The sequence below is a fragment of the Micromonospora sp. NPDC048040 genome, from assembly GCF_055587185.1.
This window is the reverse complement of record NZ_JBVJGT010000032.1, coordinates 1,092-58,762: the sequence shown is the minus strand read 5'-3', so window position 1 is coordinate 58,762 and position 57,671 is coordinate 1,092. Positions and strand designations below refer to the sequence as shown.

At 75.3% G+C, this 57,671-nt stretch carries 36 protein-coding genes (1 of these 36 only partly in view); 25 read left to right on the top strand and 11 right to left on the bottom strand.

Annotated elements, in window-relative coordinates; genetic code table 11:
- A protein-coding gene (locus ACZ6O2_RS24895; RefSeq protein ID WP_350711860.1) for an ABC transporter substrate-binding protein crosses the window boundary here: on the bottom strand, positions 1-1,346 show its 5' portion. It extends 49 nt beyond the left edge of the window; only the first 1,346 of its 1,395 coding nucleotides appear in the window; the start codon lies at positions 1,344-1,346; the stop codon falls past the left edge of the window.
- Between the two features lie 116 nt (positions 1,347-1,462).
- Between ACZ6O2_RS24895 and ACZ6O2_RS24890 the strand changes: the two genes are divergently transcribed.
- From ACZ6O2_RS24890 to ACZ6O2_RS24830, 13 genes are all read left to right on the top strand, one after another.
- Positions 1,463-2,500: a zinc-dependent alcohol dehydrogenase gene (locus ACZ6O2_RS24890; protein WP_466024490.1), complete on the top strand. Its 1,038-nt coding sequence runs from the start codon at positions 1,463-1,465 to the stop codon at positions 2,498-2,500.
- Positions 2,501-3,319: a sugar phosphate isomerase/epimerase family protein gene (locus ACZ6O2_RS24885; RefSeq protein WP_350711858.1), complete on the top strand. Its 819-nt coding sequence runs from the start codon at positions 2,501-2,503 to the stop codon at positions 3,317-3,319.
- Positions 3,316-4,689 (top strand): MGH1-like glycoside hydrolase domain-containing protein, encoded by a 1,374-nt coding sequence (locus ACZ6O2_RS24880; RefSeq protein WP_466024489.1) that lies wholly within the window; start codon positions 3,316-3,318, stop codon positions 4,687-4,689. The genes ACZ6O2_RS24885 and ACZ6O2_RS24880 overlap by 4 nt, the downstream gene beginning before the upstream one ends.
- Before the next feature lie 85 nt (positions 4,690-4,774).
- On the top strand, positions 4,775-5,179 hold the full coding sequence (locus tag ACZ6O2_RS24875) for a DUF2267 domain-containing protein (RefSeq protein WP_466024488.1): 405 nt from the start codon (positions 4,775-4,777) through the stop codon (positions 5,177-5,179).
- 337 nt (positions 5,180-5,516) lie between these two features.
- Entirely contained in the window at positions 5,517-8,987 is a 3,471-nt protein-coding gene (locus tag ACZ6O2_RS24870; RefSeq protein ID WP_466024487.1) for an AMP-binding protein, read from the top strand.
- Positions 8,984-12,094, top strand: a complete 3,111-nt coding sequence (locus ACZ6O2_RS24865) for a thioesterase domain-containing protein (protein ID WP_466024486.1) — start codon at positions 8,984-8,986, stop codon at positions 12,092-12,094. The genes ACZ6O2_RS24870 and ACZ6O2_RS24865 overlap by 4 nt, the downstream gene beginning before the upstream one ends.
- A complete protein-coding gene (locus ACZ6O2_RS24860; RefSeq protein WP_466024485.1) occupies positions 12,091-14,400 on the top strand; it encodes a lantibiotic dehydratase in 2,310 nt (769 codons plus the stop codon). The genes ACZ6O2_RS24865 and ACZ6O2_RS24860 overlap by 4 nt, the downstream gene beginning before the upstream one ends.
- Positions 14,397-17,903, top strand: coding sequence for an amino acid adenylation domain-containing protein (locus tag ACZ6O2_RS24855; RefSeq protein WP_466024484.1), 3,507 nt, complete (start codon positions 14,397-14,399; stop codon positions 17,901-17,903). Before ACZ6O2_RS24860 ends, ACZ6O2_RS24855 begins: the two co-directional genes overlap by 4 nt.
- A gap of 14 nt (positions 17,904-17,917) precedes the next feature.
- Positions 17,918-23,386: a type I polyketide synthase gene (locus ACZ6O2_RS24850; RefSeq protein WP_466024483.1), complete on the top strand. Its 5,469-nt coding sequence runs from the start codon at positions 17,918-17,920 to the stop codon at positions 23,384-23,386.
- Between the two features lie 32 nt (positions 23,387-23,418).
- Positions 23,419-24,372 carry a TauD/TfdA family dioxygenase gene (locus tag ACZ6O2_RS24845; RefSeq protein ID WP_357462136.1) on the top strand — a complete coding sequence of 318 codons (954 nt, stop codon included), beginning with the start codon at positions 23,419-23,421 and terminating at the stop codon, positions 24,370-24,372.
- Positions 24,372-24,560 (top strand): MbtH family protein, encoded by a 189-nt coding sequence (locus ACZ6O2_RS24840; RefSeq protein WP_357462137.1) that lies wholly within the window; start codon positions 24,372-24,374, stop codon positions 24,558-24,560. The genes ACZ6O2_RS24845 and ACZ6O2_RS24840 overlap by 1 nt, the downstream gene beginning before the upstream one ends.
- Complete coding sequence (locus ACZ6O2_RS24835) at positions 24,557-27,676, top strand: non-ribosomal peptide synthetase (protein WP_466024482.1); 3,120 nt, start codon at positions 24,557-24,559, stop codon at positions 27,674-27,676. The genes ACZ6O2_RS24840 and ACZ6O2_RS24835 overlap by 4 nt, the downstream gene beginning before the upstream one ends.
- Positions 27,676-33,183, top strand: a complete 5,508-nt coding sequence (locus ACZ6O2_RS24830) for a non-ribosomal peptide synthetase/MFS transporter (RefSeq protein ID WP_466024481.1) — start codon at positions 27,676-27,678, stop codon at positions 33,181-33,183. Before ACZ6O2_RS24835 ends, ACZ6O2_RS24830 begins: the two co-directional genes overlap by 1 nt.
- A gap of 39 nt (positions 33,184-33,222) precedes the next feature.
- On the opposite strand, the gene ACZ6O2_RS24825 is transcribed toward ACZ6O2_RS24830, so the two are convergent.
- The 6 genes from ACZ6O2_RS24825 to ACZ6O2_RS24800 all read right to left on the bottom strand — a co-directional run bounded on the left by ACZ6O2_RS24825 (position 33,223) and on the right by ACZ6O2_RS24800 (position 39,209).
- Positions 33,223-34,515 (bottom strand): hypothetical protein, encoded by a 1,293-nt coding sequence (locus ACZ6O2_RS24825; protein ID WP_466024480.1) that lies wholly within the window; start codon positions 34,513-34,515, stop codon positions 33,223-33,225.
- Between the two features lie 115 nt (positions 34,516-34,630).
- The gene (locus ACZ6O2_RS24820) at positions 34,631-35,146 is read right to left on the bottom strand and encodes an NUDIX hydrolase (protein ID WP_466024479.1); all 516 of its coding nucleotides are present in this window, start codon (positions 35,144-35,146) and stop codon (positions 34,631-34,633) included.
- A gap of 94 nt (positions 35,147-35,240) precedes the next feature.
- Complete coding sequence (locus ACZ6O2_RS24815) at positions 35,241-36,731, bottom strand: glycerophosphodiester phosphodiesterase family protein (protein ID WP_466024478.1); 1,491 nt, start codon at positions 36,729-36,731, stop codon at positions 35,241-35,243.
- A 134-nt stretch (positions 36,732-36,865) separates the two neighbouring features.
- The gene (gene blaOXA / locus ACZ6O2_RS24810) at positions 36,866-37,813 is read right to left on the bottom strand and encodes a class D beta-lactamase (protein ID WP_466024477.1); all 948 of its coding nucleotides are present in this window, start codon (positions 37,811-37,813) and stop codon (positions 36,866-36,868) included.
- A gap of 95 nt (positions 37,814-37,908) precedes the next feature.
- On the bottom strand, positions 37,909-38,565 hold the full coding sequence (locus tag ACZ6O2_RS24805) for a hypothetical protein (protein ID WP_466024476.1): 657 nt from the start codon (positions 38,563-38,565) through the stop codon (positions 37,909-37,911).
- Positions 38,566-38,606: 41 nt separating this feature from the next.
- A complete protein-coding gene (locus ACZ6O2_RS24800; RefSeq protein ID WP_350711841.1) occupies positions 38,607-39,209 on the bottom strand; it encodes a DUF4291 domain-containing protein in 603 nt (200 codons plus the stop codon).
- Positions 39,210-39,297: 88 nt separating this feature from the next.
- Between ACZ6O2_RS24800 and ACZ6O2_RS24795 the strand changes: the two genes are divergently transcribed.
- The gene (locus tag ACZ6O2_RS24795) at positions 39,298-39,780 is read left to right on the top strand and encodes a type II toxin-antitoxin system PemK/MazF family toxin (protein WP_350684091.1); all 483 of its coding nucleotides are present in this window, start codon (positions 39,298-39,300) and stop codon (positions 39,778-39,780) included.
- Between the two features lie 44 nt (positions 39,781-39,824).
- Here the strand turns inward: ACZ6O2_RS24795 and ACZ6O2_RS24790 are convergent, their stop codons facing one another.
- Complete coding sequence (locus ACZ6O2_RS24790; RefSeq protein WP_466024475.1) at positions 39,825-40,475, bottom strand: flavodoxin family protein; 651 nt, start codon at positions 40,473-40,475, stop codon at positions 39,825-39,827.
- 135 nt (positions 40,476-40,610) lie between these two features.
- Here ACZ6O2_RS24790 and ACZ6O2_RS24785 point away from each other — a divergent pair, with 135 nt between their 5' ends.
- On the top strand, positions 40,611-41,633 hold the full coding sequence (locus ACZ6O2_RS24785; RefSeq protein WP_466024474.1) for a phosphotransferase enzyme family protein: 1,023 nt from the start codon (positions 40,611-40,613) through the stop codon (positions 41,631-41,633).
- Between the two features lie 51 nt (positions 41,634-41,684).
- Here ACZ6O2_RS24785 and ACZ6O2_RS24780 read toward each other — a convergent pair whose 3' ends face one another.
- Positions 41,685-42,335 (bottom strand): GGDEF domain-containing protein, encoded by a 651-nt coding sequence (locus tag ACZ6O2_RS24780; protein WP_350711838.1) that lies wholly within the window; start codon positions 42,333-42,335, stop codon positions 41,685-41,687.
- Positions 42,336-42,601: 266 nt separating this feature from the next.
- Here ACZ6O2_RS24780 and ACZ6O2_RS24775 point away from each other — a divergent pair, with 266 nt between their 5' ends.
- Together ACZ6O2_RS24775 and ACZ6O2_RS24770 are read left to right on the top strand one after the other, a co-directional pair.
- Positions 42,602-42,841 carry a DUF397 domain-containing protein gene (locus ACZ6O2_RS24775; protein ID WP_466024473.1) on the top strand — a complete coding sequence of 80 codons (240 nt, stop codon included), beginning with the start codon at positions 42,602-42,604 and terminating at the stop codon, positions 42,839-42,841.
- Between the two features lie 139 nt (positions 42,842-42,980).
- Positions 42,981-43,862, top strand: coding sequence for a helix-turn-helix domain-containing protein (locus tag ACZ6O2_RS24770; RefSeq protein ID WP_466024501.1), 882 nt, complete (start codon positions 42,981-42,983; stop codon positions 43,860-43,862).
- 115 nt (positions 43,863-43,977) lie between these two features.
- Here ACZ6O2_RS24770 and ACZ6O2_RS24765 read toward each other — a convergent pair whose 3' ends face one another.
- Complete coding sequence (locus ACZ6O2_RS24765) at positions 43,978-45,942, bottom strand: zinc ribbon domain-containing protein (RefSeq protein WP_466024472.1); 1,965 nt, start codon at positions 45,940-45,942, stop codon at positions 43,978-43,980.
- A 563-nt stretch (positions 45,943-46,505) separates the two neighbouring features.
- Here ACZ6O2_RS24765 and ACZ6O2_RS24760 point away from each other — a divergent pair.
- The 4 genes from ACZ6O2_RS24760 to ACZ6O2_RS24745 all read left to right on the top strand — a co-directional run bounded on the left by ACZ6O2_RS24760 (position 46,506) and on the right by ACZ6O2_RS24745 (position 50,084).
- On the top strand, positions 46,506-46,970 hold the full coding sequence (locus tag ACZ6O2_RS24760; protein ID WP_466024471.1) for an SAM-dependent methyltransferase: 465 nt from the start codon (positions 46,506-46,508) through the stop codon (positions 46,968-46,970).
- Between the two features lie 168 nt (positions 46,971-47,138).
- On the top strand, positions 47,139-48,194 hold the full coding sequence (locus tag ACZ6O2_RS24755; protein ID WP_350711831.1) for a LacI family DNA-binding transcriptional regulator: 1,056 nt from the start codon (positions 47,139-47,141) through the stop codon (positions 48,192-48,194).
- A 2-nt stretch (positions 48,195-48,196) separates the two neighbouring features.
- Positions 48,197-48,400 carry a hypothetical protein gene (locus ACZ6O2_RS24750; RefSeq protein ID WP_350711829.1) on the top strand — a complete coding sequence of 68 codons (204 nt, stop codon included), beginning with the start codon at positions 48,197-48,199 and terminating at the stop codon, positions 48,398-48,400.
- A gap of 133 nt (positions 48,401-48,533) precedes the next feature.
- A complete protein-coding gene (locus ACZ6O2_RS24745) occupies positions 48,534-50,084 on the top strand; it encodes a serine/threonine-protein kinase (protein ID WP_466024470.1) in 1,551 nt (516 codons plus the stop codon).
- 192 nt (positions 50,085-50,276) lie between these two features.
- Here the strand turns inward: ACZ6O2_RS24745 and ACZ6O2_RS24740 are convergent, their stop codons facing one another.
- Positions 50,277-51,155: an alpha/beta fold hydrolase gene (locus ACZ6O2_RS24740; RefSeq protein WP_466024469.1), complete on the bottom strand. Its 879-nt coding sequence runs from the start codon at positions 51,153-51,155 to the stop codon at positions 50,277-50,279.
- Between the two features lie 172 nt (positions 51,156-51,327).
- Here ACZ6O2_RS24740 and ACZ6O2_RS24735 point away from each other — a divergent pair, with 172 nt between their 5' ends.
- The 4 genes from ACZ6O2_RS24735 to ACZ6O2_RS24720 all read left to right on the top strand — a co-directional run bounded on the left by ACZ6O2_RS24735 (position 51,328) and on the right by ACZ6O2_RS24720 (position 57,518).
- Positions 51,328-54,786: a BTAD domain-containing putative transcriptional regulator gene (locus ACZ6O2_RS24735; protein WP_466024468.1), complete on the top strand. Its 3,459-nt coding sequence runs from the start codon at positions 51,328-51,330 to the stop codon at positions 54,784-54,786.
- 134 nt (positions 54,787-54,920) lie between these two features.
- A complete protein-coding gene (locus tag ACZ6O2_RS24730; protein WP_466024467.1) occupies positions 54,921-55,733 on the top strand; it encodes a DedA family protein in 813 nt (270 codons plus the stop codon).
- 22 nt (positions 55,734-55,755) lie between these two features.
- Positions 55,756-56,883 carry a sensor histidine kinase gene (locus tag ACZ6O2_RS24725; RefSeq protein ID WP_466024466.1) on the top strand — a complete coding sequence of 376 codons (1,128 nt, stop codon included), beginning with the start codon at positions 55,756-55,758 and terminating at the stop codon, positions 56,881-56,883.
- On the top strand, positions 56,874-57,518 hold the full coding sequence (locus ACZ6O2_RS24720) for a response regulator transcription factor (protein WP_350711819.1): 645 nt from the start codon (positions 56,874-56,876) through the stop codon (positions 57,516-57,518). The genes ACZ6O2_RS24725 and ACZ6O2_RS24720 overlap by 10 nt, the downstream gene beginning before the upstream one ends.
- Positions 57,519-57,671 lie beyond the last annotated feature (153 nt).

Sequence of the window (57,671 nt, the reverse complement as noted above, 5' to 3'; positions counted from 1 at the left end):
GCGGCCGCGGCGGCGTCGGTCTTGCCGGCGACCACGTCGTTCAGCGCCTTGGGCACGGGCAGCTCGCCGAGGATCGCGCCGACCAGCTTGCCCTGGCCCTGGGTGAGGCCCCAGCGCTGGAAGGTGTCCGGGCTGCGCCGCAGGCCGGCGAGCACCTCCTCGCCGTACACGTCGGCGAGCGGCTTCTTGGCGTCCACCCCGGCCTGGCTGGCGTTCCAGGCGGTGAGGTACTTCTCCGGCTCGGCCGCGGTGCCCTTGCGGACGGGGAAGCGCCCCTCGGGGGACATGCCGAACCAGCGCGGGTAGGCGTCGCCGAGCATGTGCTCCACGAACGACTTCGCCGAGTCGGCGGCGGCGCCGTCGAGCACCGCCCACGAGCTGATCTCGCCGTACTGGGCCGGCGCAGCGCCGTTCGGGCCCTTGATCGCGGTGACGAAGCCGCTGTTCTTCGCCAGGTACGTCGGGTCGGCCTGGCACTGTGGGCAGGTCGGCCTGGCGTCGTCGCGCAGCCCGGCCAGCTCGTCGAGGATGAACGGCGACCAGATCAGCATGGCCGCCTTGCCGGCGAAGTAGGTGGCCCGCGTGGTGTCGACGTCCTGCGCGCCCTTGACGGAGCTGGTGCGCATGAGGTCGCCGTAGAACCGGAACGCCTCGACGCACTCGGGGGAGTCCAGCTTCACGGCCCCGGAGTCGTCGGTGAGCTGGCAGTTGTTGGCCAGCGCCAGGTGCTCGAAGGTCTGCTGGGTGAACACGTCGCCGGGGGCGGTGGCGGCGGTGATGCCGGCGACGCCGCCGGTGTTCAGCTTCGTGGCGGCGGCGGTGATCTTCTCGTACGTGTCGGGGGCGGGCAGCCCGGCGGCGTCGAACAGGTCCTTGCGGTAGACGAGTAGCTGACCCCAGCCGTCGCTGGGCACGGAGAGCTGTCTGCCGTCGTCGGCGGTCAGCTCGAGCGCGCGCGGCGAGAACGTCTGCCGGCCGAGCGCCTCGACGACCTCCGCGTTCGCCGAGGGGTGCAGCAGTTCGTTGCCGGCGAGGGTGCGTACCCCGGCCAGCGACACCGAGCCGACCACGTCGGGCAACTCGCCGGCGGCGGCGCTGGAGGCGATCAGCGAGGGGAACTGGTCCTCGTTCACGGTGACCAGGTCGACCGTGATCCCGGTCCTGGCGGTGAAGTCCGCGATGATCGCCTTGGTGGCGGTGACCCGGTCGGCCACGTCCTCCAGGCTCCACACGGTGATCTTCTTGCTGTCGCTGTCGGTTTCGTCGTCGCCGCAGGCCAGCAGGCTGGACCCGGTGACTGCCATGATCAGGGTGGCGGCGAGTATCCGCATCGGAGGTGCTGACATCGGTGGCACTCCTCTCGAAGGGTATACAAGGGATTCAACGCCTTCGATTGATCAATTACAAGACATATACCGATTTTCTGCCTACGATGGAGCCCAGTGCTACCGGGATGTGACTCATGGTCAACTGGGTTGTCTCTCTGGCCGGGCCCCGACGGATCAGCCTCGAGCCCTGCCCCCCGGATCCGCTCGGGCCCGGTCAGGTCCGCGTCCGCACCTGCTACTCCGGCATCTCGGCCGGCACCGAGCTCACCCTCTACCGGGGCAGCAACCCCCGGCTGAGCAAGGACTGGGACGACGTCAGCCGGATGTTCGTGCCCCGGCAGACCTCCGTGCCGTACCCGCTGGTGGGCTTCGGCTACGAGGAGGTCGGCGAGGTCGTCGAGGTCGCGTCCGACGTGGCCGGCCGGCGGGCGGGGGAGGTGGTCTGGGGCATCTGGGGACATCGCGCCGAGGCGGTCGTGGCCGCCGAGGCGGTGCACCCGCTGCCCGCCGGGCTGGATCCGCTCGCGGCCGTCTTCGCCCGCCCCGGGGCGATCGCCCTCACCGCCGTGCTCGCCGGCGACCTGCACCTCGGCGACTGGGTCGGCATCTTCGGGCAGGGCGTCATCGGGCTGCTCGCCACCCGCCTCGCCGCCCTCTCCGGCGCCCGGGTGGTCGCCGTCGACCGGGTGCCCGCCCGGCTGGCGCACGCCACCCGCCTCGGCGCGCGCATCGCGGTCGACGCGGGCACCGAGTCGGCCGCGGCCGTGCTGCGCCGGGCCACCGGCGGCCGGGGCGCGGACGTCTGCCTGGAGCTGTCCGGGGCCTACCCGGCGCTGCACGAGGCGATCCGCTCCACCACCCACGCCGGCCGCGTCGTGGCCGCCGGCTTCTACCAGGGGCAGGCCGACGGGCTCGGCCTGGGTGAGGAGTTCCACCACAACCGGATCCAGCTGGTGGCGGCCCAGGTCTCCGGGCCGACCCCGGCGCCCGGCATGGCCGGCCGGTGGACCGGATCCCGCGTCGCACACACCTTCATGGACCTGGTGGCCGAGGGCAGCGTCGACCCGCTGCCGCTGGTGAGCCACGTCGTGGACGCCAGCGCGGTGGCCGACGCGCTGGCGCTGCTCGACCGCGGTGACGGTGACGCCCTCCAAGTGGTGCTGAGGTTCTAGATGACGATCCCACTGGCCTGTCAGGAGCAGCTCCTGCCGGGCACCGACCTGATCCAGAAGTTCGCGCTCGCCACCGCGCTCGGCTACGACGCGATCGAGCTGCGCGGCCGGGGCGATCTCGGCCTCGCCCGCCGGCTGCCCGAGCTGCGCCGCGCCCGGGCGGCCGGGGTGGTCATGCCCACCGTCTGCGTCGAGATGGACCACTTCATCGGCGACTTCGACCCCGAGCGGTCCCGTGACGCGGTGCGCAACCTGCGCTCGCAGCTCTCGGTGATCGCCGAGCTCGGCGGCGTCGGCGCGATGACCCCGGCGGCGTGGGGGATGTTCTCCCGGCGGCTGCCGCCGTTCGAGCCGCCCCGCTCGCCCGCCGGTGACCGGCAGGTGCTCCTCGACGCCCTCGGCGAGCTGGGCGAGCACGCCCGCGCCGAGGGGGTCACCCTCTTCCTGGAACCGCTGAACCGGTACGAGGACCACATGGTCAACCGGCTCGACGACGCGGTGACCCTCTGCGCGGCCGTCGGGCTGCCCTCGGTGCGGGTGGTGGCGGACACCTTCCACATGAACATCGAGGAGGACGACGTGCACCGGGCGCTGCGCGCCGCCGCGCCCTATCTCGGGCACGTCCAGGTCAGCGACTCCAACCGCTACCAGCCGGGCGCCGGCCACCTCGACTGGCCGGCCCTGGTGCGCACCCTGCTGGAGATCGACTACCGGGGCTGGCTGGCGCTGGAGTGCCGGCTGCGGGGTGATCCGGTCCGCGCCCTGCACCAGGCCGCCGCCGTGCTCCGACACGCGCAGCCCCGGCAGGCGGCGGCATGAGCACCGACACCGCGGACGGCGGCCCGGGTACCGGGACGGCCGCCGACGGCGGTGCCCGGGACGGCGGGGCGCTGCGCCAACTCGCCGTCGCCACCCTCGACGGCAACTGGGAGCACGACCACACCGTGCCCTCGCGCACCCTCTACCCGCACCAGTGGAGCTGGGACTCGGCGTTCATCGCGCTCGGCTGGGCCCACGTCCGCCCCGACCGCGCCTGGCGGGAGCTGGCGAGCCTGTTCCGGGCCCAGTGGGCCGACGGGCGGGTGCCGCACATCGTGTTCAACCCGGCGCTGCGGCTCGGCTCGTACTTCCCGGGGCCGGAGTTCTGGGACTCGGCCCTCGCCGAGGGCGCCCCGGCCGCCGCCACGTCCGGGCTGGTCCAGCCGCCGGTGCACGCGCCCGCCGCGTGGCTGGCGTACCGCCGGTGCCCCTCCGAGGGCGGGCGGGCCGCGCTGCGCCGGCTCTATCCCGGGCTGGTGGCGCAGCAACGCTACCTGACCACCCGCCGGGACGTCGGCGGGGGCGGGCTGGCCTGCATCGTCCACCCGTGGGAGTCCGGGCTGGACAACAGCCCCGCCTGGGACGCGCCGATGGCGGCGGTGCCCGCCGACGCCGCCGTCATGCGCGCGTACCGCCGGCACGACACCACGCACGCCGACGCGGCGCACCGCCCCACCGACCTCGACTACGCGCGCTACGTCGCGATCGTGGCGTCCTACCGGCAGCACCGCTACCGCGACGCGGAACTGGCCGCCCACCATCCGTTCCTCGTGGAGTGTCCGCTGTTCAACGCGGCGATGGGCGCCGCCGAGCACGCGCTCGCCCGGATCGCGCCGGTGGTCGGGGCCGACCCCGGCCCGCACCGGGAGCGCGCCGCCCGGATCACCGAGGCCCTGGTGCACCGGCTGTACGACCCCACGACCGGCACCTTCCAGCCCCGGGACCTGCGCGCCGACCGCCTCGTGCCGGCCCGGACGGTGCTCGGCATCGTCCCGCTGATCCTGCCCGACCTGCCCGCCCGGCAGGCCACGGCGCTGGTCGCCGAGGCATGCTCGCCGCGGTTCGGGTTGGCCGCCCGGATGGACCGGCCGCTGCCCAGCCACGACCGCACGGCGCCGGACTTCGAGCCGCTGCGCTACTGGCGCGGGCCGAGCTGGATGAACGTCAACTGGCTGGTGCGCCGGGGGCTGCTCACCCACGGCCGTCCCGACCTGGCGGCCGGCCTGCGCGACTCGATGATCGAGCTGGTGGCCCTCTCCGGCTGCCACGAGTACTTCCACCCGGACACCGGCGCCGGGCTCGGCTCGCCCGCCTTCGGCTGGACCGCCGCGCTGCTGCTCGACGTCCTCGCCGACGACCCGGCCGGCTGAGTCGCCGCCCGACCGGCGGGCGAGGGCGCCGTTTGCCGGCGGCGGGCGCGGGTATGCGCGGGGCCGGTGACGACAGGAGGGCGCCGTGCGGTTTCCCCTATTCGTCGACGCGGTGTCCCGCCGGGCGGGGCTGTCGACCGCGCAGTCCGCCACGATCGCCCGCGCCGTGCTGCAGACGATGGTGGAGCGGATGACCGGCGGCCGGTCGGGCGACCTGGCCGGGCACCTCCCCGACGAGCTGGACGGCTACCTGGCCGGTCCCGACCCGTCCGACGGCCGGCCGGCCCCCCTCGGGCCGGCGGAGTTCCTGCGCCGCGTGGGGGAGCGGGCCGGGGTGGACGAGGCCACCGCCCGGGTCGGCACCGGCGCCGTCTTCGCCACCCTGCGGGAGGCGGTCACCGTCGACGAGTTCCGCGACATGGTCGCCCGGCTGCCCGGGGACTTCGACGGCACGAGCCAGCCGATCCCTCGCCCGCCATATGACAGCTGACGACCCAGCCTGTCATCCGTCGTTCACAAAGTCGTCTGTGGACATCGACCCCGATCGCAGGAAGACTGAAGGTTCACGTGCCGTTTGACCGGAGAATCACCGGCCGGGTCGCAAGTAGACGGAAACTCCTCTATGCGCTAGAGGGATGATCGGACGGATTTCCCCATCCGTTGTGTGAGGTGTCCGTCGACTGTTCGGCTGGACTCTAAACGATGATCTTTCCCGCCAGGTATCGAGCCTTATGCTGCTTCCATTGTGAAGTCCTGGGGGGGATCGATGGTTGCGTTTGTCAAACGCTGCACGCTGTCCATCAGCGGGTCCGCCACCACGCGTTGACATGGCAGAACCGACGGTAGTCAATCGCTTCAGCGCCGTCGCCGCCCGTCGGCCCGACCAGCCGGCTGTCCTCGGCGAGACCGCTCCGCTCAGCTACGCCGCGCTCGCCGGCGCCGCGGGCGGGCACGCCGTCGCGCTCGCCGCGGCCGGGTGCCGGCCGGGCGACCGGGTCGCACTGCTCACCGGGCACGGGCCCGCGACCATCGCCGCCATCCTCGGCACGCTCGCCGCCGGGTGCGCGTACGTGCCGCTGGATCCGGGCTTCCCGGAACAGCGGCTGCGGCACATGCTCGCCGCCGCGGAGGTCGGCACCGTCCTGTGCGGAGTGGAGCACGCCGGGCTGGCCCGTCGGCTCACCGCCGACCGGCTGGCCGTCCGGGTGCTGACCGTCGACGACCTACCGGCCGCGCCGCTGCGGCCCGTGCCCGTCGACCCGGACGCGCTGGCGTACGTGCTGTTCACCTCCGGTTCCACCGGCGTGCCGAAGGCGGTCGGCCAGACCCACCGCAACCTGCTGCACGTGGTGGACAACCAGATCGCGGCACTCCACATCGGCCCGGAGGACCGGCTCAGCCTGCTCGCCTCGTTCAGCTTCGACGCGGCGATTCCCGACCTCTACCCGGCGCTGCTCGCCGGGGCCGCCGTCGTCCCGGTGGAGCTGCGCCGGCACGGCCTCGCCCACGCCGTCGAGCAGCTCGCCCGGCACGGGGTCACCGTCTACCACTCCACCCCGACCGTCTACCGCTTCCTGCTCGACACCCCCGGCCCCCGCCTCGACCGGGTGCGGGTCGTGCTGCTCGGCGGCGAGCAGGCCACCCACGCCGACGTGGCCCGCGGACGAGACCGCTTCGCCCCCGACTGCGTGCTGGTCAACGGCTACGGCGCCACGGAGATGACCTTCGCCGCCCGGTACGCGCTGCCGCTCGCCGACGCCGACCCCGCCGCCACCGGGCCGCTGCCGATCGGCACCGCGCTGCCCGGGTACGAGCTGCGCCTCGGCGAGGGCGACGAGATCGTGGTGCGCAGCCGGCACCTCGCCCCCGGCTACCTCGGCCAGGACAGCGACCGGTTCGCCGTCGACCCCGACGGCGTGCCGACGTACCGGACGGGGGACCTCGGCGCGCGGCTGTCCGGCGGCGACCTCGTCTGCCTCGGCCGGCTCGACCGGCAGGTGAAGGTACGCGGGTTCCGCGTCGAGCTGACCGAGATCGAGGCCGTGCTCGCCGACCAGCCGGGCGTCGCCGGGGTCCGCGCCATCGCGCGCGACGGCGAGCTGCTCGCGTACGCCCGGCCGGGCGGTGCCGCGCTGGACCCGGTGGCCCTGCGCGACGCCCTCGCCCGACGGCTGCCGGAGTACGCGCTGCCGCGCGCGGTGGTGGTGGTCGACGAGTTCCCGCTCACCGTCACCGGCAAGATCGACGAGCGGGCGCTGCCCGACCCGGCCCGGGACGTGCCCGCCGGGGAGGCGCCGGCCACACCCACCGAGCGGATCGTGCACGACATCTGGTGCGAGGTGCTCGGCCGCCCGGCCGTCGGCCGCACCGACAGCTTCTTCGACGTCGGCGGCCAGTCGCTGCTGCTCGGTCGGGTGCAGCAGCGGCTCGCCGAGCGGTTCGGGGTGCGGCTGCCCATGCTGCGGCTCTTCGAGCACCCGACCGTGGCCGCCCAGGCCCGGCTCGTCGACACCCCGCCGGAGCAGGTCCGCGCGCCGGCCGTGCCCGCCCCGGTCGCCCCGGCGACCGCCGCCCGGGAGTACACGGGCGACGAGATCGCCGTGGTCGGCCTCGCCGGCCGGTTCCCGGGCGCGCCCGACGTCGGCACCTTCTGGTGGAACCTCTGCGCCGGCGTGGACTCCATCCACGACCACAGCGACGAGGAGTTGGCCGCCCTCGGCATCGGCCCCGGCCTGCGCGCCGACCCCCGGCACGTCAAGGCGGCCGGCCGGCTGGACGGGGTGGCCGACTTCGACGCCGAGTTCTTCTCCTTCGGCGCCGACGAGGCGGCCCGCACCGACCCGCAGCACCGGCTCTTCCTCGAGACGGCCTGGGAGGCCCTGGAGGACGCCGGGCACGACCCGGCGCGGTTCCCCGGGCTGGTCGGCGTCTACGCCGCCACCTCCGCCAACCGGTACTTCCTGTTCCACCTCATGGACAACCCGGCCGTGGTCGGCGACGTCGACCCCGACGACTGGGAGGCCCGGCTCGTCGGCCGGCAGTTCACCGACCACCTGCCCGGGCAGGTGGCCTACCGGCTGGGCCTGACCGGGCCGGCGGTCGCCGTGCAGAGCGCCTGCTCCAGCTCGCTGGTCGCGGTCTGCCTCGCCGCGCAGAGCCTCGCCGACTACCAGTGCGACATCGCCCTGGCCGGCGGGGTGAACGTCACCTGGCCCCGCTACCGGCACACCCCCGGCGGTCTGGCCTCCCCGGACGGCCGCTGCCGCGCCTTCGACGAGGCCGCCGCCGGCGCCGGCTTCGGCTCCGGCGCCGGTGTGGTCGCCCTGCGCCGGCTCGCCGACGCCCAGGCCGACGGCGACCGGATCTACGCGATCCTGCCCGGTTGGGCCGTCACCAACGACGGCGCCGACCGCGCCGGGTTCGCCGTCCCCGGGCCCGCCGGGCAGGCCGCCGCCGTCGCCGGCGCGCTCGCCGCGGCGGAGGTCGCCCCCGGTGAGGTCCGCTTCATCGAGGCCCACGGCAGCGGCACGCCGCTCGGCGACGCCATCGAGGTCGCCGCGCTGCACGAGGTGTACGCCGGCGCCGGGCCCGCCGAGACGTGCGCGCTCGGCTCGGTGAAGACCAACATCGGCCACCTCGACGCGGGCGCCGGCATCGCCGGGCTGATCAAGGCCGTACTCGCCGTGCAGCACGGCGTCATCCCGCCGAACCTGCACTTCACCCGTCCGCACCCGGAGATCGACCTGGCCGGCGGCCCGTTCTACGTGCCGACCAAGGCACGGGACTGGCCCGAGGCGACCCGTCGCGTCGCCGGGGTCAGCTCGTTCGGGCTGGGCGGCACGAACGCGCACGTGGTGGTCGAGCAGCCGCCCCCGGCCGAGCCGGTCGACGGCGCGGACGCGCCCGCGTACCTGCTGCCGGTGTCGGCGCGGACCCCGGCGGCGCTGCGGGTGGCGCTGACCCGGCTGCGGCAGCACCTCGCCGGGGCCGCCCCGGCGCTCGCCGACGTGGCCGCCACGCTCGCCCTGGGCCGGCGCGCCTTCGGCTGCCGGGCGGCCGTGGTGGCGGCCGACCCCGCCGGCGCCGTCGCCGCGCTGGACGAACTGCTCGCCACCGACGCCCGGCTGGCCGGCGAGCCCGGCGAGCTGCGCGAGCTGGCGACGGCCTGGGTCGCCGGCCGGGACGTGGACTGGGCGGCGCTGCACCCCGAGGGCTCGGTCCGGCGCACCGGGCTGCCCACGTATCCGTTCCAACGCCAGCGGTACTGGATCGACCCCCCTCAGAAAGGTGCGCGGTGAACTGGTTCGTCTCCGCCGGCCGTCGTGAACCGGCGCCGGTGCAACTGTTCTGCCTGCCGTACGCCGGCGGCGGCGCGAGCGTCTTCCGTCGGTGGCAGGAGGAGATCGGGCCGGACGTCGAGGTGCTGCCGGTGCAGCTGCCCGGGCGGGAGAACCGGATCAGCGAGGACCCGGAGTTCCGGGTGGTGGACGTCGCGTCCGCCATCGCCGATCGGGTCCGCGGCCCGTACGCGATCTACGGCCACTCGATGGGCGGCCGGGTCGGCTTCGAGGTGGTCCGCGAGCTGCGCCGCGCCGGCCGTCCGCTGCCGCTGCGGCTCTACGTCGGCGGCGCCCGCGCCCCGCACGTCACCGCGCCCAGCCTCTTCGACGGGCTGTCCAGGGTGGACGACGACGAGCTGCTGCGCCGCCTGGGCGCCGGCGGCGGGTTGCCGGCCGAGCTGCTGGCGCACCCCGAGCTGGTCGAGCTGCTGCTGCCGCTGCTGCGCGCCGACTTCGGCCGGGTCGACAGCTACCGCTACACCCCGGGCGAGCCGCTGCCGGTGCCGATCGTGGCGTTCAGCGGCCGGCACGACCGCGCCGTCCGCCGGGAGCACAGCGACGCGTGGCGGGAGCACACCGCCGCCGGCTTCACCCTGCACGAGATCGAGGGTGGGCACTTCTTCCTCAACGACCGGCTCCCCGACCTGCTCGCCGCGATCCGCGCCGACCTCGACGGGGCCGTGACGGCCGGCCCGGAGCCGGCGGCCGCCGTCCCGCCGGCGGCGACGGTCGGGACCGGCGCGGTGGCGGGCGGGCACCGGGTGCCGCTCGGCGACACCGGCTGGTCGGTGTGGCGGGACGCCATCCTGCGTACCACCGGCTTTCCCGCCGACGGCCTGACCATGCTGTCCGCTCCGCAGGCCGCGGCGGCCGCCGACGGGCTGCTCGCCACCGGCGAAGGCGCGGAGCGGTACGACAAGGAGCTCGCCGAGGCGCTGACGGCGACCGGGCGCCGGATCACCGAGCTGGCCGCCGATCCGCTGCTGCGGGAGGCGGTCACCTGGCAGAACCGGGGCGCCGTGGTCGCGCTGGACGGCCTGGCGCGGGGCGGCCCCGACCCGGCGCGCAACGTGCGGCGGCGGGACCGGGAGCGCGCCCTGCTGAAGTACTGGCAGCGGTACTGCGGCAAGAACGAGACGGTCGGCTTCTTCGGCCCGAGCTGCTGGGTCACCCTCGACCCGGCTCGCCCGGAGACCGCCGACGTGCGCCCCGGCCCGGGCCTGACCCGGCGCCGCTGGGTGTGGTTCGAGTCCTGGGCGCTCAGCGCCTACGCCGACCGGATCGGCCGGGACGTGGCGGTGCGCGCCTGGTGGGCGCCGATGCTCTGCCCGCAGCTGAGCCTCGCCGACCGCACCGTCCACCGGCCCGGCCGGCCGCCGGTGCCGCTCACCCCCGTGGAGGCGGCGCTGCTGGCCGCCGCCGACGGCCGGCGCCCGGCCCGCGAGCTGGTCGCCGACCCAGCGATCGGGCTGCGCCGGGCGGAGGACGGCTACGCGCTGCTGGACCGGCTGGTCGAGCGCGAGCTGATCACCTGGGACGCGGGGCTGCCGGTGAGCCCCGACGCAGAGGACGTGCTGCGGCGGCGGATCGAGGAGATCGGCGACGAGCCCGCGCGGGAGGACGCCCGCGCCGGCTTCGACCGGCTGTGCGCCGCCCGGGACGCCGTGGCCGCCGCCGCCGGCGACCCGGAGCGGCTCGGCGCCGCCCTGGACGCGCTCGACGCGACCTTCACCGAGCTGACCGGGCAGCCCCCGCGCCGCCGCGCCGGCCAGATGTACGCCGGCCGCACCCTCTGCTACGAGGACACCAGCCGGGACCTCGACGTGGTCTTCGGCAAGCCGCTGCTCGACCGGATCGCCGCCCCGCTCGCGGTGCTGCTCCAGGCGGCCCGCTGGCTGGTCGACGCGCTGGAGCGGGCGTACGACGCGGCGTTCCGCGAGCTGTACGACGAACTGCGCGCCGAGGCGGGCGGCGGACCGGTGTCCCTGGCCGACCTCTGGTTCCTGGCGCAGGGCATGTTCTGGGGCGACGGCGCCCGGCCGGTCGACGCGGTCGCCGCCGAGTTCGCCGACCGCTGGGCCGGACTGTTCGGCCTGGCCGCGCTGCCGGCCGGGACGACGGAGGTCCGGCTGCCGGTGGCCGACCTGGCCACCCGGGTCGCCGAGGCCTTCCCGGCCGAGCGGCCGGCCTGGCCCAACGCCCGGCTGCACAGCCCCGACCTGCAGATCTGCGCCGCCGACGCGGAGGCGCTGGCGCGCGGCGACTACACCGTGGTCCTCGGCGAGCTGCACGCCGCCTGGGCATCCTTCGACTGCCAGGTCTTCACCCCGTCGCACCCCGACGTGGGCCGGCTGCGCGACGCGCTGACTGAGGACCTCGGCGAGCGGCGGATCCGGCTGCTCGTCCCGAACGACTGGCCCCGGCGCACCAGCCGGGTCGCCGAGGCGCTCACCGGGCCGACGGACCGGCAGTTGGCCTTCGCGCCCGCACCCGGCGCCGACCCCGACCGGGTGCTGCCCACGGTCGACCTGACCGTCGCCGAGTGCGGCGGCCGGCTGGTCGCCACCGCCCCGGACGGGCAGCGCTGGACGCTGCCCGAGCTGTTCTCCCCGCTGCTCAGCGCGCACGCCGTCGACGGGTTCAAGCTGGTCAGCCCCGCGCCGTACACGCCCCGGATCACGGTCGGCGAGCTGGTGGTGGCGCGGCAGACCTGGCGGACGACGGTCGGCGAGAGCGGGCTCGCCACGGTCACCGGCGAGCGGGAACGGTTCCTCGCGGTCCGGGACTGGCGCCGCCGTCTCGGGCTGCCCGAGCAGGTCTACATCAAGCTCGGCACCGAGACCAAGCCCTGCTTCGTGGATCTCAGCAGTCCGGCGTTCGCCAACATGTTCTGCGCCATGGTGCGGGCCGCCCGCACCGACGGCGGCGACGACGCCTCGCTGGCGGTCAGCGAGATGCTGCCCACGGCGGCGGACGCCTGGGTGCCCGACGCGGCCGGCCGGCGCTACTTCAGCGAGCTGCGGCTGCACATCGTGGACGCCGACGAGCGGGAGGGCGGCCGATGAGCCACAAGATCCCGCTCGGCGACACCGGCTGGTCGGTGTGGCGCGACGTCGTCCTGCGTACCGCCGGCTTCCCGGCGGCCGGGCTGGCGGCCTTCGCCGCGCCCGAGGCGGCGGCCGCCGCCGACGCCCTGCTCCGCGGCGAGGGCGAGGCGGAGCCGTTCGACAAGGCGTTCGCGACGGCGCTGCTGGACGGCTCCGCGGTGGCCAACGAGATCGCCGCCGACCCGCTGCTGCGCGAGGCGGTCACCTGGCAGAACGCGGAGATGCTCATCGCGCTGGACGGCCTGCTGCGCACCGACCCGTCCGTCCGCAACGTCCGCCGCCGCAAGCGCGAGCTGAGCCTGCTGCGCTACTGGCAGCGCTACTGCGGCAAGGCGGAGACGATCGGCTTCTTCGGCCCGGTCTGCTGGGGTCGGCTCGACCCGGACGAGCCGACCACGCGGCTGCGGCCCGGGCCGGCGCTGGTGTCCCGGCGCGAGGTCCACTTCGAGGCGTGGGCGCTGATCGCGTACGCCGACCGGCTCGCCGACGACCTGGCGGTGCGGCGCTGGTGGGCGCCGACGCTGCCGCCGCACCTGAGCCTGTCCGACCGGCAGGTCAGCCGGCCGCTGCTCCCGCCGACGGAGCTGACCGCCGTGGAGGCCCGGCTGCTCGCCGCCTGCGACGGGCGCACCCCGGCGGTCACCCTGGTCGAGCGGCTGCTGGCCGGCGGGGAGACCGGTCTGCGCAGCGCCGACGACGGATATCTGCTGCTCGACCGGCTGGTCGAGCGGGACCTGCTGACCTGGGACGCCGGCCTGCCGGTCAGCCCGCAGGCCGAGCGCGTGCTGGTGGAGCGGATCGACGCGATCGGCGACGCGCAGGTCCGCGCCGAGGTGGCGGTCGCGTTCGACCGGCTGCGCGCGGCGCGCGACGCGGTGGCCGCGGCGGCCGGGGACCCCGAACGGCTCGGCGCCGCGCTCGCCGCGCTGAACGCCGAGTTCACCGAGGTCACCGGCCGGCCCGCCACCCGCCAGGCCGGGCAGATGTACGCTGGCCGCACGGTGCTCTACGAGGAGACCGCCCGCGACCTGGACTTCACGGTCGGCTCCCGGGTGCTGGACGCCCTGGCCGAGCCGCTGGCGATCGTGCTGACGGCCGCCCGCTGGCTGACCGCCGAGGTGGGCGCCGCCGGCGAGCGGATCTTCGCGGAGCTGCACGCCGAGCTGCGCGGCGACGGGCCGGCGCGGCTGGCCGACGTCTGGGCGCTGGCCCAGGGGCTGCTGCTCGCCCCGGACGGCCCGATCGCCCGGGCCGGCGCCGGGTTGACCGCCCGCTGGGCGGAGCTGATCGGCCTGGACGCGGTGGTCCCGGGACAGACCGAGCTGCGGCTGTGCAGCGCCGACCTGGCCGGGCGGGCCCGCACCCTCTTCGCCGCCGACCGCCCCGGCTGGCCGTCCGCCCGCATCCACAGCCCGGACGTGCAGATCAGCGCCGCCGGGCTGGACGCGCTCAACCGGGGGGACTTCCTGCTCGTCCTCGGCGAGCTGCACCCGGCCTACGTCCCGTTCGACAGCGCGGTGCTGACCCCGTTCCACCCCGACCAGCCGGCGCTGCGGGCCGCGTTGGACGCCGAACTCGGGCCGGCCCGGGCGCGGGTGCTCTACCCGGAGAGCTTCCCGCGGATGACCACCCGCATCACGTACGCCCTCAACGGTCCCCTGGACCGCCAGTTCGGCATCGACACGGCCCGGGGCGCCGACATCGACCGGCTGGTCCGCGCCACCGAGGCGCGGGTGGAGAACGACGGCGACGAGTGGCTCGCGGTGCTGCCGGACGGCAGCCGCTGGCCGCTGATGGAGATCTTCGCCAACCTGCTCGGCGCGCTGCTGCTCGACAGCTTCAAGCTCCTCGCGCCGGCCCCGCACACCCCCCGGATCACCATCGACCGGCTGGTCGTGGCGCGGCAGACCTGGCGGACGACGGTGGCGGAGACCGGCCTGGCCGGCGTCACCGGCGAGGCCGAGCGGTTCCTGGCGGTCCGCCGCTGGCGGGCCCGGCTCGGGCTGCCCGAGCGGGTCTTCGTCAAGGTGGGCACCGAGATCAAGCCCTGCTACGTCGACCTCACCGCCCCGCTGCACGCCCAGTCCCTCTGCGCCATGGTCGACGCCGCCGCGAAGAGCGGCCCCGACGTCACCGTGACGGTCAGCGAGCTGCTGCCGGACCCGGCGGACGCCTGGGTGACCGACGCGCAGGGGCGTGGCTACGTCAGCGAGCTGCGGTTGCAGATCACCGATCCAGTGAGTTACCGGGGAGAGAACGGGTGACCGACATCCTGTCCATCAGCGCCGTCCACGGGGAGACCCTGCCGTGGCCGGACGCGACGCTGGCCGAGCTGATCGCCGCGCAGGCCGCCCGCACCCCGGACGCGGTCGCGGTGCGCCAGTGGGACACCCGGCTCACCTACGCCGAGCTGCTCGGCCGGGCGGCCGGGGTGGCCGCCGCGCTGCGCGGGCGCGGCGTCGGCCGGCAGGCCCGGGTCGGCGTCTGCGGGGCCCGCAACCCCGACCTCGTCGCGACCGTGCTCGGGGTGCTGCTGGCCGGCGGCTGCTACGTGCCGCTGGAGCCGGGCGGCCCCCGCCAGCGGCTGCGGGAGATCGCCGCCGACGCGGGGGTGTCCGTGGTCGTCGGCGACGCCGCCGTGGCCGAGTTCGGCGACGTGCCGGGCGTCGAGGCGCTCGGCCTGCCCGGGCCGGCGCCGCTGGCCCCGTGCCCGGCGCGCCCCGGCGACCCCGCGTACGTGCTGTTCACCTCGGGCTCCACCGGCCGGCCGAAGGGCGTGCTCACCACCCACCGCAACGTGGTCGAGTTCGTCACCGGCTGCGTCGCGATGACCGGCGCGGACGCGGGCGTGCGCAGCCTCGGCATCGCCTCGCTCGGCTTCGACGCGGCCACCATGGACCTCTTCGTGCCGCTGCTGCTCGGCGGCGCCGTCCAGCTCCTCGGCGCCGACGACCGGGCCGACCCCGTCCGGCTGGCCCGGTTCATCGCCGCGCACGAGGTGAACTGGGGCTTCATCACGCCGACCGTGCTGTCCATGCTGGACCCGGCGGACCTGCCGGCCTGGCGGGTGGTGCTCTGCGGCGGTGAGGCGGTGCCGGCCGAGCTGGCCGCCCGCTGGGCCCCCGGCCGGCTCTTCCTCAACGGGTACGGCCCGACCGAGACCACCGTGCTCGCGGTCAGCGGCGAGCTGACCGCCGCCGAGACCGACCCGGTGCCGATCGGCCGCCCGCTGCCCAACCACCGCGCGTACGTGGTGGACGCCGAGCTGCGCCCGGTGCCCCTGGGTGAGGCCGGCGAGCTGCTGATCGGCGGCCCGGGCCTGGCCGACGGCTACCTCGGCCGGCCCGGCCTGACCGCCGAGCGCTTCGTCCCCGACCCGTTCGGCGACCCGGGGGAGCGGCTCTACCGCACCGGCGACCTGGTGCGGCAGGACCCGGACGGCCGGATCGTCTACCTGGGCCGGCTCGACCGGCAGGTCAAGATCCGGGGCCAGCGGATCGAGCTGGGCGAGGTGGAGGCCGTGCTGGCCGGCCTGCCCGGCGTGCGGCAGGTCGCCGTGGAGGCGGTCCCCGGCCCGGCCGGCACCGAACTGGTCGCCTTCCTCACCCCGGCCGACGCCCCGGACGACGAGCGGCTGCGGGCGTACGCCCTGCTCCGGCTGACCGCCGCGATGCTGCCGGCCCGGGTGCTGCGCCGCGACGACCTGCCGGTCAGCCCGACCACCGGCAAGCTGGACCGGCCGGCGCTGCGGGCGCTGGCCGCCCCGGCCGCCGCCCCGGCTCCCGCCGGGCCGGTCGACGTCGACGAGCCGGTCGAGGCGGCGGTGGCCCGGATCTGGGGCCGGCTGCTCGGCGCGGCGCCCACCCCGGAGACCGACTTCCTCGCCGCCGGGGGCAACTCCATCGCCGCGATGCGCCTGGTCGCCGCGCTCCGGGCCGAGCTGGGCCGGCACGTCGACACCCGGGACGTGTTCACCGGCCGTACCTTGGCCGGCCTGGTGGAGCGGATCACCGCCGCCGCCCCGGCCGACGGCGACGGGTTGACCACCGGCAACCCGCCCACCCTCTCCCCGCCGCAGCGCCGGCTGTGGTTCGTCGACCAGCTCGCTCCGTCCAGCGCCCCGTACAACATCGCGGTGGCGCACCGGCTGCGCGGCCCGCTGGACACGGTCGCCCTCGGCGCCGCGCTGCGGGCGGTCGTCGAGCGGCACGACGTGCTGCGCTGGCGCATCCCGCAGACCGCCGGCGTGCCGTACGCGGTCTGCGAGGAGCCGACCGACGTGGCCGTCCCGGTGGTCGACCTGAGCGGCGGCGCCGACGCCGAAGCCGAGCTGGCCGGGATGCTCGCCGCCGGGGCGGCGCACTCCTTCGACCTGGCCACCGGGCCGCCCTGGCAGGTGACCGTCTACCGGGTCGGGCCGGACGAGCACGTCCTGGCGATCACCCTGCACCACGCGGTGTTCGACGGCTGGTCGGAGAAGCTGCTCTACGACGACCTCGCGGCGGCGTACGACCGGGCGTTGCTGGGCGGCGCTCCGGCGCTGCCCGCGCTGCCCGCCACGTACGCCGACTACGCCGTCTGGCGGGCGGAGCGGGACCGGCGGCGCGGCGCGGCCGACCTGGACTGGTGGGTGGCGCACCTGCGCGACGTGCCGACGGTGCTGGAGCTGCCCCGCGACCGGCCCCGGCCGGCGGTGGCCACCTACGCCGGCGCCGAGGCGGCGGTGCGGCTGCCCGAGGCGTGCGACCGCGGGGTGCGGGAGCTGGCCGAGCGGCGCGGCACCACCGTGGCGGCGGTGCTGCTGGCCGGCTTCGGCGAGCTGCTGCGCCGGCTCACCGGCTGCGACGACCACGTGGTCGGCGCGATCGTCGCCGACCGCCGGCTGGCCGCCTTCGACGACGTGGTGGGCTTCTTCATCGACACCGTGCCGGTGCGGGTGCGCGGCGGCGGGGCCAGCTTCGCCGAGTTGGTCGACCGGTGCGCGGGCGAGCTGCACGACGCGACCGCCCACCCGGGCGCCCCGCTGGAGCGGATCGTGGAGGCGCTCGGCGTCGGGCGGGACACGTCCCGCGCGCCGCTGGTGCAGGTGCTGTTCAACGTGCTCAACTTCGCCCCGCCCCGGCTGGCGCTGACCGGCCTGGACACCGCGCCGGTCGCGGTGCCCAAGCCCGGCTCGCCGTTCGACATCACCGTCTACGTGGTGGAGCGGGCCGGCCGGTGCGGCGTCGAGGTGGTCTACAACCCCGACCTGTTCGACGCCGGGCGGATCGACGACCTGCTGGCCGACCTGGTCGCCCTCGTCGGCGCGCTGGTCGCCGCCCCGGACACGCCGGCCGACCGGGTGGCCGCCGAGCTGCCCCGGCCGACCGTGGCCACGCCGCAGCTCGGCGCCATGACCGTCGCCGCCGGCGAGGCCCCGCGCGCCGTGCTGCCGGCCGGCCCCGACGGGCTGACCGACACGGAGGAGCTGGTCGCCGGCATCTGGCGCGAGGTGCTGGAACGCGACCAGGTCGGCGTCACCGACAACTTCTTCGACATCGGCGGGCACTCCCTGGCGCTGGCCGCCGTGCACGCCCGGCTCACCGCCGCCACCGGCCGGTCGATCAAGATGCTCGACCTCTTCCGGCACCCCACCATCCGGGCGTTCGCCGCCAGCCTCGACGGCGCCGCCGACCGGCCCGAGCTGGCCCGCGCCGCGCTGCGCGCCGCCGCCCGACGCAGCCGTACCCGCCGCAACCCACCCCGCCGCCCCGGCGGCACCGCGTGACGAAGGACAGCCTGATGAGCAACCCGACCGCAACCGAGCTGCCCGAGGGCGACGGCATCGAGCCGATCGCCATCATCGGGCTGGCCGCCCGCCTGCCCGGCGCGGCCGACGTGAACGAGTTCTGGCGCAACCTGGTCGACGGGGTCGAGTCGGTCACCGAACTGACCCGGGAGGAGCAGCTCGCCCGCGGCGCCACCGTGGACGAGGTCGACGACCCGGGCTGGGTCAACCGTGCCCCGCTCGTGGACGGGTACGACGAGTTCGACGCCGGGCTGTTCGGGATGACCGCCCGCGAGGCGGAGATCACCGACCCGCAGCACCGGCTGTTCCTGGAGTCCTGCTACACCGCGCTCCAGGATGCCGGCTACGACCCGACCCGCTACGACGGCGCGGTCGGCGTGTACGCCGGCACCGGCGGCAACACCTACCTGCACCGCTACGTGCTGCGCAACAAGCGGGTCGGCGGCAACCCGCACGGCACCGTCTCGCTGGCCACCGGCAACTCCCCGAACTACGTGGCCACCAACGTGTCGTACCGGCTGGACCTGCGCGGGCCGAGCCTGACCGTGCACACCGCCTGCTCCACGTCGCTGGTCGCGTTCCACCTGGCCTGCGAGGCGCTGCGCAACGGCGAGTGCGACATGGCCCTCGCCGGCGGCGTCAACATCGAGCTGCCGCACGTCGGCTACCTCGGCATGGACGGCTTCACCTCGCCCGACGGCCGGTGCCGCCCGTTCGACGCGGCCGCGAACGGCACCGTCTGGGGCAGCGGCGCGGGCGTGACCCTGCTCAAGCGGCTCTCCGACGCGATCGCCGACGGCGACGCGATCCGCGCCGTGGTGCTCGGCAACGCGATCAACAACGACGGCGCCGGCAAGGTCGGCTTCACCGCGCCGAGCGTCGACGGGCAGATGGAGGCGGTAGCCCAGGCCGTCGCGATGGCCGACGTCGACCCGCGCACCATCAGCTACGTCGAGGCGCACGGCACCGGCACCGCGATGGGCGACCCGATCGAGATCGCCGCCCTCTCGGCCGTCTACACGAAGGACACCGACGAGCGGGGCTGGTGCGGCATCGGCTCGGTGAAGTCCAACATCGGCCACCTCAGCCAGCCCTCCGGCATCGTCAGCGTGATCAAGACGGTGCTCGCGATGGAGCACGGGCTGATCCCGCCGACCATCAACTACGAGACGCCGAACCCGGCGATCGAGTTCGCCGACACCCCGTTCTACGTGGCGAACACGCTGACCAAGTGGGACACCGACGGCACGCCCCGCCGGGCCGGGGTCAGCTCGTTCGGCATCGGCGGCACCAACGCGCACGTGGTCCTGGAGGAGGCGCCGGCGGCGTACCGGGAGCGGCGGGTCCGCCCGGCGCAGCTGCTGCACGTCTCGGCGAAGACCGCCGGCGCGCTGGACGCGGCCGTGCAGCGGCTCGCCGCGCACCTGGAGTCCGCCACCGACCGCGGGCCGGAGCACCTCGCGGACGTCGCGCACACCCTGCGCGTCGGCCGCCAGCAGTACCCGCACCGCGCCGCTGTGGTCGCCACCGACCTGCCCGACGCGGTCGCCGCGCTGCGCACCAAGCGCCGCCGGCAGGCCGGCGTGGTCGAGGGCCCGGCGCCCCGGCCGGCCTTCCTCTTCTCCGGCCAGGGCTCCCAGTACGCCGGGATGGGCGCGCAGCTCTACGCCGAGGAGCCGGGCTTCGCGGCCGTCGTGGACGAGTGCGCCGAGCTGCTCCGCCCCGAGCTGGGCCTGGACATCCGCGACCTGATCCTCGGCCGCGACCCCGAGGCGGGGGAGAAGCTCACCGAGACCCGCTACACCCAGCCCGCCCTGTTCGTCGTCGAGTACGCCCTGGCCGTGCTCTGGCAGTCGGCCGGGGTGCGGCCGGCGGCGATGATCGGCCACTCCATCGGCGAGTACGTCGCCGCGACGGTGGCCGGGGTGCTGAGCCTGCCCGACGCGCTGCGGGTGGTGGCCGCCCGGGGCCGGCTGATGCAGTCCGTCGCGCCGGGGGCGATGCTCGCCGTGCCGCTGGACGAGTCGGTGGTCGCCGAGCGGCTGCCCGAGGGGCTGGCCATCGCCACCGTCAACGGCCCGGGCACCTGCGTGGTGGCGGGCCCGAGCGAGGCGGTCGCCGCGTTCGCCGAGACGATCGACGCCAAGACCAAGGCGCTGCGCACCTCGCACGCCTTCCACTCGCCGATGATGGAACCGATCCTCGCCGAGTTCACCGCCCTGATGGCCACGGTCACGCTGCGGCCGCCGGCGATCCCGTTCCTGTCCAACGTGACCGGCACCTGGATCACCGAGCAGCAGGCCACCGACCCGGCGTACTGGGCGGCGCACCTGCGCCAGCCGGTCCGCTTCGGCGCGTGCGTGGCGACCCTGCTCGCCGAGGGCACCTGGTCGCTGGTGGAGTGCGGCCCGGGCCGCCAGTTGGCGAACCTGGCCCGGATGCAGGTGGCCAAGGCGTCCGAGGCGCAGCGCAAGCTCGTCCCGCTGGGCAGCCTGCCGGGTCCGGGCGAGCCCACCGGCGACCTGGCCACCCTGCTCGGCACGGCGGCGGCGCTGTGGTGCGCCGGCACGCCGGTGCGGCTGGGCTCCGACCCGGACGCGCGGCGGGTGCCGCTGCCGACGTACCCGTTCGAGCGGCGCCGCTACTGGGTCGACCCGGACCCGGTGCAGGCGGGCGCCGCCGCGCCGGCCGAGACCGGGCCCCGGCCGCTGCCCGAGTGGTTCGCGGTGCCGGTCTGGCGGCAGGCGGCTCCCGAGCCGCGGACCGCGCCGCTGGGCCGCTGCCTGGTCCTCGCCGACGGCCCGCGCGGCGACGCGCTGGTGGCGGCGCTGCGGGCGGCGGGGGAGCAGCCGGTGACCGTACGCCCCGGCGAGGGCTTCGCCGCCGACGGCGACGGCTGGCGGCTGCGCCCCGGCGTCCGGGACGACTACGACGCGCTGGTCGCGGCCCTCGCCGCGGACGGCGTGCCGACCCGGCTGGTGCACGCGTTCGCCCTCGACGGCGAGCCGACCGGCGCCGACATCGCCGCCACCTGGGCCGCCCAGGACCGGGGCTTCTTCAGCGCGCTGCACCTGGTGCAGGCCCTGGCGGGCGCCGGCCTGACCGCCGAGGAGGGGGCGTTCACCCTGGACCTGGTCACCGCCGGCATCGGCGACGTGACGGGCGCGGACCTGACCCGGCCGGAGCACGCCACCCTGGCCGGCCTGGCCCGGGTGCTCCCGGCCGAGGTGCCCGGCCTGACCGTCCGGCTGGTCGACGCCGGCCCGGCCGACGCGGGGGAGCGCGCCCTCGCGGCCGAGCTGCGCCGCCCGGTCGACGCGCAGCGGCCCGAGGTGGCGCTGCGCGGCGGACGCCGCTGGGTGACCGGCTACGAGCAGGTCACCGTCGACGCCGAAAGCGAGCCGGGGGCGCTGCGCGAGGGCGGCCGGTACGTGATCACCGGCGGCCTCGGCGGCATCGGCATCACCCTCGCCGAGGACTTCGCCACCCGGGCCCGGGCGAAGCTGGTGCTGCTGGCCCGCTCCGGGCTGCCCGCCCGCGAGGAGTGGGACGACCACCTGGCCGTGCACGGCGGCGACCGCGCCGGCCGGGCCATCGCCGCGATCCGCCGGATGGAGGCCGCCGGCGCCGAGGTGCTGGTGCTCGCCGCCGACGTCACCGACCCCGACGACCTGGCCCGGGTGCGGGCCGAGGCCGAGCGGGCGTACGGCGGGATCGACGGCATCGTGCACGCGGCCGGCCTGCCCGGCGGCGGCATGGCCGAGATCAAGGATCGGGCCGAGGCGGAGCGGGTGCTCGCGCCGAAGCTCGCCGGCACCCTCGCGCTGGCGCGGGTCTTCGGCGACCTGCCGCTGGACTTCGTGGTGCTCTGCTCCTCGATCACCGCCGTGATCGGCGGCTTCGGCCAGGTCGACTACTGCGCGGCGAACAACTTCCTCGACGCGTACGCCCGGGCCGGCGCCGGCTTCCGCGCGCCCGTGGTGTCGCAGAACTGGGGCGGCTGGGCCGAGGTGGGCATGGCCGTGGAGACCAACTCCCCGGCGGGCTTCCGGGCCGCCGGGCGGGACACGGTCACCAGCCCGGTGGAGCACCCGGTGCTCACCACGAAGGTCACCGGCGCGGACGGGACGGTGCTGCACGGCCTCGTCTCCGCCACCAGCCACTGGCTGCTCGACGAGCACCGCATCGGCGGGGTGCCCGTGGTGCCCGGCACCGCCCACCTGGAGTCCGTCCGGGCGGCGGTGACGGCGGCGCTGCCGGCCCCGGCCGGGGACGCCGCCGTGGAGCTGCGCGACGTCGTGTTCCTGGAGCCGTTCTCGGTGCCCGACGGCACGGTCGCCCAGTACCGGGTGGAGTTGACGCCCACCGACGACGGCGTCGACTTCGCCGTGCGCAGCCTCGCCGCCGGACAGTCCCGCACCCACGTGCGCGGGGCGGCGGGCTGGACGGTCGAGCCGGCCCCGCCGGCGGTGCCGCCGGCCGTGGCGGGCCGTCGGGTCGACGACGACTCGTCGTTCGGCCGGGGCCGTACGAGCATGCTGACCTTCGGGCCGCGCTGGACGGCGCTGCGCGAGCACGTGCTGGGCGACCGCGAGGAGCTGGCCCGCGTCGAGGCCCCCGCCGAGGCGGTCGGGGACCTGCCGTCGTGGGGGCTGCACCCGGCGCTGCTGGACGTGGCGACCGCGTTCGGCCGCGGCCAGGGCTCGGGCACCTACCTGCCGCTGTCGTACGGGCGGATCGTGGTGCGCGGGTCGCTGCCGGCGCAGTTCCACAGCCACCTGCGGCACCGCGACAGCGCCACCGACGAGGTGGTCGCCGCCGACCTGTCGCTGCGCGACGCCGACGGCCGGGAACTCGTCGCCATCAGCGACTTCGTGCTGCGGCGCGTCGACCAGGGCGCGGTGACCGGCGGGCTCGCCGCCGCGCCCGAGGCGGACACCGCGGCGACCCCCGCCGGCCCGACCGAGGACATCCGGCCGGTGGACGGGGCGGAGGCGTTCCGGCGCAGCCTCACCGCCGGGCTGGGCGCCCAGGTCGTGATCACCACCCGGACGGTGGAGGACATCCGCCACCGCGCCGGCCGGGTGACCACGGAGAGCCTGGAGGGCGAGCCGGAAGCCAGCACCTCCGCGCCGGCCGGCACCGGGGGCGGCTCGGCCGCGCCGAGCACGGAGCTGGAGATCACCATCGCCCGGGTCTGGCAGGACGGGCTCGGGGTGGCCGACGTCGGCGTCGACGACGACTTCTTCGCCCTCGGCGGCAACTCGCTGGTCGCGGTGCAGCTGATCGCCGCGATGCGCAAGGCCACCGGAGTGCGGCTGCCGATGCGCAGCCTCTTCGAGACGCCCACCGTGGCCGGGCTCGCCGCCCGGATCGAGGAGCTGCGGGCCACCGCCGCCCCCACCGACGAGCCGGCCGCACCGGCCACCATCCCCGCCATCCCGCGGTTGCCCCGCGCGTGACGACGAGCGACAACAGGAGTAGTGAGGAAGCAATGAGCGACACGATCGCCACGCTGCCGGTGGTCGTCGAGAACGACGGCCGGGAGCTGACCGAGCTGATCGCCGCGCGCCGCGCGGAACTGCGCGCCAGCCTCGTGGAGCACGGCGGGCTGCTGTTCCGCGGGTTCGACGTCGGCGGCGTCGAGGGCTTCGACCGGGTGGTGCGGGCGCTGTCCGGCGAGCCGCTGGTCTACACCGAACGCTCGTCGCCCCGGCACGCCATCGCCGGCCGTGTCTACACCTCGACGGACTACCCCCCGGACGAGGAGATCTTCCTGCACAACGAGAACTCGTACCAGGCCCGCTGGCCGCTGACGCTGTTCTTCTACTGCATCACCCCGCCCGAGACGCAGGGCGCTACCCCGCTCGCGGACGTGCGCCGGGTGTACGAGGAGATCGACCCGGCGGTGCGCGAGGAGTTCGTCCGCCGCCGCTGGATGCTGGTGCGCAACTTCCACGGCGACTTCGGCACCCCGTGGCAGCACGTGTTCAACACCGACGACCGCGCCGAGGTCGAGGCGTACGCGGCGGCGAACCGGATCGAGCTGGAGTGGCTCGGCAAGGACGGGCTGCGCACCCGCGCGGTCCGCGACGTGGTGCACCACCGGCCCGGCTCGGACACCCCCCGCTGGTTCAACCACGCCACGTTCTTCCACCTGAGCACCCTCCCCAAGGACTACCAGGAGGGGCTGCTGGCCATGTTCGGCCCCGAGGGGCTGCCGTCGAACACCTACTACGGCGACGGCGGCGAGATTCCCGCCGACGTGATGGACCACCTGCGGGCCGCGTACCGGGCGGCCAGCGTCCGCTTCGACTACCAGCGTGACGACGTGCTGGTGGTCGACAACATGACCGCCGCGCACGGGCGGGAGCCGTTCACCGGCCCCCGCAAGATCGCCGTCGCGATGGCCGAACCGCACACCCCCGAGAGCGCTGGAGAGAAGTGATGGCCGAAACCCGATTCCTGGTCGTTCGCAACGACGAGGAGCAGTACTCGATCTGGTCGGCCGACCGCGACCTCCCGGCGGGCTGGCACGAGGCCGGCTTCGCCGGCAGCCGCGAGGAGTGCCTCGCGCACATCGACACCGTCTGGACGGACATGCGCCCGCGTTCCGTGCGGGAGGCCGGCGCATGAGTACCCCGAAGGAGTGGACCTTCCCGGCCTCCTACGCCCAGGAGCGGGTGTGGATGGCCAACCAGCTCGACACCGGCTCGCCGGTCTACAACGTCTCCAACCCGTGGCGGTTCCCCGCCGGGATCACCCCGGAGCAGGCCAACGAGGTGCTGGGCCGGGTCGTCGCCCGGCACGAGTCCCTCCGCACCCACCTGCGGATGGACGACGGCAGCCTCACCCAGGTGGTCCGCGCCGCCGAGCCGGTCGCGCTGCCGGTCGACGACCTGCGCGGCCTCGCCGGGCCGGAGCGCGACGAGAAGGTCGCGGCGCTGCTGAGCGGGCTGGCCCGCACGCCGATCCCGCTGGACGCGCCGCCGCTGTGGCGGGCCCGGCTGGTCCGGCTCGCCGACGACGAGGTCGCGCTGCTGTTCGTGGTGCACCACGCGGTCTTCGACAGCCACTCGGCGGTGCTGTTCACCAACGAGCTGGCCGCGTTCAGCCGGGCCGCGCTGACCGGCGCGCCCGCCGACGTGCCCGAGCTGCCCATCCAGTACGCCGACTTCGCGGTCTGGCAGCGCGACCAGCTCACCGGCGCGGAACTGGACCGGCAGCTCGCCTTCTGGCGGAACCACCTGGCCGGCGCGCCGCCGGTGACCGCCCTGCCGCTGGACCGGCCGCGCCCCGCGCAGCTCGGTTTCGCCGGCGACGAGGTGCACTTCGACCTGCCCGACGGCCTGCTCGACCGGGTCGGGAAGCTCGCGGCCGGCGCCGCCGCCACCCCGTACATGGTGCTGCTCGCCGCGTTCACCGCGCTGCTGTCCCGGATCTCCGGTGACGACGACGTGGTGGTGGGCGTCTCCACCGCCGGCCGGGACACCGCCGAGGTGACCCCGCTGATCGGCATGTTCGTCAACCCGGTGGCGCTGCGCTGCGAGCTGACTGGCGACCCCACGTTCGCGGAGCTGCTCGGCCGGGTGCGCGGCGGGCTGGTCGACGCGATGGAGCACGGCTCGACCCCGTTCCAGAAGATCGTCGAGACCGTCGCCCCGCAGCGGGACCCGTCGGTGCAGCCGATCTTCCAGACCGCGCTGAACTTCATCCCGGACTCCGGCCTCGACCCGGTGAAGCTGGGCACCACCAAGGACGACCTCGCGTTCGACATCACCACCGGCGCCAGCCGGCTGGTCTACCGCACCGCGCTGTTCGACCGGGCCACCGCCGAGGCGGTGGTCGCCCGGTACGTCCGGCTGCTCACCGCGGCCGTCGCCGACCCCACCCGGCGGATCTCCGCCCTGCCGCTGCTCGACGACGCCGAGCGGGAGCTGGCGCTGTCCGGCTGGAACGACACCGCCCGCGAGGTGCCGCCGACCACCCTGGTCGCCGAGTTCGAGCGGCAGGCGGCGGCCACCCCGACCGCCACCGCCCTGGTCCGCGACGGCGTCTCGCTGACGTACGCCGAGCTGAACGCCGCCGCGAACCGCCTGGCGCGCACCCTGGTGGCGCGGGGCGCCGGACCGGAGGCCCGGGTCGCGCTGGCCCTGCCCCGCTCCGTGGAGCTGGTGGTGGCGATCCTCGCGGTGCTCAAGTCCGGCGCCGCGTACGTGCCGGTGGACACCGGCTACCCGGCCGGGCGGATCGCCTACCTGCTGGCCGACTCCGAGCCGGCGCTGGTGCTCGCCACGCCCGAGACCGCCGGACTGGTGCCCGCCGGCGCGCTGGTGCTCGACGGCCCGGTCGACGGCGACGACGCCGACCTGACCGACGCCGACCGCCTCGCCCCGCTGCGCCCCGGGCACCCGGCGTACGTGCTCTACACCTCCGGCTCCACCGGCCGGCCGAAGGGCGTGGTGGTGGAGCACCGCTCGGTCGCGGCCTACCTGGCCTGGGCCCGGGACACCTACCCGGGGCTGGCCGGCACGGCGCTGCTGCACTCGCCGGTGTCGTTCGACCTGACCGTCACCGGCCTGCTCGGCCCGCTCACCGCCGGCGGCACCGTCCGGCTCGCCGCCATCGACGAGGCCGCGGCCCGCGTCGGCGACCGGCCGGCGTTCCTCAAGGTCACGCCCAGCCACCTGCCGCTGCTCGACGCCGAGCTGTCGCCGACGGCCGACCTGGTCATCGGCGGCGAGGCGCTGACCGCGGAGCAGCTCGCCGACTGGCGGGCCGCCCACCCGGGCGTCGCCGTGATCAACGAGTACGGCCCGACCGAGGCGACCGTCGGCTGTGTGGCCGCCCGCGTCGCGCCGGGCGAGGAGTTGCCCGCCGGGGCGGTGTCGATCGGCCGGCCCACCTGGAACACCCGGATGTACCTGCTCGACGCCGCGCTGAACCCGGTCCCGCCGGGCGTGGCCGGCGAGCTGTACGTCGCCGGTGACCAGCTGGCCCGGGGCTACCTGCGCCGGCCCGGCCTCACCGCCGAGCGCTTCCTGCCCTGCCCGTACGGGCCGCCGGGGCAGCGGATGTACCGCACCGGCGACCTGGCCCGCTGGCGGGCCGACGGCACGCTGGACTACCTCGGCCGCCGCGACAACCAGGTCAAGATCCGTGGCATGCGGATCGAGCTGGGCGAGATCGAGTCGGCCCTGCTGGCCCGGCCGGACGTCCGCGAGGCGGCCGTGGTGGTGCGCACCGACTCCGGCGAGCCGACCCTGGTCGGTTACCTCGTCGGCGCGGCCGACGAGGCGGCGCTCGCGGCCGACCTGGCCCGGGAGCTGCCGGCGCACCTGGTGCCGGCGGCGTTCGTCCGCCTCGACGCGCTGCCGCTGACGCCGAACGGCAAGCTGGACGCCGCGGCGCTGCCCGCCCCGGCCACCGCCCCGGCCGCCGACGCGTTCGTCGCCCCGCGCACCGACGCCGAGGCGCTGGTCGCCGAGGTGTACGCCGACATCCTCCAGGTGGACAAGGTCGGCGCGCTGGACGACTTCTTCGCCCTGGGCGGCAACTCGCTGCGCGGCATGCGGGCGATGGCCCGGATCCGGGCCGAGGTGGACGTGGACCTGCCGATGCGGGCGCTGTTCAGCACCCCGGTGGTGGCCGACCTGGCCGCCCAGATCGAGCAGCGGATCGCCGCCGAACTCGACGAGCTCTCCGAAACCGAGGTCGCCGCGCTGCTCGCGGCGGAGAAGGACACTCCCTGATGACCGACCTGAAGGATCCGGCCCGGGACGCGGCCCGGCAGGCGCTCATCGCGCAGCGCCTGCGTAAACGGCAGGCCGCCGCGCCCACCGCCCGGATCACCCCGCGTCCACCGGACGCAGAGGTGCCGCTGTCGTACGCCCAGGAGCGGGTCTGGTTCATGGACCAGCTCGCTCCGGGCGAGGCGGCCTACCACATCGCGGTGCCGCTGCGGGTGCGCGGGCCGCTCGACGTCGCGGCGCTGCGCGCCGCGCTGGCCGGCCTGGCCGGGCGGCACGAGTCGCTGCGCACCCGGTTCCCGGCCGACGCCGACGGGCGGCCCACCGTGGTGGTCGCGGACTCCGTCGAGGTGCCGTTGACCATCGTGGACGCCCCCGACGAGGCCGCCGCGCAGGCGCTGGTGGACGCCGCCGCGGCCGAGCCGTTCGACCTGGCCGAGGGCCCGCTGCTGCGCGCCCTGCTGATCCGGCTGGCCGACGAGGACCACGTGCTGTTCCTCGGCAAGCACCACATCGTCGGCGACGGCTGGTCGGTCGACGTGCTGCTGCGCGACCTGATCACCCTCTACCGCGGCGGGGAGCTGCCCGCCATGCCGATCCAGTACGGCGACTTCGCCCACTGGGAGGCCCAGGAGCTGGACGGGCCGCAGGCCCGCGGACACCTCGACTACTGGAATCAGCGGCTGGCCGGCATCACCCCGCTGGAACTCCCGCTGGACCTGCCCCGCCCGGCCACCCAGACCTACGCCGGCGACTTCGTCGAGTTCCGGCTGGACCGGGCCGCCGCCGACGGGCTGAACGCGCTCACCCGCTCCTACGGCGGCACCCTGTTCATGACGCTGCTCGCGGCGTACCAGGTGCTGCTGGCCCGGCACGCCGGCCAGGACGACTTCGCCGTCGGGGCGTCCGTGGCCGGCCGCTCCGCGCCGGAGCTGGAGAACATCATCGGCATGTTCATCAACATGCTGCCGCTGCGGGCCGAGCTGGCCGGCGACCCGACCTTCGCCGAGCTGCTGGAGCGCACCCGGCGCAGCGTGCTGGACGGGCTGGAGCACGGCGAGGTGCCGTTCGCCAAGGTGGTGCACGAGCTGGGCCTGCCCCGCGACGTGAGCCGCTCCCCGGTGTTCCAGGCGATGTTCGTGCTCCAGAACTACGAGATCGGCCGGTTCAACGAGGTCTCCGACGCCACCGACGTCACCTTCGACTGGACGCCGATGGAGCTGCGGGCCACCCGGTTCGACTTCGAGTTCCACGCGGTGGAGATCCTCGACGGGCTCTACGGCAAGCTGGTCTTCAACACCGACCTGTTCACCCGCGACACGGTGGAGCGGATGGCGCAGCGGTTCAGCACCCTGCTGCGCGCGGTGGTGGCCGCCCCCGACACCCCGATCTCCGCGCTGGACCTGCTCCCCGCCGACGAGCGGGACCTGCTGGCGGGGTGGAACGACACCGCCGCCGACTTCCCGGCCGCGCAGACGCTGCACGGGCCGATCGAGGAGCGGGCCGCCCGAACCCCCGACGCGGTGGCCCTCACCTTCGAGGGCCGCAACGTCACGTACGCCGAGCTGAACGCCGCCGCCAACCGGGTCGCGCACCGGCTGCGCGCCGCCGGCGTGGGCCCGGAGACCCTGGTCGGGGTCTGCGCGGAGCGGTCCGTGGAGCTGGTCGCCGGGCTGCTCGGTGTGCTCAAGGCCGGCGGGGCCTACCTCCCGCTGGACCCGGAGTACCCGGCCGACCGGCTGGCCTTCATGGTCACCGACGCGGCCGCGCCGGTGGTGCTGGTCCAGGAGCACCTGCGCGACGTGCTGCCCGACACCGGCGCCACGGTCCTCGCCCTCGACGACGAGCGGGTGTGGGCCGACCAGCCGGCGGACGACCCGTCGCTGGTCGCCGGCCCCGGGCACCTGGCGTACGTCATCTACACCTCCGGCTCCACGGGACGCCCGAAGGGGGTGCCGAACACCCACCGGGGCATCGTCAACCGGCTCGACTGGATGCAGAAGACCTACGGGCTCGGCGCCGACGACGCGGTGCTGCAGAAGACCCCGGCCAGCTTCGACGTGTCGGTGTGGGAGTTCTTCTGGCCGCTGCGCGAGGGCGCCCGGCTGGTGCTCGCCAAGCCCGGCGGGCACAAGGACGCCGGCTACCTGCGCGACCTGCTGGTCGCCGAGCGGGTCACCACCGCGCACTTCGTGCCGTCGATGCTGACCGTCTTCCTCGCCGAGGACGGCGTCGAGGCGGCGACGGCGCTGCGCCGGGTGATCTGCTCGGGCGAGGAGCTGCCGCTGGCCTCGGCGGTCGACTTCACCGCCCGGCTGCCGTGGTGCGGGCTGCACAACCTGTACGGCCCGACCGAGGCGGCCATCGACGTCAGCTCCTGGCACTGCGACCCGGCACTGCTGGCCGGGCTGACCAGCGTGCCGATCGGCGGGCCGATCGCGAACCTGCGGCTGCACGTGCTCGACGAGCGCGGCGAGGAGTGCCCGGTCGGGGTGGCCGGCGAACTGCACATCGGCGGGGTCGGGCTGGCCCGCGGCTATCACCGTCGGCCGGCGCTGACCGCCGAGCGGTTCGTGCCGGACCCGTTCTCCGCGGAGCCCGGGGCGCGGCTGTACCGCACGGGCGACCTCGCCCGCTGGCGCACCGCCCCGGGCGGCACGGGCGGCGTCATCGAGTTCCTCGGCCGCATCGACCACCAGGTCAAGCTGCGCGGCCTGCGGATCGAACTGGGCGAGATCGAGAGCGCGCTGCGCGAGCAGCCGGGCGTGGCCGAGGCGGCGGTGATCGTCCGCGAGGACAGCCCCGGCGACAAGCGGCTGACCGCGTACGTGGTCGGCGGGGCGGAGCACGCCGCGCTGAAGTCGGCGTTGAAGGAGACGCTGCCCGAGTACATGGTGCCGAGCGCGTTCGTCACCCTCGACGCGCTGCCGCTGTCGCCGAACGGCAAGCTCGACCGCCGGGCGCTGCCCGCGCCGGTGGTCACCCGCGAGGCGTCCGTGGCGCTGGTGGAGCCGCGCGACGACACCGAGCGGCTGCTGGCCGGGATCTGGTCGGAGGTGCTCGGCGTCGACACGCTCGGCATCGACGACGACTTCTTCGACCTCGGCGGGCACTCGATGCTCGCCACCCAGGTCGTGGCGAAGATCCGCAAGGCGGAACACGGCGGCCGGCCGGTCGGCGTGATGGACCTGTTCCAGCAGCGGACCATCCGCGAGCTGGCGGCCTTCATGTCCGGCAGCGCCGAGGCCGACGGGCCGCGCCGGTTGCTCTACGAGCTGACCAAGCCGATCCCGGCGGCCAAGCGCGTGCTGTCGTACGTCTGCGTCCCCTACGGCGGCGGCAGCGCGATCGTCTACCAGCCGCTCGCCGACGCGCTGCCGGCCGGGCACGCGCTGTGGTCCCTCGCCATCCCCGGCCACGACGTGGGCCTCAGCGAGGACGGCCTGCCCTTCGACGAGCTGACCAGCCGGGTCGCCGAGGAGATCCTGGAACGCGTCGAGGGGCCGATCGTCCTGTACGGCCACTGCGGCGTCGGCAGCGCGATCGTCGCCGAGGTGGCCCGCAAGGTCGAGGCGGCCGGGCGAGACCTGGAGGCGCTCTACATCGGGGCGATGTTCCCGTTCGCCCGCCCGAAGGGCGCGTTCGCCACCCTGCGCAACCGGCTGGAGCAGCTGCGCAGCAACCGGCACTACGCGAGCTGGCTCAAGTCGATGGGCGTCGACACCGACGAGCTGGACCCGGAGCAGGCGGACCGGATCATCAGCAACATGCGGGCCGACTCCCGGGCCTCGGAGGAGTACTTCACCGGCCTGCTGGACCGGCAGGCGGCCAAGCTGCGCGTGCCGATCATCTCGGTGGTCGGCTCGGAGGACCCGGTCACCGACTACCACACCGAGCGGTACGCGGAGTGGCAGTTCCTCAGCGACACCCTCGGCCTGGTGGTGCTCGACCAGGCCGGGCACTTCTTCCTGAAGTACCGGGCCGAGGAACTGGCCGAGATCGTCACCCGGGTCCACCGAGCGGTCGTGGCCGGGGACGTCTCGGCCCTCACCCCGGCCGCCCGGGACGAGGACGCCGGCTGGGTGGTCGCCGACCACCAGCGTGTCGGCGTCGAGGACCGACCGGCGAAGGCGGTGGTCAAGCCGTCCATGGCCAGGTTCGTGGCGGTCACCGCAGGGCAGCTGGTCTCCACCACCGGGTCGGCGCTGACCGCGTTCGCCCTGCCGATCTGGCTGTTCACGCAGACCGGCTCGGTGGCCAACCTCGGGCTGCTCTGGGCGCTGGCCTTGATCTGCGGCGTGCTGATGCTGCCGATCGCCGGGGCGATCACCGACCGGGTCAGCCGCCGGAAGATCATGATGATCGCCAGCAGCAGCGCCGGCACGATCCAGCTGGTGCTGGCCGCGCTGCTCTGGACCGACAACCTCCAGCTGTGGAACATCTACCTGCTGGTGGCGTTGAGCCAGGTCGCCGGGTCGTTCCAACGCATCGCGTTCCAGTCGGCGGTGCCGCAGCTCGTGCCGAAGCGCTACCTCGGCCACGCGATGGGCATCACCCAGCTCACCAACGGCTTCGCCATGCTGCTGATGCCGGTCTTCGCGGCCGGCCTGCTGGCCGCCATCGAGCTCAAGGGCATCCTGCTCATCGACGTGGCGAGCTACGTGGTGGCGGTGCTGACCCTGGCCGTGGTCCGCTTCCCCGACCTGCTCGGGTGGCGGCCCAAGGAGCGGCTGCTGGTGGCCATCGCCAACGGCATGCGCTACTCGTGGCAGCACCGGGGCTTCCGGCTGATGCTCGGCTACTTCGCGCTGGGCAACATCTTCCTGGCGCCCGCCCTGGTGCTCACCACGCCGCTGGTGCTCTCCTTCGGCACCGCGACGCAGGTGGCCCAGGTGGCCCTCGCCGAGGCGCTCGGCGCGGTCGCCGGCGGCGTGCTCATGTCGCTCTGGGGCGGCCCCCGGCACCGGCGCATGATCGGCGTGCTGATCGGCAACCTCGGCACGGCCGTCGGCTGCATGCTGATCGGCCTGGACGCCTCGGTGGCGATGATCTGCGTCGGCGCGTTCTGGCTGGCGATGGCGATGACCACGGCGCAGTCGATCTACGCCACCATCGTCCAGGTGAAGGTGCCGCAGCGCTTCCACGGCCGGGTGTTCAGCCTCAACCAGACCATCTCCTGGTCGACCCTGCCGATCGGGTTCGCGCTGATCGCCCCCGGCGCGACCGCCCTGTTCGAGCCGATGCTCGCCCCGGGCGGGTCGCTCGCCGGGTCGGTGGGCGCGGTGATCGGCACCGGTCCGGGCCGCGGCATCGGCTTCGCGTACGTCTGCTTCGGCGTCGCGCTGGTGCTGATCACCCTCGGCGGCTTCGCGATCCGGCTGCTGCGCCGGTTCGACATCGAGGTGGAGGACTCGCTGCCCGACGACCTGATCGGCGCGCAGGAGCGGGAGAAGCGGCTCGCCGCCCGTGCCGCCGAGCGCGCGGAGGAGAAGGTGCCGGCAGGGGTGTGAGTGTTTCCTCGGGGGCCCGGTCGGCCGGGCCCCCGGGGGCTACTCGCCGTCGAACAGGTCTTCTTCGCCGTCGTACCGGTCGGCGAGGTCGGCCTCGGGCACGTCCTTCGGGTCGGCGACCCAGGCCGAGAAGACCGGCAGGCCGTGCCACGGGCCGGCCGCGTCGCCGCCGGCCCGGCCGTCGGTGGCGACCGCGACCACGGCGTACGGGTGGCCGAAGCGTAGCTCGGCGATCCGGACGGTTCCCATCGGCGGCGAGCTGGTGATCCCGGCGTAGGCGGTGACCGCGGCCGCCTCGAAGCCGTACCAGCCGTAGCGGGCCATCGCGACCTGCGCCGCCGCGAATTCCAGTCCCGGAGCGTCCAGCAACTCGCCGAACAACGCCGTGACGGCGGCGAAGCCCAGCCCGGGCTCGGCCAGGTCGTGCCAGTTCTCGGCCGACCAGCAGGGCAGCACCGCCGTGAGGTGTTCGCCCCGGCCGTTCGGCGCGTACGTCGCGGAACGCTCCTCCCGTAACGCCCACAGCGGCCCGTCGCCCAGCGGAAGGTCGTACAAGGAACGCCGGTCCGCCGGCAGCTGATGCCTCGGCGTGGCGGCGGCGACCGCCGCGACTTCGTGGGCGGCGGCGAGGACGTCCCCGGCCGCCACGTCAGGTGCCGCCGCGACCGACACCACCAGCAGTCCGGCCTTGCCGTCGGGGGTGCCGGCCGATCGGGCGGGCGCGGCGTGCACGGCGACGGTGCCGGCCCGCGCGGTGTCCACGATCCAGCACCGGTGGCCGTGCTCCGGAGTGCTCAGCGCGCGGCTCAGCCGCCCGGCCCAGGCGCTGCCCGGCCCGAGCGCGTCGGCGGGCGCCACCTCGAACGGGTCCGCCCACGACACTCTGGTGGCGAGGGCGCTGGCCAGCACCACCAGCGTCTCCGGCCCGACCTGTAGCGGGAACTCCTCGATGAGAGCGAGGGTGCGCTCGCGGGCCCACGCGTCGAGCCCGGCCTGCTCCGGCAGCGGCCCGGTGGCGGTCGGCCCGGGCAGGGTCGCCCGCCACCCGTCGAGCCCGGCGGTTTCGGACCCCGGCCGGTGCCAGAACGCGGTCGCCGACGGCACCAGCGGGTGCGGCGCCTCCAACAGGGCGCGGGCCGCCTCGGCGGCCGTCCTCGCGTCCGTGCCGAGCGCCTCCTCCAGCGCCGTGCGGGTCGCGTCGGTGGCCGCCGGCGCCGCGAGCGCCAGCAGCAGCCACGCGCCGAGCGGGGAGGCGACGTGGTGCCCGTCGCCGATCACGGCGTGCAGTCGGTCGGCGTAGCGGGCCAGGGGAGTGCGGATGTCGATCGTCACCGCTCCACTGTGCCCGCTCGCGACGTCGCCGTCACCACCCGCCGACCCCGGCGGTGGTCCGCGCCCGGTGGCCCCGCCCGCGTCACGGCGCGGCGCGGCGCGGCGCGGGAGCATGTCAGGACCACAGCTCGAACGGCTCCTCGATCTCCTCGCCGCCTAGGAACGGGGTCAGCAGTTCCGGCAGCCGGCCCGGGTAGAACCGCTGCCGGCTCGCCACCACCTCCGGCACGGGCCACCAGCGGAAGCCGAAGTAGTCCTCCACCTCGTAGTCGAGCCGGTACGCCTCGTCCACGTCCGGCCCGGGCCCGACGAGCCGCACCGGGACGATCACCTCGTCCTGGAGGTGCCGCCGCTGCCGGTGCACGAAGCTGGCCCGCCGCCGCCAGGTGGGCCGACCGATCTGCGCGGGGCCGGCCACGATGCCGGTCTCCTCGCGCAACTCGCGCACCGCCGTGTCCAGGTACGTCTCGCCGGGGTCCATCCCGCCGCCGGGCAGCTCCCACCAGGTGCCCAGGCGGGGGTGATCCGGGTCGCGGGTGTGGAACAGCAGCACCCGGTCGTCGGCGTCGAGCACCACCACCCGCACCGCGCTGCGCTCGAAGACCGGCAGGTCCTGGGGAAGTTCGATCATTCGTCCATCATGCCCCGCGACGACGCGCGCTGGCGGAGGGCGGGCTGGTCACCCTTCGCCACCGCCCTCCGCGCGGCGCGCGTCACCCGCAGCCTCAGGGGCGGACCGGGTCGAACTGGAGGTAGTCGAGGTTCCAGTTCTGGTAGGCGTCGGCCGGCAGGCTCACCCGCACGGTGTGGTGGCCGGCCGCGAGTTCCTGGACGACGCCACTGGGCTGGAGCACCTGCTTGTTGTGGCTCGTGGTGTTCAGGACCGCCACCCGCTCGCTCTCCGGGCCTCCGTCGAACGACAGCGTGTACGTGCCGGCCGGGGAGTACGGCGAGGACACCCGTGCCGAAACGGCGTACCTGCCGCTGCGCGGCACCTCGATGGCGTAGGTCAGCCACTCGCCGCCGCGCATCCACGAGAGCCGCACGTTGCCGTCGGCGTCACTGATGTCCACGTCCTCGCCGGGGCGCATCGGCAGCCCGCCGCGGTTACCGGCGTCGAGGTCGTGGTAGCCCACGCCCTCGCCCGGAAGGAAGTCCTCGGCCTGGACCCGGACGCTACCGTTCGGCACCGGGTCGCCGTCGCCGGTCTGCAGCCACCGCTCGAGATTCTCGACGTCGTCGGTCTGGATGACGGTGGCGCCGAAGCTGGTGACCAGCCCCTCCCAGCCTCGACGAGGATCGATGAGCGAGGCCTCGTCGGTGAAGTGGTCCGCCAGACCGTTCCACATCGAGTTGACCCAGACCCTGCTGCTCGCCGCCAGCCGGTCGAGGAACGGCTGGCGTGCCACGACGTCGTACTGGCTGTCGAAGTTGACCTCGTAGCCGACCGGCTGGTCGCCGCCGAACGCCGCGACGTCGGCGAGATTGGCGTCGCCGATCATGTGCAGGTACAGCGCGCCTTCGTGGCCGGCCAGGAACCGCTGGACCTCGGCCACCGGCGCGGCGCTCTTGTAGAGCCCGTTGCGGACCGTCCCGGTCTCGACGAGCACCTTCCAGATCTCCTCGCGGAACGGCCAGCCCTTGTCGAGGTTGACGAGACCGCGCGTCTTCGCGACCGCCATGGCCTCGGCGAGAGTGGGGACCTGCTCGTCGGTGACCGAAGCCTGGGCGCCGCCGAGGCCCTGCTTCAGGCGGAGCGCCTTGACCTGGGCGAGGGTGAGGTCGGCGACGGCGCCGGTTCCGTTCGTCGTGCGGTCGACGGTGGTGTCGTGCATGAGCACGGGGACGCCGTCCCTGGTCAGCCGTACGTCGATCTCGACGATCTCAGCGCCGTCCTCGTAGGCAGCCGCAATCGCGGGCAGGGAGTTCTCCGGGGCGTCACGCCACTGGCCGCGGTGCGCGGCGGTGAGGATCTTGGCCTTCGGGCTGTGGTCGAGGATGTCATGGTAGGCGCGCTCGGCCGGCGTGCCACCACCCCGACCCGGCCCGCCGTAGCGGAGCGCCGGGGGAGGAGCGCCGACGCCGCTGGCGGCGACGGCGAGGGCGGCAGGTGCTTGCCGGCCGGTCGTGAGCGCTGCTCCGGCGACAGCGCCGGCAGCGACAAGGGAGAGCGCGGTTGTGACGCGTACGGCGTGGTTGAGGGGCGATCGGTTCATGGTCGCCGAACCTAGGGCCGGACCAGCCGCGCTACGCGTACCGGGCGTTGACTCCGCTTGACGATCCGATGAAGGTCGGTCGCTCCGACCCGCCGGCCACGCGTCGCCGCCGCTGGGTAACGAGTGAGGGACGGTCAGGCGGTGGGCAGGGCGCCGAGGCGGCGCAGCAGTTGCCGGCCGAGCGGCAGTCGCTTGTCCGCGTCGGCGTCGGTGCGGATGTCCACATTCAGCGCGAAGCAGTACAGCCGGTCGCCGCGCTCGACCCAGCCGACCCACCACCCGGTGCCCGGCTCGGTGGCGTCCGTCTGGCCGGTCTTGGCGTACAGGGTGTGCGTGGCGGTGCGTTCCAGGCGCAGGATGTCCCGGACGGTCGCCTGGTGCCCCCGGTCGGCCGGCAGTTCGCCCCGGGCCAGCCGGGCCAGCCACCGCGCCTGCTCGTCGGCCGAGATCGTCAGCGGCCCGCGCAGCCAGAACTCGTCCACCGCGGCGCCGACCTCGCCGTTGCCGTAGCCGAGCCGGCGCAGCCACTCCCGCTCCCGCTCCGGCCCGATCCGCCGGGCCAGTTCCTGGAACACCGGCACGTTGGACACCCGGACCGCGTCACGCAGCCCCATGTCCCGCTCCCAGGCCGCGACGCGCTGGGGCCGGCCGCCGTACGGGACCTTCTCGTGCTCGTCGCGCACCACGCCGGTCTCGAGCGCGATCAGGCTGTGCGGAACCTTGAACGTCGAGGCCGGGATGAACCGCCGCTCGGCCCGGGCGCGGTCCACCATGACGACGCGCGCCGCCGTCACGTCGTACAGGACGAAGGTGCCCTGGAGGCCGGCCTGCCGGAACAGGCTCGCCAGGTCGTCGCGGGTCTCGACCGCCGGCCCGACCGACGCGGCGGTGGCCGACGGGCCGTCGGTCGGCGGGGGCTCCGGGCGCTCGCTCCCGGCGCAACCTGCCGCGCCGGCCAGCAGGGCCAGGGCGAGAGCCGTCGTGCCCGCGGCGCTCCGCCTGTGGCGAGCCGGCCACGGACCGCGTGGGCGGTACGGCTCACACCGGCGGGCGTCGGGCAGGCCCCGCACCTCGACGGTCACCTGCCACCGCCTCCCTGCTCCGGCACCGACACCCCAGTCAAGCACGTGCCGCACCACGAGGCGGGCCGACGCCCGCCCCACCCACCGCCGGCCGCTCAGGGCGCCGCCCCGGCCGCCGGTGCCGAGACCTGGAGGTGCCGGTCCAGGCTCTCCACCAACGCGTCGGCGCCGGCGGGTACGACCTCGTCGGCCCACGCCCGCAGCTCCCGCAGGAACCCGGCGAGGTCCGTCCGGACGCCGTCGACGAGCCGCACCAGCTCGTCGACCCGGACGTCCACATGCGAACCACGCTCCTCGTCCGCCCAGACCCGGACCGTGCCGTCCGCGCGGTGCTCCACCCAGGGGTCGGGGTCGTGGCCCTGGTCCGGCGACGCCCCCGATGGAATCTCGTACCAGGCGCGCCAGTCCTCGAGGCCGCTGCAGCAGCCCGGGTCGACCCGTGCACCCGTGCCCGGGTCGGTGAGGCGCAGGCCGCCGGGCACCACGAGGGAACCCGGCTCCGGCCCGGCCGTCGTCACCGGCAGCACGGCGGTCAGCGGATCGTCGTCCTCGGGCCACACGGTGCGGTCGTCGACGTGGTTGTACGCCGCGATCCGCGCCACGACGGTGCCCACCTCGGCGGCGGTCAGCGCACCGGAGAGCACCAGCCACGGGCCGACCTCGGCCACCGGCCAGAGCGTGAAGCCGTCGAGGGGATTCACCTCCAGCACCGGCTGGAGGATCGGCACGTGCCGCGCGGCGGTCGGTCGCACGGCACCGGCGGCGCCACGCCTCGCCCAGGCGCGGAATCCCCTCACGGGATCGTCGCGCCGACGACGGCGGCCACGTCCGGCGGCAGCGGGTACGGGCGCTCCGGCGGCAGCAGTGCCTCGGCGGCCGGGCCGTCGCCGGCGTCGAGCGCCGCGCGTACCGCGTGGGCCGTCGGGGTCACGTCGGTGAGGGCGACCAACCACTCGTCGACGTACCGGCGCACCGCCTCGCCGGCCAGCCCGACCTGAAGCGACCGGTGCGGCAGCGGCGCCAGCCGCAGCGACCGCTCGGGGTCCCACTGCACCCGCACCGGGCTGGCGCGCAGCCGCCGCGACCAGGTCTCCCGGTCGGGGTAGCGGTCGCGGTCGAAGCTGCTCAGACACGAGTGGGCCAGGGCCCACTCGAAGCCCGACCGGGTGATCTCAACGGCCAGCACCCGCTCCTGACCGGGCTTCGTGGCCCAGCCGCAGCGGTACATCATCCAGCGGAACGACGGCTTGATCCAGGTCATCCGCTCCCGCTTGAACGGTGGCACGAAGCGACCGGCGGCCAGCGCCGCGCGGGCGATCTCCGGCGGGTACGCCTGGTACACGGTCACGGTGTCGGCGGTGAAGTCGGCGCGGATCTGGTGGGCGGGGACCGTCATGCCGCCGATCCTGATCGACCACCGGCCCCGGGTCCACCGGATTGTCCCGGTCCGGCCGGGCCGCGCGGCGGGAGATAGGCTGCCGCTCGTGGCAGGTCTTCTGAGGAGTGTCGCGGCGCGCATCGGCGGTGTCATCCCGTCGCCCCGGCGGCCCGGCCCGGCTCCGGCGCAGGTCGCCCGGCGCCGCCAGGTCGCCGCGCTGCAGCGCCGCGTGCTGGCGTACGCGCCGGAGCTCGACGGGCACGCCGACCCGGGCGAGATCGTCTGGACCTGGGTGCCGTACGAGGACGACCCGCGGCAGGGCAAGGACCGCCCCGTGCTGGTGGTGGGCCGGCACAGCCGGACCCTGTTCGGGCTGATGCTCTCCAGCCAGAGCGAGCGCGACGGCCAGCGGCACTGGCTCGCGCTCGGCCCGGGCGAGTGGGACCGGGACAACCGGCCGAGCTGGGTGCGCCTGGACCGCGTGCTGACCATGCGGGAGGACAGCATCCGCCGGGAGGGCGCGGTGCTGGACCGGGCCCGCTTCGACCGGGTCGGGCAGGCCCTGCGCGCCGGCTACGGCTGGCGCTGACCGCTCGGCTGCAGCCTGCGCCGGCGACCGCTGGGCGCTGACGGTCAGGCTGGCTCCCGGCTGGGGCCGACCCCGGCGCCCTTCGCGTCCGGCGGTGGGTACGGCTGCTCGGCCAGCAGCCGGGCGAGGTGTGCGCTGTTGAGCGCCAGGGCCTTCGTGGTGCGGTCCGTGGTGTCCGGCTTCGGCCGGGCGTCGATGTAGTCGACCTTGTGCAGTGCCTCGCCCACCCAGTAGCTGGCGCCGGCCGCCGGGCAGGTGAACCCGACCTCGTTGAGGGCCTGCTGCACCTGGCCGATGGTGTGGTGCGCGCCGTCCTCGTTCCCGACGACGGCGACGCCGGCCACCTTGCCGTAGGTGAGCAGCCGACCCTCGGCGTCGGTCTCGGACAGTTCGGCGTCGAGGCGCTCGAGGACCATCTTGCACACGGCCGACGGCTGGCCGAGCCAGATCGGTGTGGCGACGACGAGGATCTGCGCGGCCAGCAGCTTGGCCCGGATGGCCGGCCACCCGTCTCCGTCGCCCTCGTCGGTGGAGACCCCGAACCGTACGTCGTGGTCGACGACCCGGACCAGTTCGCCCTCGACGCCCTGCTCGGCGAGGGCATCGAGCACCTCGCGCCCGAGCACCTCCGCGCTGGACGGGGCGGGTGACCGCTTCAGGGTGCAGTTCAGGACCAGGGCCTGGATGGTGGCCACGAACGTTCCTTTCCGCCGGCGCTGCGCTGACCCTGTCGGCATACCCGGCAGGCGGCTCGAGACACGTCGAAACCACGTTCTGCCGACGCCGTAAATGGGTGGGCCGGGCGGTGCGGCGACTGGCAGGGTGTCGGGATGACCGACGACGCGCCGGAGGCGCTGCGCGCTTGGGTCCGCGAGGACTTCGGGGTGGACCTCACCGGGGCCGAGGCGGTGGGGCACGGTGCGGACCGGCACGCGCGGCTGTGGCAGGCCCGGTCCGCCGACGGTACGCGGTACGCCGTCAAGCTGAGCGGCGGCGGCAGTCCGGCCGGCCTGGTGGTGTCGGCGTACCTGGGGGCGCGGGGCGTGCCGGGCATCGCCGTCCCGCTGCGTACCCGGGACGGCCGGCTGTGGAGCGACCGGGACGGGCGCCGGCTGTCCCTGGTGCCGTGGGTCTCCGACGCGCGGGCGCTCGGTGGCGCGATGACGGCTGAGCACTGGCGCGCGTACGGCGAACTGCTGGCGGCGGTGCACGACGTGGCGGTGACCGACGACCTGGCCGCGCTGCTGCCTCCGGGCGGCGCCGCGCACGCGGCGATCGTGGCGGCGGCGCGCGGGGTCGACGCCCGGCTGCGCGGTCCCCGGCCGGGCGACCAGGGCGATCCGCTGGTGGACGAGCTGGCCCGCATCTGGTCGGGGGCACGGGGGACGGTGGCGGCGCTGGCCCGGGGAGTGGAGCGGCTCGGCGACGAACTGCGCGACCGGCCCGGGCCGGCGGTGGTCTGCCACGGCGACCCGCACCTGGGCAACCTGCTGCTCGGGCCCGAGGGCCGGGTCTGGCTGATCGACTGGGACGACGCCGTGCTCGCCCCGCGCGAGTGCGACCTGATGTTCCTCATCGGCGGCGTGCTGGCCTTCGCTCCCGTCACCGCCGCGCAGCAGGCCGCCGCCTTCGCCGGCTACGGCCGGGTCGACGTCGACGCCACCCGGCTGGCCTGGTTCCTGAGCGTGCGCGCCCTCGACGACATCGGCGACTGGTCCCGCCAGGTGCTCGACGCCGCCTCCGCCGAGGCCGACCGGCGGCAGGCGCTCGACATCGTGCGAGGGCTGGTGTCCCCCCACGGTCTGGTCACCCTGGCCGACGCGGCGCTGGCCGACCTGGCCCGCCGGCGCTGACCGACGCCCGACGGGCCGGTCGCCGCGGTTGGCCGGGGTGGCTCCGCCGGGTCAGCACTCCGCCAGGTGGGCGGTGTCGACGAGTTGCCGGGGCGAGTCCGCCGACCCGAGGCTCTTGGCCCGGTACATGGCGGCGTCGGCCCGGTCGAGCGCCTCGGTGAGCTGCGCCGGCCCGGTGACCGGCGCCAGCCCGACGGACGCGGTCACCCGGACGCTGAGCCCGCCGAGGGGGATCGGGGCGGCGACGCTCTCGCAGAGCCGGCGGCTGGCGTGCTCGATCCATCGCCGGTCCACCGTCGGGCTGGTGAGCAGCCCGGCGAACTCGTCGCCGCCGAGCCGGGCGACCAGGTTGTCCCCGGCGAACGCGGCGAGCCGCTGGGCCACGCTGATCAGCACCTGGTCGCCGGCCGCGTGCCCGTAGCGGTCGTTGATCTGCTTGAAGTCGTCGAGATCGAGCACCACGGCGATCAGCGGCTGCCCGGCCGCGTCGGTGAGCAGCGTGGCGGCGATCCGGTAGAACCCGCGGCGGTTGGGCAGGCCGGTGAGGGGGTCGTGGCTGGCGGCGTGCCGCTCGGCGGTCAGCTCGGCCTGGAGGTGCCTGATCTCGGCCTCGGCCCGCAGCGCGCGGCTGCGTAGCTGCCAGGTGGTGAGGAGGGCCCCCGCGGCGCAGATGCCGGACGCGACGGTGAGCGGATCCGGCACGAGACCTCCCATCGCCACGATGCCCCGTGGCCCCGGCGCGCGGCGTGCCGCGCCCCGTCCCGGGGCCCTGTCGTCGCTGGTGGCAGCCCAGCGGTTGATGACGCAGAGTGAGCGGATCGGCACCGCGCACGTGCGTTATCATGCTCGCTGGCCGGTGCAGATGCAAGAGCAGATGCACGTGCAGCCAACCCCTCTCGTCGATGCCGTGCGACTCTCCGCAGCCCCGCCCGCCCGGCAGCGGCGGCCCGCAAAGAGAAAGACGCCCCATGCAGCAGCCACCGAACGGCGTTCCCACCAGTCAGTTGCCCCCGCTCAACTGGCAGAAGAGCCGCCGGAGCAACCCGAGCGGCAACTGCGTCGAGCTGGCCCAACTGCCTGGCGGCGCCGGCATCGCCCTGCGCAACTCGCGACACCCGGAGGGGCCCGCGCTGATCTACACGATGGACGAGATCGCCGCCTTCGTGCTCGGGGCCCGCGACGGAGACTTCGACCATCTCATCGGCTGAGCGCTCGTCCCGCCTGCGGTGCTGACGGCCCCTGGCCCTGGGAGTTCTTCTCACTCACGGTTCATGGCATGCTTACACGTCGGCCGGGGCTGGGGCTCCCGGCCGGGCATGATCCGGCATGCGGAGGTCGGCAGTGACGATGGTTCCCGTCGAGGGCGGCCCGGCCACCGGGCCCACCGTGCTGCGCATGCTGCTCGGCGCCCAGTTGCGTCGTCTCCGCGAGTCCAGCGGGGTGACGCGGGAGGGCGCCGGCTGGGAGATCCGGGCCTCCGAGTCGAAGATCAGCCGGATGGAACTGGGCCGGGTCGGCTTCAAGGAGCGTGACGTCGCCGACCTGCTCACTCTCTACGGCGTCACCGCGCCCGAGGAACGCGAGGCGCTGCTCAAGCTCGCCCGGGACGCCAACAGCCCGGGCTGGTGGCACCGCTACGGCGACGTGCTGCCGAGCTGGTTCCAGTCGTACCTCGGTCTGGAAGCCGCCGCGGCACTCATCCGCTCCTACGAGGTCCAGTTCGTCCCCGGCCTGCTCCAGACCAGGGAGTACGCCCGGGCGGTGGTGCTGCTCGGCCACGGGACGGCCGCGCCGGCCGAGATCGAGCGCCGGGTCGCCCTGCGCATGCAGCGCCAGCAGTTGCTACGCCGTGAGAACCCGCCGCTGCTCTGGGCGGTGGTGGACGAGGCCGCGCTGCGCCGGCCCATCGGCGGCCGGGAGGTGATGCGCGGCCAGGTGGCGGCACTCGTCGAGGCGACCAAGTCGCCGCACATCCGGCTCCAGGTCATCCCGTTCGCGGCCGGCGGGCACGCCGCGGCGGGCGGCGCCTTCACGATCCTGCGCTTCGGCGACCAGGACCTGCCGGACATCGTCTACATCGAACAGCTCACCAGCGCGCTCTACCTCGACAAGCGCGACGACCTCGACTACTACGCGGTGGCGATGGAGCGACTCTGCGTCGAGGCCGAGCCGCCGGAGCGTACGCCGGAGATCCTCGGCCGGATCCTGGACGACCTCTACCCGGGTTGACGGCCGCGGGGCCCTGCCCCGGGGGGCGGTGCGGCTACCATGATCGCCGACCGGCGACAGTGGACGGACGCCACCGGTGACGGCTGGTGCAGAGTCGTGGAGGCAGCGTCTCTGATCAGCTGTGTGATCCTGAGCCGGACTGAGTGTCCGGGATCGTTTCCCATCTGGGTGGGGAGGCATGGGCGTTCAGGTGGAATCCTGCGCCCAGTGCTGCTCCTCGCGGCTGGTGGCCGGTGGTGGGTGTGCTGATCGTTGTCGCGCCCTGGTGCCGGTGGGCTGCGCGGGGCAGTCGTGTCCGGTCCGTTGGTGCGTGTCCCTCCGGACGCTTGCCCGCCTGGCTGTGGGGCCGGGTGGGGGAGGGTGCCCTGCGTCGCCTGGGCGCGGGGCGTGTTGGCTTGTGCCGGGTGGGCCCGGTTTTCGACCGGTCCGTCCGGCTGGTTCTTGTGATGACCGCTGACGCTTCGAGGTTGTCGACCACGGTGTGAATCACCATCTGCCCGCTGTTGTTGTCGGTGATGGTTGTGCTCTGGTGAGTGAGGCCGCGGGCGGCGATCCGCCGCCATGCTCCGTTGTCGCGGTCGCCCTGCCAGCGGCAGGACTGGTTGGGGCAGATGGCCCACTTCCATCCCGCCACGGTCGGCTTATCGGGGGCCTTGCGGTGCCGCACGGGCGTCAGGCAGTGGGGGCAGTGCTTGGACGTGTTCCGCGCGGGCACGGTGACCACGGCGATACCCTGCTCGGCAGCGAGGTGACGCACGCGGTCGACGATCTGCCCGCGTACCTGCTGGGACAGGCGCGTGTTCATCGTGCGGCCCATGCCCCGTGCTTCCATCGACCGTAGGTCTTCTAGATAGATCACGGTCGCCCGGGCGGCGATCGCTTGGTCCACGGCCCACCTGGCGGCGGCCCAGGCGATCGCGGCGTTCAGGTTCGAGCGGCGCTCGGACACGTGGCGGGTCTCGTCGCGCAGTACCGCATGCTTACCGACGAGGTGATGCTGGGCGTCAACGCCAATAAGCCGTTGGTAGTGGTCGGCCTTGGCATGCAGCCGCTCACCATGGCGGCGCAGGCGGTGCTGCTTCGCGAGGATTCCGGTGGCGCGGAACTGAGCGCCTGCCCCCACAGCGGTGATCCGGCCGTCCTGTTCTAGTCGCAGGGCTCCGGCGGACAACAGGGTGGTCAGGCCCCAGTCCACGCCGAGCGCGACCGTGTGACCGGTGCGCCGGGCTTTCGGCACGACGTGGGTGTATGCCATGTCGGCGCGCACCGTGCCGCCCGCGACACGGAGGGTGGGCAGGTGCAGCACCGCCGTGGCGGGAACCATGGGCGGCAGAGTGATCGGACAGGCTACCCACGTCCAGTCCCGGTACGCTCGCGGATCCGGTCGTGAGGGAAGCTGCAACCTCAGCAGCGCTCTCGTGGGATCGGTGTCGCTGCGTGCGATGGTGGCCTGCTGCCTGTCACACGCAGCGAGCAGCAGCATCGTGGCGACTCGCGGGACGTCTTCCAACTCGTACATGTCCACCGGAAGGCGCCCATGCGCGGCAACGAACGTGGCGACCTGCCGGGTGCGAGACTTGATGACGCCAGACGGCAGATCCTTCCCGCCCGGAACCGCCATGCGTACCTGGTCCCACTCCTGCCGGGTGCGCTTGCGCGGATCGGCTGGCCAGGTCGACAAAACCCCGGCGGTCAGGTCCGCACGCCACGCCGCCGAGCGAAGAGCACGCCCAGCCTGTTCCTGAGCCATACGCACGATCCGGTCGTTGACCGTCACGCCCTCCGGGACGTTGACGGTCCAGCCCAGGCGCCGCAGTGCCATCCAGGCGTTCGACGGCAGCTTCCGGCCACCGGCGTCGTTGCCGGAGGCGAGCACATCAACGTCGCCTGCGCTCCAGCGCTGCGCCAGCAGCCCGGAGACCATCCCCGCCACCAGGTCGGCGCACCAGCCCACACGCTCGGCGAGCGCGGCCGAAGAGAGGACCTCGCCGGACTTTTCATCCACCCCTGTTCGCAGCAGGGCGTGGGCACACGCGGTACGGAAGGCCTCACCCTCAGCCAGCGGTACCTTCCGGCTCACCGACCACCACCCCCGTCTACACACTGCCCGGACTCAGCAAGCAGGCGACGCCGATTCTCCGCCGACCGCATCCCATACAGACGCCCCGCGAACACCGTGACCAACAAAACGAAGTCCTCCAGCAACTCCTCACGCCCGCCGAGCTTCCTCGGATGCAGCACCTCCAGGCCAGCGCCATGCACGCCCAGCAGACGCTTGAGCCAACCGACACCGAACTGCGCGAGCCGGTCCTCATGCGTCAGCCGGACTACGGTGACACTGCCGTCAGCAACGGCCTGCAGCAGCCGGTTGAGACCAGGGCCGGTCCTCCCGCAACCCGAAGCCCGGTTGCGGGAACCTTCACGACCTCACCGGTGGAAGTGGCCCGCAGCTCATTCTCCTGCGCCTCCAAAGAGGACTCTTGTCCGCCGGAGCCGGAAACGCGCACGTACAACCTCCAGCCGCACACGCTCACCGCCCGCGAACACCTTCACAGCCTCAACATCCACCGAGAAACGCCGTTCACGGCCAACCCACGTCACCGGAATCTTCCCCGAATTAGCCCAAAGACGAAGCGTCACAGGATGAACACCCAGACGCTTCGCACCGCCTACATCGACGCCGACCTGCGCGACCCGGAGAGGATCCTCCGGCACCCCGACCTGCTGCGCACCATCGACCTGTCCCGGCCGGTGGCGCTGATGCTGGTGGCGATCCTGCACTTCGTGCCCGACGGCGACGACCCGTACGCCGTGGTCGCCCGGCTGCTCGAGGCGCTGCCGCCCGGCAGCTACCTCGCGGCTTCCCACGCCACCTACGACCACCTGCCCCCGGAGGTCGCGCGGGAGGCGCGGGCCGCCGGCCGGGGCGGCCCGCACGGCGTGATCAGTCTGCGGAGCCTGGCGGAGTTCACCCGGTTCTTCGACGGGCTCGAGGTGGTGGAGCCCGGCGTCACCTCGGTCGCCGAGTGGCGCGCCGAGGACGCCCCGCTGCCCCGGCCCACCGCGGCGGAGGTCAGCATGTACGGCGCGGTCGCCCGCAAGCCCTGACTGCCGCTGTCTCGACGCCGCCCCGCCCGGCCTGACCGGGCGGGGCGTTCTCGTCTCCGCCCGTCGCGGCGTGTCGACGCCGTCGATCGCTGGGTCGCATTGACGCCGCCGCCCGTCGGCACTAGCCTCTGTATCGATCCAGACTGAATCGATACAGAGGAGCGCGCGGTGAAGCCGACCCTGCAGGCCGTCGCGGACGCCGTCGGCGTGTCCCGCAGCACCGTCTCCAACGCCTACAGCCGCCCCGACCAGCTCTCCGCCGCGCTGCGCCAGCGGATCCTCGACACCGCCCGGCAGCTCGGCTACCCCGGTCCCAACCCCACGGCCCGGTCCCTGCGGCGCGGCTGGGTCGGCGCCGTCGGGGTGCTCTTCGAGTCCCAGCTGTCGTACGCCTTCACCGACCCCTTCGCGGTCCGCTTCCTGGCCGGCGTCGCCGAGGCGGCCGAGCGGCACGGCACCAGCCTGCTGCTCGTGCCCCTGCCCGCCGACGAGACGGCCGCGCGGCGGGCCGTGGAGAACGCCGCCGTCGACGGCTTCTGCGTCTACTGCGTCGGCGACGAGGGCTGGATCGTCGACGTGCTCCGCGACCGCGGCCTGCCCGTCGTCACCACCGCGCCCCGCGACGACGCGGGCCCCGACGACCGCTACGTCGGCATCGACGAGCGCGCCGCCGCCCGCGCGGTCGCCGCGCACGTGGCCGGGCTCGGGCACCGCCGCGTCGCCCTGCTCGGCGACGCCGTCCGGCCCGGCGCGGCCCCGGGCGAGGTGCGGCTCGCCGACGTGGCCGAGGTCGCGCACCCCACCACCCGGGCGCGGCTCGCCGGGTTCGCCGACGCCTTCGCCGAGGTCGGCGTCGCCTGGTCCGAGCTGACCCTGCTCGCCGCCACCGGCAACAGCCGGTCGGCGGGCGCCGCGGCCGTCGCCGCCGCGCTCGCCGCGCCGCAGCCGCCCACGGCGGTGCTGGCCGGCTCGGACGTGCTCGCCCTCGGCGTCCTCGACGCGCTCGCCGAGGCCGGCTCGCCACCGGTCTCGGTCACCGGCTTCGACGACATCGCCGAGGCCGCCGCGGCGGGCCTCACCACCGTGCGGCAACCCGCCGAGGAGAAGGGGCGCATCGCCGCCCGACTGCTGCTCGACCCGCCCGCCGACCCGGCGGCCGGCCACGTCCTGCTGCCCACCGCACTCGTCGTCCGGACCTCCACCGGACCCGTCCCGAGGAGCTGACCATGGAACAGCCCACCGGCTTCGTCGTCGCCATCGACGCGGTGACCCGACACGTCAATTCGGCCCGGCCGGGCGCGCCGGTCCGCGCGGAGCGCCCCCGCACCGCGCGGCTCGCCCCCACCCGGCTGGCCGCCGCCGGGGCCCTGCGCCGGCTCGCCGACCGGATCCAGCCGCCGTCGCTGCCCGCGCCGCAGCGCTGCTCCTGACCCGCCGCCGGACCCGCGCGGGTGGTGTGCGCCACCCGCGCGGCCGGTCGTCGCGGCAGCATCGGGACGGCCGGCGCGCAACCGGGCATGGCGGGTGGTGGCCGCTCCGGCGGGCCAGGCAGACTGAACGGCTATGTCGCCGTTCTCGCCCGCCCTTCGGTTGCACGACCGTTACGTCCTGCGCGAGCGCATCGGCCTCGGCGGGATGTCCGAGGTGTGGCGCGCCGACGACGAGGTGCTGCACCGCCCCGTAGCGGTCAAGGCCCTCGCCGGGGAGTTCGGCACCGACCCGCAGCTGCGGGCCACCATCCAGCGCGAGGCCCGCGCCGCCGCGCGGCTCACCCATCCCCACGTGACCCAGGTGTACGACTACGGCGAGGCGAGCCTGGCCGGCGGCGCGGTCGTGCCGTACCTGGTGATGGAGTTGGTGGAGGGGCGCAACCTCGCCGACCGGCTCGCCGACGGGCCGCTCGCCTGGCCGGACGCCGTCCGGCTGGCCGGTCAGGTCGCCGCCGCGCTCGCCGCCGCCCACCGCATCGGCGTGGTGCACCGCGACATCAAGCCGGGCAACGTCATGCTCACCGAGACCGGCGCCAAGGTGCTCGACTTCGGCATCGCCGCGCTCGCCGGCCCGGACCACCCGCTGGCCGGGCAGACCGGCGAGCTGCTGATGGGCACGCCCGCCTACTTCGCGCCGGAGCGGATGCGGCCCGGGCCGCCGAACCCGGCCAGCGACGTCTACGCCCTCGGCGCGCTGCTCTACCGCACCCTCACCGGCCAGGCCCCGCTGCCCGTGCGGACCTGGGAGGACGCGCTGGAGGTGCACGCCGGGCACACGCCCGTGCCGCCCCTGCGGATCCCCGGCCTGCCCGCCGACGTCGCCGACCTGACCCTGGCCTGCCTCGCCGCCGACCCGGCCCGCCGGCCGACTGCGGCCCGGCTGGCCGCCCGTCTCGCCGGCGCGGCGCCCGCCAACCCGCACACCGCGGTCCTGCCGACCCTGCCAGCCCCGGCGGCGGGCGCGGTCCCACCGGCGCACCCGCCCACGCTGGTCGACCGCTCGCTACCCACCTCGGCGGCGGCCTCCACCGGCCGCCCGGGATTCCCGGTGACCGCCGGCCGGGCCAGCGTGCCGGCGGCGGTCGGCCGACCCGTGGCCGCCGGCGGCCCGCGTCCCGCCACCGGCTCGCGGACCTCGGGGAACCGGCCGATCGCGGTGCTGGTTGCCGCCGGCGTCGCGCTGCTCGTCGGGCTCGTCGGGGTGCTCGCCCTCGACGACGACGGGAATCCGCCGCCGACCGCCGCCCCGTCCACGGCCACGCCGGGCGAGGAGCCGAGCACCGCGTCGCCGACGCCGGAGGCCACCCCCTCCGCCCCGCCCGCGACCGCCCAGCCAGACCCGATCGGCCTGCGCCAGCTCGCCGCCGAGTTCACCGCCGTGCTCGTGGAGGCGCAGGTCCAGGGCAAGATCGACCGGAAGACGGTCGAGCAGTTGCGGGACAAGGTCGCCGACCTGAACCGCGGCAAGCCGAAGGACCGGGCCAAGCGGGTCGAGGACCTGCGGGAGCGGCTCGCCGAGGCGGTCGAGGACCAGCGGATCTCGCCCGACACGGCGGCCCGCCTCGATGCCCTGCTCGACCGCGTGGACACCGGGTCGCCGGGCGACGACGAGGACGACGACTGAGCCGCGCCCAGCCGATCCGACGCCCCGCTCAGCCGACCCGGACCGCGGACCCGGACCGCGGACCCGGACCGCGGACCCGGACCGCGGACCCGGACCGCGGACCCGGACCGCGGACCCGGACCGCGGACCCGGCCCGGCCGTCGGCGCGCGGGGTGCGCTGGGCCACCCCAGCCCGGTACGGCTACCGGCCGGTCACCTGGCCAGGAGGGCGCGCAGGGCCTTGACGACCTCGGCGGGCGACTCCTCGGCCATGAAGTGGCCGCAGGAGACGGTGCGGTGCTCCAGGTCCGGTGCCCACGCCCGCCACAGCCCGGCCGCGTCGTAGCCGAGGGCCGCGCCCCAGTCCTGCTGCAGCACCGTCACCGGCATGCGCAGCCTGTTGCCGGCCGCGCGGTCGGCCCGGTCGTGCTCGACGTCGACGCCGGCCGAGGCGCGGTAGTCGGCGACGATCGAGGTGACGGCCTCCCGGGACGCCCGCAGGTACGCGGCCCGCACGTCGGCGGGCAGGGCGTCCGGGTCCCGGGTCCAGGCGTCGAGGAAGTGGCCGAAGAAGGCGTCCGGGCTGGCGCCGATGAGCTGCTCGGGCAGGCCGGGCGGCTGGGCCATCAGGTAGAGGTGGAAGCCGACGGCGGCGGTCGTGCCGTGCAGGACGTCCCACATGTCGAGGGTCGGCAGCACGTCGAGCGCGGCGAGGTGGGTGACCGCCTGCGGATGGTCGAGGCCGGCGCGGACGGCGACCAGCGCGCCCCGGTCGTGCCCGGCCAGGGCGAAGCGGTCGTGCCCCAGCGCGCGGGCCAGCGCGACGACGTCGGCGGCCATGGTCCGTTTCGCGTACGCGGTGCCGTCGGGGTCGGCGGGCTTGTCGCTGTCGCCGTAGCCGCGCAGGTCCGGGCAGATCACGGTGTGGTCGGCGGCGAGGTCGGCGGCGACGTGCCGCCACATGAGGTGGGTCTGTGGGAAGCCGTGCAGCAGCACGACCGGGCTGCCGGAGCCGGCGACGGCCGCATTGAGCGTGACGCCGTCGGCGACGGTGACGCGCCGGTAGTCGAATCCCCTGATGGTCGGGTTCACGGGTGGTCCTCTCTGCGGTGCCGGTGAGGTGGCGGACGCGGTGGTCGTCGGGGACCACGTCGTCCGGCGTCGAGCCTGCCCGGGGCCGGTCAGCGACCGGTCAGCAACGGGTGAGTGGCGCGCGGACCCGGCCGTGGGAGAGCCGGCGCTCGGGCGTGCCTAGATTGGTGTCATGACCAGGCAGTCGGCGGCACCCCCGGTGGCCTTCGGCGTGCTGGGGCCGGTGGAGGCGGTGAACGACCTCGGTCCCGTCGCGCTGAAGGGCCCCCGCCAGCGGGCGGTGCTGGCCCGCCTCCTCGTCGCCCGGGGCCGGGTCGTGCCGGTCGACCGGCTCGTCGGTGACCTGTGGGAGGAGCCCTCGGACGGCGCGGTGGGGGCGATCCGGACGTTCGTCGCCGACCTGCGCCGGGCCCTGGAACCGGGCCGGCCACCCCGGCAGCCGGCCCGGCTGTTGGTGACCGATCCGCCCGGGTACGCGCTGCGTGCCGCGCCGGAAGCGGTGGACTCCTGGCGGTTCGAGGCGGCGGTCGCCGAGGCGGGCGAGCTGCTGGCAGCGGGCGGGCCCGGGCCGGCGCTGGCCTGCCTGGACGGCGCGCTCGCCCTGTGGCGCGGCCCCGCGTACGCCGAGTTCGCCGGGCAGCCCTGGGCCCGGGCCGAGATCGACCGGCTCGACGAGCTGCGAATGCTGGCCGTCGAGCGGCGGGCGGAGGCGCTGCTGGCCCTGGGCCGGGCCGCCGAGGCGGCCACCGGACTGCGGGCCCACGCCACCGGTCACCCGCTGCGGGAGGACGCCTGGCAGTTGCTGGCCACGGCCCTGTACCGGTCGGGTCGCCAGGGCGAGGCACTGGCCGCGCTGCGGCAGGCCCGCGCCACCCTGGTGGCGGAACTCGGCGTCGACCCGGGCCCCCGGCTGCGGCGACTGGAGGCCGACATCCTCGCCCAGGCGCCGGAACTCATCCCGCCCGAGGTGTCCCCGCCGGCGCGGGCCGACGCCGTGCCACCCGCTCCCGGCGGCGGCACCGAGCAGGGACGCGACCGCCCGGCGGCGCCGCGCGGGACCTCGCCGACCGGTGCCCGGGACCGCGACGACCGCCGCCCGTTCGTCGGCCGTGACGAGGAGTTGACCCTCCTGCGGCAGGCCGCCCGGCACGTCGCCCGGCACGGCGCCCCCGTGCTGGCCCTCGTCTCGGGCGAGGCGGGCGCGGGCAAGACGGCCCTGGCCGACGCGCTCGCCGGGGAGTTGACCGCCGACGGCTGGACGACGGCGTGGGGCCACAGCCCCGAGTACGAGGGCGCTCCCGCCGCCTGGCCGTGGACCCAGATCACCGACGCGCTCACCACCGGCCCGGCGCCGCACGCCACCGGCCGGCGGGAGGCACCGTCGCCCGGCCCCGACCCGGGGCCGCACGCCGTCGGCGCGGGGTCGGACGGTACCGGCCGGGGCTCGCACGGCCCCGGCGCGGGGCCGTACGCCGTCGGTCCCGGCGAGGACCCGGCGGCGGCCCGGTTCCGGGTCCACCGCGCCACCGCCGCCGTGGTGTCGGCGGCGGCCGGCCGGGCGCCGGTGCTGCTGGTCGTCGACGACCTGCACCGCGCCGACGCCGACACCCTGGACCTGCTGACCGCCCTGGTCGGCGAACCGGAGCCGGTCGCCGGCCCGCTGCTGGTCGTGGGGACGTACCGCGCCGCCGAGATCACCCCGGAGCTGACCGCCGCGCTGGCCCGGGTGGCCCCCACCGAACCGGCCCGGGTCTACCTCGGCGGCCTGCCCGAGCCGGCGACGGGCGACCTGGCCCGCGCCGTCGCCGGGCCCGCGCTGGACGACGCGGTGGTACGCCTGATCCACCGTCGCAGCGGCGGAAACCCGTTCTTCGTCCGGGAACTGGCGCGGCTGCTCGCCGCCGAGGGCGAGTCGGCGCTGCACCAGGTCCCGGCGGGGGTGCGGGACGTGATCCGGCACCGCCTCGCCCGGTTGCCGGACGCGGCGCAGACCGTGCTGCGGCAGGCGGCGGTGCTCGGCCGCGACGTCGACCCGGACGTGCTGGCCGTGCTGGCCGGCGACCCCGCGCCGGTGCTGGACGCCCTGGACCGCGCCCTGGCGGCCGGCTTCCTCGGCGAGCACGAGGCCGACGGGCGGCTGCGGTTCACCCACATCCTGGTGCGGGACACGCTCTACGGCGACCTGTCCGGGCCGCGTCGGGCCCGCTGGCACGCCGCCGCCGGGGACGCCATCGAGCGGCTGTACCCGCACGACGTCGCCGCCCTCGCCCACCACTTCGCCCGCGCGGCGACCCGCGCCACCGCGCCCCGCGCCGCGCGCTACGCCCGGGCGGCGGCAGCGCAGGCCGAATGCCGCTTCCACTCGCACGAGGCGGCCCGCCTGTGGCGGCAGGCGGTCGCCGCCCACGACCGTGCGGGCGACGACGACGTACGCGGGCGGCTGGACGCGGCGATGGGACTGGGCCGAGCACTCGCCGTCACCGGCCACCTCGACGAGGCGCGGCGGCTCCGGTCGGCGGCGATCACCACGGCCGTCGGGCTCGACGATCCGGGCCTGGCCACGAGCGTGCTGACCGCGTTCGACGTCCCGGCGATCTGGACCCGCAACGACGACGAGCAGCTCTCCCGCCAGGTCGTCCGGGCCGCCGAGCGCACGCTGGCCGCGCTCGGCGACGACGAGCCGGAACGGCGCAGCCGGCTGCTGAGCACCCTCGCCCTGGAGTTGCGCGGCACGACCACCGACCGGGGTCACCGGGCGGCGCGCGAGGCGGAGGCCATCGCCCGGCGGCTGTCGCACCCGGCGCTGCTCGCGCACGCGCTCAACGCCCGCTTCCTGCACTCCTTCGGCCGGGCCGGTCTCGCCGCCGAGCGCGCCCGCATCGGCGCCGAACTGGTCGACCTGGCCGCCCGGCACGAGCTGGTGAGCTTCGAGGTCCTCGGCCACCTCGTCCTCCTGCAGGCGCACTGCGCCCTCGCCGACCTCACGGTCGCGGACGCGCACGCCGACGCCGCGGACCGCCTCGCCGAGCGGTACGACCTGCCGCTGGTGGGCGTCTTCACCCGGTGGTACGCCGCCCTGCGGCTGGCGGTCGGCGGTGACCCGGAAGGGGCGGAGGCCGCGTACCGGGCCGCGCAGGCCACGCTCACCGGCAGCGGGATGCCCGGCATGGAACACGGCCTGCTCGCCCTCGCGCTGCTGTGCCTGCGCCTGTCACCCGCACCGGGGGAGCGGGGAGCCAGCGGGCCGGGGCGGCACGACCGGGCGGAGGGGGACTTCGGGCCGTACGAGCCCTGGGCCCGGCCCCTGGTGCTGCTCTCCACCGGCCACCGGGGCGAGGCCGCCGCCGCGCTGCGCGCCCTCCCGGAGTCACCGCACGACCTGCTCCGCGAGGCCCGGCTCTGCCTCGCCGCCCGAGCCGCCCTGGCCCTCGGTGACGGCGCGACGATGCGGTGGGCGTACGCCGAACTGGCGCCCGCCGCCGACGAGCTGGCCGGGGCCGGCAGCGGCATCCTCACCCTCGGCCCGGTGGCCCACCACCTCGGCGACCTCGCCGCCGCGCTGGGCCGTCCCGACGAGGCCGCCGCGCACCGCCGGACCGCCCGCGCGGTCGCGGCGCGGGCGGCCCGCTAGGACGGCGGCCACCACCGGGTCCGTCGGGCGCGGCCCCCTGCGGTTTTCCGCACCCCGCCCGGTGCGGTCGCCCGGCGGAACCGGGCGGCCGGCCCCATGGCCGGCTCTCAGGATGAGTTCGTAGCGTGGGGGCCATGATTCGTACCGCGCACGCCCTGCTCGCCACCGGAACCGCCACGGGGGAGGCCGCACCACCGGAGGACGGCCTGGTCGGCTACGTCACCGGCCTGGTGGAACGGCTCGGTGGTCCCGGCGCGGGCCTGGCCGTCGCCCTGGAGAACCTCTTCCCGCCGATCCCCAGCGAGGTGATCCTGCCGCTCGCCGGCTTCGTCGCCGGTCAGGGGCGGATGAGTGTGGTCAGCGCGATCTTCTGGACCACCCTCGGTTCGCTGCTCGGCGCCCTCGCGCTGTACTACATCGGCGCCGCGCTCGGTCGGGAGCGGATCCGGGCGATCGCGGAGCGGCTGCCGCTGGTCAAGCTCAGCGACGTCGACCGCACCGAGGAGTGGTTCCTGCGACACGGGGTCAAGGCCGTCTTCTTCGGCCGGATGATCCCGATCTTCCGCAGCCTGATCTCCATTCCGGCCGGCGTGGAGCGGATGCCCGTGTGGACGTTCGCGGTCTACACGACCCTCGGCAGCCTGATCTGGAACACCACCTTCGTGATGGCCGGCTACCTGCTCGGCGACAACTGGCACCTGGTCGAGGGGTACGTCGGTGTGTTGCAGAACGTGGTCATCGTCGCCAGCGTGGCGGCCGTCGGCTGGTTCGTGGTCTCCCGGGTGCTCCGCGCCCGGCGCGGCGCGGCAGCGGCCGTCGAGGCCGAGCCGACCCCCGGACCCGCCCCGCTGCACCACACGCCCGACCCGGCCGGGCGGGGCACCATCTACCGCAGCGCCTACTCCGACGGGCAGCCCGACCCGTGGGACCGCGACGGGGCGCGCTGAGCCGGTGGAGGCGCCCCGGCCGGTGACGCCACGCCCGACCCGGATCCCCGTCGGGGTCGCCCTCGGGATCCTCACGGCCGTGGTCGAGGCGCTGTTCCTCCTCGGCGCGGCCGTCGCCGTGGCCGGCGCCGCGGCCGTGCCGCCGGCCCGCCGCCGCGTCCGCACCGCGATCCGCCGGTACGCCGCGACGCTGGCGCGGTACGAGCGGGACCGGCTGGCCCGGTTCCACGGCGTCGAGGTCCCGCCCGGGGCGGCGGGCCGGTGGGAGGTCGGTTACCTGGCCGCCCGCCTGCTGCCCGGGGCGCTCGGCCTGCTCGCGTACGGGGTGCTTGCCGTCGGCGTGGTGCTGGCGTCGATCGTGGTGCGGGCCGTGTTCCGCGGCGACCTCGGCGTGACCGACGCGCTGCTACAGGCCGTCGTCGGCGCGGCGCTGCTCCTGGTCAACGTGCAGGCCGTGGTGAGCGTGGCCGCGCTGGACGTCCGGCTCGCCCGGCGCCTGCTCGGCCCGAACGCCCGTACCCTGCTGGAAGACCGGGTCCGGGAGTTGGCCGCCAGCCGCGCCGGCGTCATCGCCGCCGTGGACGCCGAACGGCAGCGCATCGAGCGGGACCTGCACGACGGTCTCCAGCAGCGCCTGGTCGCCCTCGGCATGCTGCTCGGCCGGGCCCGCCGCAGCCGGGACGCCGAGCGCACCGCCGCGCTGCTCGCCCAGGCCCACGCCGACGCGCAGCAGGCCGTCGCGGAGCTGCGCGAGGTGGCCTGGCGGGTGTACCCGTCCGCGCTCGACGACGCCGACCTCGGGCAGGTGCTGGAGATGGTCGCCCAGCGCTCCGACGTTCCCGTCCGCGTCCGCTGCGACCTGCCGGTACGCCCGCAGCGGCAGGTCGAGACCGTGCTGTACTTCGTCGCGTGCGAGGCGCTGACCAACGCGGCCAAGCACGCCGCCGCTACCCTGATCACCGTCGAGATCGGGGCCGGGGAGGAGTTCGTCCGGATGACGGTGCACGACGACGGCGTCGGCGGGGCCGACCCCGCCGGGCGCGGGCTGTCCGGCCTGGCGCGACGGGTCGCGGCGCAGGACGGGCGGCTGCGGGTCGACAGCCCGGCCGGCGGGCCCACCACGGTGTCGGTGGAGCTGCCGTGCGGATAGTGCTCGCCGAGGACTCCACGTTGCTGCGCGAGGGCCTGGCCCGGCTGCTGACCGAGGAGGGCCACGAGGTCGCCGCCGCCGTCGCCACCGCCGACGACGTGGTCGCCGCCGTCGCCCGGCACCGGCCCGACGTCGTCGTCACCGACGTACGGATGCCGCCCACCCACACCGACGACGGGCTGCGGGCCGCCCTGGAGATCCGGCGGCGGTGGCCCGGCACCGGAGTCCTGGTCCTCTCCCAGTACGTCGAGAAGCGGTACGCCACCCGGCTGCTCGCCGACCGCCCCGAGGGGGTCGGCTACGTGCTCAAGGACCGGGTCGCCCAGGTGGACGACTTCCTCGACGCCCTGGACCGGGTGGCCGAGGGCGCGACGGCGTTGGACCCCGAGGTGGTGCGGCAGGTCCTGGCCGGCGCCGACCGCACCGACCCGCTGGCGCGGCTGACACCGCGCGAACGGGACGTGCTGCACCACATGGCGCAGGGCCACACCAACGCCACGATCGCCGGGCGGCTGCACGTGTCGCAGAGCGCGGTGGAGAAGCACATCAACACGATCTTCGACAAGCTGGAGCTGTCGCGGGCGGGGGGTTACAGCCGACGGGTGCTCGCGGTGCTGCGGTATCTCGGGGTCTGAGTTCTTCTCTCTTCCCTTGTCTCGTCCTGGTGGGGGTGTGGGGGGGGGGGGGGGGGGGGGGGGGGGGGGGGGGGGGGGGGGGGGGGGGGGGGGGGGGGGGGGGGGGGGGGGGGGGGGGAGGGGCGGAGGGGGGGGGGGGGGACAGCGAGGGAG

What these genes read in the sequence shown, in the direction of transcription:
- ACZ6O2_RS24890 (WP_466024490.1), top strand. Translation starts at nt 1,463, where the DNA reads ATGGTCAACTGGGTTGTCTCTCTGGCCGGGCCCCGACGGATCAGCCTC.
- ACZ6O2_RS24885 (WP_350711858.1), top strand. Translation starts at nt 2,501, where the DNA reads ATGACGATCCCACTGGCCTGTCAGGAGCAGCTCCTGCCGGGCACCGAC.
- ACZ6O2_RS24880 (WP_466024489.1), top strand. Translation starts at nt 3,316, where the DNA reads ATGAGCACCGACACCGCGGACGGCGGCCCGGGTACCGGGACGGCCGCC.
- ACZ6O2_RS24870 (WP_466024487.1), top strand. Translation starts at nt 5,517, where the DNA reads ATGGCAGAACCGACGGTAGTCAATCGCTTCAGCGCCGTCGCCGCCCGT.
- ACZ6O2_RS24860 (WP_466024485.1), top strand. Translation starts at nt 12,091, where the DNA reads ATGAGCCACAAGATCCCGCTCGGCGACACCGGCTGGTCGGTGTGGCGC.
- ACZ6O2_RS24850 (WP_466024483.1), top strand. Translation starts at nt 17,918, where the DNA reads ATGAGCAACCCGACCGCAACCGAGCTGCCCGAGGGCGACGGCATCGAG.
- ACZ6O2_RS24845 (WP_357462136.1), top strand. Translation starts at nt 23,419, where the DNA reads ATGAGCGACACGATCGCCACGCTGCCGGTGGTCGTCGAGAACGACGGC.
- ACZ6O2_RS24840 (WP_357462137.1), top strand. Translation starts at nt 24,372, where the DNA reads ATGGCCGAAACCCGATTCCTGGTCGTTCGCAACGACGAGGAGCAGTAC.
- ACZ6O2_RS24835 (WP_466024482.1), top strand. Translation starts at nt 24,557, where the DNA reads ATGAGTACCCCGAAGGAGTGGACCTTCCCGGCCTCCTACGCCCAGGAG.
- ACZ6O2_RS24830 (WP_466024481.1), top strand. Translation starts at nt 27,676, where the DNA reads ATGACCGACCTGAAGGATCCGGCCCGGGACGCGGCCCGGCAGGCGCTC.
- ACZ6O2_RS24820 (WP_466024479.1), bottom strand. Translation starts at nt 35,146, where the DNA reads ATGATCGAACTTCCCCAGGACCTGCCGGTCTTCGAGCGCAGCGCGGTG.
- ACZ6O2_RS24815 (WP_466024478.1), bottom strand. Translation starts at nt 36,731, where the DNA reads ATGAACCGATCGCCCCTCAACCACGCCGTACGCGTCACAACCGCGCTC.
- ACZ6O2_RS24800 (WP_350711841.1), bottom strand. Translation starts at nt 39,209, where the DNA reads ATGACGGTCCCCGCCCACCAGATCCGCGCCGACTTCACCGCCGACACC.
- ACZ6O2_RS24785 (WP_466024474.1), top strand. Translation starts at nt 40,611, where the DNA reads ATGACCGACGACGCGCCGGAGGCGCTGCGCGCTTGGGTCCGCGAGGAC.
- ACZ6O2_RS24775 (WP_466024473.1), top strand. Translation starts at nt 42,602, where the DNA reads ATGCAGCAGCCACCGAACGGCGTTCCCACCAGTCAGTTGCCCCCGCTC.
- ACZ6O2_RS24770 (WP_466024501.1), top strand. Translation starts at nt 42,981, where the DNA reads ATGGTTCCCGTCGAGGGCGGCCCGGCCACCGGGCCCACCGTGCTGCGC.
- ACZ6O2_RS24760 (WP_466024471.1), top strand. Translation starts at nt 46,506, where the DNA reads ATGAACACCCAGACGCTTCGCACCGCCTACATCGACGCCGACCTGCGC.
- ACZ6O2_RS24750 (WP_350711829.1), top strand. Translation starts at nt 48,197, where the DNA reads ATGGAACAGCCCACCGGCTTCGTCGTCGCCATCGACGCGGTGACCCGA.
- ACZ6O2_RS24745 (WP_466024470.1), top strand. Translation starts at nt 48,534, where the DNA reads ATGTCGCCGTTCTCGCCCGCCCTTCGGTTGCACGACCGTTACGTCCTG.
- ACZ6O2_RS24735 (WP_466024468.1), top strand. Translation starts at nt 51,328, where the DNA reads ATGACCAGGCAGTCGGCGGCACCCCCGGTGGCCTTCGGCGTGCTGGGG.
- ACZ6O2_RS24730 (WP_466024467.1), top strand. Translation starts at nt 54,921, where the DNA reads ATGATTCGTACCGCGCACGCCCTGCTCGCCACCGGAACCGCCACGGGG.